The organism is uncultured Campylobacter sp., assembly GCF_947255105.1.
Lineage (GTDB): Bacteria > Campylobacterota > Campylobacteria > Campylobacterales > Campylobacteraceae > Campylobacter_B.
Map to the genome: position 1 here is coordinate 1 of NZ_CAMYFP010000011.1, position 43119 is coordinate 43119.

General features: G+C 35.7%; 39 protein-coding genes, 1 tRNA gene and 2 pseudogenes. 17 read left to right on the forward strand and 25 right to left on the reverse strand.

What is annotated here, in order from left to right; all coding sequences use genetic code 11:
- Window positions 1-619: 619 nt before the first annotated feature.
- Window positions 620-1105, reverse strand: a complete 486-nt coding sequence (locus Q0X52_RS06300; RefSeq protein WP_297576186.1) for a hypothetical protein — start codon at window positions 1103-1105, stop codon at window positions 620-622.
- 187 nt (window positions 1106-1292) lie between these two features.
- Window positions 1293-1913, reverse strand: a complete 621-nt coding sequence (locus Q0X52_RS06305) for a YigZ family protein (RefSeq protein ID WP_297576187.1) — start codon at window positions 1911-1913, stop codon at window positions 1293-1295.
- 209 nt (window positions 1914-2122) lie between these two features.
- Here Q0X52_RS06305 and Q0X52_RS06310 point away from each other — a divergent pair.
- The 4 genes and pseudogenes from Q0X52_RS06310 to Q0X52_RS06325 form a co-directional block, all read left to right on the forward strand.
- Window positions 2123-2242, forward strand: a pseudogene (locus tag Q0X52_RS06310) (UTP--glucose-1-phosphate uridylyltransferase); the annotation flags it as partial.
- Window positions 2243-2250: 8 nt separating this feature from the next.
- The gene (locus tag Q0X52_RS06315) at window positions 2251-3483 is read left to right on the forward strand and encodes a glucose-6-phosphate isomerase (protein WP_297576262.1); all 1233 of its coding nucleotides are present in this window, start codon (window positions 2251-2253) and stop codon (window positions 3481-3483) included.
- 54 nt (window positions 3484-3537) lie between these two features.
- Complete coding sequence (locus Q0X52_RS06320) at window positions 3538-3975, forward strand: DNA starvation/stationary phase protection protein (protein ID WP_297576189.1); 438 nt, start codon at window positions 3538-3540, stop codon at window positions 3973-3975.
- Window positions 3976-4188: 213 nt separating this feature from the next.
- Window positions 4189-5400: a multiheme c-type cytochrome gene (locus Q0X52_RS06325; RefSeq protein WP_297576190.1), complete on the forward strand. Its 1212-nt coding sequence runs from the start codon at window positions 4189-4191 to the stop codon at window positions 5398-5400.
- Between the two features lie 16 nt (window positions 5401-5416).
- On the opposite strand, the gene Q0X52_RS06330 is transcribed toward Q0X52_RS06325, so the two are convergent.
- The 7 genes from Q0X52_RS06330 to ileS form a co-directional block, all read right to left on the reverse strand.
- Window positions 5417-6079 carry a ThiF family adenylyltransferase gene (locus tag Q0X52_RS06330; RefSeq protein ID WP_297576191.1) on the reverse strand — a complete coding sequence of 221 codons (663 nt, stop codon included), beginning with the start codon at window positions 6077-6079 and terminating at the stop codon, window positions 5417-5419.
- Window positions 6076-6879, reverse strand: coding sequence for a carbon-nitrogen hydrolase family protein (locus Q0X52_RS06335; RefSeq protein ID WP_297576192.1), 804 nt, complete (start codon window positions 6877-6879; stop codon window positions 6076-6078). Before Q0X52_RS06335 ends, Q0X52_RS06330 begins: the two co-directional genes overlap by 4 nt.
- Window positions 6872-7060, reverse strand: coding sequence for an exodeoxyribonuclease VII small subunit (xseB, locus tag Q0X52_RS06340; protein WP_297576193.1), 189 nt, complete (start codon window positions 7058-7060; stop codon window positions 6872-6874). Before xseB ends, Q0X52_RS06335 begins: the two co-directional genes overlap by 8 nt.
- A complete protein-coding gene (locus Q0X52_RS06345; protein WP_297576194.1) occupies window positions 7044-8159 on the reverse strand; it encodes a homoserine O-acetyltransferase in 1116 nt (371 codons plus the stop codon). The genes xseB and Q0X52_RS06345 overlap by 17 nt, the downstream gene beginning before the upstream one ends.
- Window positions 8159-9607, reverse strand: coding sequence for an IMP dehydrogenase (gene guaB / locus Q0X52_RS06350; protein ID WP_297576196.1), 1449 nt, complete (start codon window positions 9605-9607; stop codon window positions 8159-8161). Before guaB ends, Q0X52_RS06345 begins: the two co-directional genes overlap by 1 nt.
- Entirely contained in the window at window positions 9607-10968 is a 1362-nt protein-coding gene (gene gatA / locus Q0X52_RS06355) for an Asp-tRNA(Asn)/Glu-tRNA(Gln) amidotransferase subunit GatA (protein ID WP_297576198.1), read from the reverse strand. Before gatA ends, guaB begins: the two co-directional genes overlap by 1 nt.
- A gap of 99 nt (window positions 10969-11067) precedes the next feature.
- Window positions 11068-13827 (reverse strand): isoleucine--tRNA ligase, encoded by a 2760-nt coding sequence (gene ileS, locus Q0X52_RS06360; RefSeq protein ID WP_297576200.1) that lies wholly within the window; start codon window positions 13825-13827, stop codon window positions 11068-11070.
- Window positions 13828-13949: 122 nt separating this feature from the next.
- Here ileS and Q0X52_RS06365 point away from each other — a divergent pair, with 122 nt between their 5' ends.
- Both Q0X52_RS06365 and Q0X52_RS06370 read left to right on the forward strand, forming a co-directional pair.
- Window positions 13950-15047 (forward strand): CinA family protein, encoded by a 1098-nt coding sequence (locus Q0X52_RS06365; RefSeq protein ID WP_297576202.1) that lies wholly within the window; start codon window positions 13950-13952, stop codon window positions 15045-15047.
- Between the two features lie 113 nt (window positions 15048-15160).
- Window positions 15161-15904: a thioredoxin domain-containing protein gene (locus tag Q0X52_RS06370; protein WP_297576204.1), complete on the forward strand. Its 744-nt coding sequence runs from the start codon at window positions 15161-15163 to the stop codon at window positions 15902-15904.
- A 184-nt stretch (window positions 15905-16088) separates the two neighbouring features.
- Here the strand turns inward: Q0X52_RS06370 and dnaE are convergent, their stop codons facing one another.
- Both dnaE and Q0X52_RS06380 read right to left on the reverse strand, forming a co-directional pair.
- Complete coding sequence (gene dnaE, locus Q0X52_RS06375; protein WP_297576206.1) at window positions 16089-19700, reverse strand: DNA polymerase III subunit alpha; 3612 nt, start codon at window positions 19698-19700, stop codon at window positions 16089-16091.
- A gap of 72 nt (window positions 19701-19772) precedes the next feature.
- A complete protein-coding gene (locus tag Q0X52_RS06380; protein ID WP_297576208.1) occupies window positions 19773-20324 on the reverse strand; it encodes a DJ-1 family glyoxalase III in 552 nt (183 codons plus the stop codon).
- 111 nt (window positions 20325-20435) lie between these two features.
- Here Q0X52_RS06380 and Q0X52_RS06385 point away from each other — a divergent pair.
- A pseudogene (locus tag Q0X52_RS06385) lies at window positions 20436-20627 on the forward strand (Rdx family protein); the annotation flags it as partial.
- A gap of 14 nt (window positions 20628-20641) precedes the next feature.
- On the opposite strand, the gene efp reads toward Q0X52_RS06385, so the two are convergent.
- Complete coding sequence (gene efp, locus Q0X52_RS06390; RefSeq protein ID WP_297576211.1) at window positions 20642-21208, reverse strand: elongation factor P; 567 nt, start codon at window positions 21206-21208, stop codon at window positions 20642-20644.
- Between the two features lie 133 nt (window positions 21209-21341).
- Here efp and Q0X52_RS06395 point away from each other — a divergent pair, with 133 nt between their 5' ends.
- The gene (locus tag Q0X52_RS06395; RefSeq protein ID WP_297576214.1) at window positions 21342-22073 is read left to right on the forward strand and encodes a hypothetical protein; all 732 of its coding nucleotides are present in this window, start codon (window positions 21342-21344) and stop codon (window positions 22071-22073) included.
- A 16-nt stretch (window positions 22074-22089) separates the two neighbouring features.
- Here Q0X52_RS06395 and Q0X52_RS06400 read toward each other — a convergent pair whose 3' ends face one another.
- From Q0X52_RS06400 to Q0X52_RS06410, 3 genes are all read right to left on the reverse strand, one after another.
- Window positions 22090-23334, reverse strand: coding sequence for an ArsS family sensor histidine kinase (locus tag Q0X52_RS06400; RefSeq protein WP_297576216.1), 1245 nt, complete (start codon window positions 23332-23334; stop codon window positions 22090-22092).
- Window positions 23331-24005 (reverse strand): response regulator transcription factor, encoded by a 675-nt coding sequence (locus tag Q0X52_RS06405; RefSeq protein ID WP_297576218.1) that lies wholly within the window; start codon window positions 24003-24005, stop codon window positions 23331-23333. Before Q0X52_RS06405 ends, Q0X52_RS06400 begins: the two co-directional genes overlap by 4 nt.
- A gap of 80 nt (window positions 24006-24085) precedes the next feature.
- Window positions 24086-25507 (reverse strand): Do family serine endopeptidase, encoded by a 1422-nt coding sequence (locus tag Q0X52_RS06410; protein ID WP_297576220.1) that lies wholly within the window; start codon window positions 25505-25507, stop codon window positions 24086-24088.
- 203 nt (window positions 25508-25710) lie between these two features.
- Between Q0X52_RS06410 and Q0X52_RS06415 the strand changes: the two genes are divergently transcribed.
- The 3 genes from Q0X52_RS06415 to Q0X52_RS06425 all read left to right on the forward strand — a co-directional run bounded on the left by Q0X52_RS06415 (window position 25711) and on the right by Q0X52_RS06425 (window position 28473).
- Window positions 25711-26574: a DnaJ C-terminal domain-containing protein gene (locus tag Q0X52_RS06415; protein WP_297576222.1), complete on the forward strand. Its 864-nt coding sequence runs from the start codon at window positions 25711-25713 to the stop codon at window positions 26572-26574.
- 12 nt (window positions 26575-26586) lie between these two features.
- The gene (locus Q0X52_RS06420; RefSeq protein WP_297576224.1) at window positions 26587-26958 is read left to right on the forward strand and encodes a helix-turn-helix transcriptional regulator; all 372 of its coding nucleotides are present in this window, start codon (window positions 26587-26589) and stop codon (window positions 26956-26958) included.
- 63 nt (window positions 26959-27021) lie between these two features.
- Window positions 27022-28473, forward strand: coding sequence for a potassium/proton antiporter (locus Q0X52_RS06425; protein ID WP_297576226.1), 1452 nt, complete (start codon window positions 27022-27024; stop codon window positions 28471-28473).
- 1 nt (window position 28474) lies between these two features.
- Here the strand turns inward: Q0X52_RS06425 and cysK are convergent, their stop codons facing one another.
- Window positions 28475-29392, reverse strand: coding sequence for a cysteine synthase A (gene cysK, locus Q0X52_RS06430; protein ID WP_297576228.1), 918 nt, complete (start codon window positions 29390-29392; stop codon window positions 28475-28477).
- Window positions 29389-30663, reverse strand: coding sequence for an O-acetylhomoserine aminocarboxypropyltransferase/cysteine synthase family protein (locus Q0X52_RS06435; protein WP_297576230.1), 1275 nt, complete (start codon window positions 30661-30663; stop codon window positions 29389-29391). The genes cysK and Q0X52_RS06435 overlap by 4 nt, the downstream gene beginning before the upstream one ends.
- Window positions 30664-30794: 131 nt before the next feature.
- Here Q0X52_RS06435 and Q0X52_RS06440 point away from each other — a divergent pair, with 131 nt between their 5' ends.
- The 3 genes from Q0X52_RS06440 (at window position 30795) to Q0X52_RS06450 (ending at window position 32009) form a co-directional block, all read left to right on the forward strand.
- Entirely contained in the window at window positions 30795-31124 is a 330-nt protein-coding gene (locus Q0X52_RS06440; RefSeq protein ID WP_297576232.1) for a hypothetical protein, read from the forward strand.
- A gap of 103 nt (window positions 31125-31227) precedes the next feature.
- Window positions 31228-31303, forward strand: a tRNA-Lys gene (locus Q0X52_RS06445).
- A gap of 229 nt (window positions 31304-31532) precedes the next feature.
- Entirely contained in the window at window positions 31533-32009 is a 477-nt protein-coding gene (locus Q0X52_RS06450) for a DUF2846 domain-containing protein (protein WP_297576237.1), read from the forward strand.
- A gap of 340 nt (window positions 32010-32349) precedes the next feature.
- Here Q0X52_RS06450 and pyrE read toward each other — a convergent pair whose 3' ends face one another.
- From pyrE to mqnE, 6 genes are read right to left on the reverse strand one after another with little or no spacing between them, the layout of a single operon-like run.
- Window positions 32350-32979, reverse strand: a complete 630-nt coding sequence (gene pyrE / locus Q0X52_RS06455; protein WP_297576239.1) for an orotate phosphoribosyltransferase — start codon at window positions 32977-32979, stop codon at window positions 32350-32352.
- Window positions 32979-33665: a type II secretion system protein gene (locus Q0X52_RS06460; RefSeq protein ID WP_297576241.1), complete on the reverse strand. Its 687-nt coding sequence runs from the start codon at window positions 33663-33665 to the stop codon at window positions 32979-32981. The genes pyrE and Q0X52_RS06460 overlap by 1 nt, the downstream gene beginning before the upstream one ends.
- Window positions 33666-33700: 35 nt before the next feature.
- Window positions 33701-34903 (reverse strand): hypothetical protein, encoded by a 1203-nt coding sequence (locus Q0X52_RS06465; RefSeq protein WP_297576243.1) that lies wholly within the window; start codon window positions 34901-34903, stop codon window positions 33701-33703.
- Window positions 34887-36035, reverse strand: coding sequence for an MFS transporter (locus Q0X52_RS06470; RefSeq protein WP_297576244.1), 1149 nt, complete (start codon window positions 36033-36035; stop codon window positions 34887-34889). Before Q0X52_RS06470 ends, Q0X52_RS06465 begins: the two co-directional genes overlap by 17 nt.
- Window positions 36036-36037: 2 nt before the next feature.
- Complete coding sequence (locus tag Q0X52_RS06475; RefSeq protein WP_297576246.1) at window positions 36038-36475, reverse strand: phosphoribosyltransferase; 438 nt, start codon at window positions 36473-36475, stop codon at window positions 36038-36040.
- Window positions 36476-36492: 17 nt separating this feature from the next.
- Window positions 36493-37569, reverse strand: a complete 1077-nt coding sequence (gene mqnE / locus Q0X52_RS06480; RefSeq protein ID WP_297576248.1) for an aminofutalosine synthase MqnE — start codon at window positions 37567-37569, stop codon at window positions 36493-36495.
- Between the two features lie 133 nt (window positions 37570-37702).
- Here mqnE and glmS point away from each other — a divergent pair, with 133 nt between their 5' ends.
- Window positions 37703-39517 (forward strand): glutamine--fructose-6-phosphate transaminase (isomerizing), encoded by a 1815-nt coding sequence (glmS, locus tag Q0X52_RS06485; protein ID WP_297576250.1) that lies wholly within the window; start codon window positions 37703-37705, stop codon window positions 39515-39517.
- A complete protein-coding gene (locus tag Q0X52_RS06490) occupies window positions 39514-39888 on the forward strand; it encodes an HIT family protein (RefSeq protein WP_297576253.1) in 375 nt (124 codons plus the stop codon). Before glmS ends, Q0X52_RS06490 begins: the two co-directional genes overlap by 4 nt.
- 58 nt (window positions 39889-39946) lie before the next feature.
- On the opposite strand, the gene htpX is transcribed toward Q0X52_RS06490, so the two are convergent.
- Window positions 39947-40816 (reverse strand): zinc metalloprotease HtpX, encoded by an 870-nt coding sequence (gene htpX, locus Q0X52_RS06495; protein ID WP_297576255.1) that lies wholly within the window; start codon window positions 40814-40816, stop codon window positions 39947-39949.
- 107 nt (window positions 40817-40923) lie between these two features.
- A complete protein-coding gene (locus tag Q0X52_RS06500; protein ID WP_297576257.1) occupies window positions 40924-41058 on the reverse strand; it encodes a hypothetical protein in 135 nt (44 codons plus the stop codon).
- A gap of 79 nt (window positions 41059-41137) precedes the next feature.
- Here Q0X52_RS06500 and Q0X52_RS06505 point away from each other — a divergent pair, with 79 nt between their 5' ends.
- The gene (locus tag Q0X52_RS06505) at window positions 41138-42361 is read left to right on the forward strand and encodes a major outer membrane protein (RefSeq protein ID WP_297576259.1); all 1224 of its coding nucleotides are present in this window, start codon (window positions 41138-41140) and stop codon (window positions 42359-42361) included.
- Window positions 42362-43119 lie beyond the last annotated feature (758 nt).

Consider the following 43119-nt stretch of genomic DNA (forward strand, 5'->3'; position numbering starts at 1 on the left):
AGATATATTGTTTGTTAAAGAGTAGTGGAGTTTAGAGGGTAGGAGTTGTTTGAGTTGAAATTTAAAGTGAGTTAAAAGCTATATGGATATGAATTTGAAGCAGGTTGTATTAAAAATAGATTGGTTATAAGTCTAAATTAGGTGTGGTTTTTGATTGGTTTAAATTTCAGATGAGTTAAATTTGAAGTGGTTTGGTTTAGTTAAAAGAGGTTTTAAATTTAAAGATGATTCTAATATATAAATAAGAGTAGTTGAAATTTAAAGTAGATTTGAAAAGTGATAGTGAGTTGAAATTTAAGTGGTTAAAGTTGTTTGTTGAGCTGGAATTTAAAGTTGTTTGGATGTTTGAATACAGAAGTTGTTTGAGTTGAAATTTAAAGTTAGTTAAAAGTTATATGGATATGAATTTGAGGCAGGGTTATATTTGAAGCAGATTAGATTAAAGATAGATTTAGTTAAAGTCTAAATTAGATGTAGTTTTTTAAAGGTTGATGAGTTTAAATTTGAAGATGAGTTAAATTGAAGTGGTTGGAAGATATAAATTTGAAACGGGTTACTCTAAATTTAAGCGATAAGTTAGAGATTTAAGTATTTAATAAGCTTAAATCTCTCTTTACTATTATCGAATCATCTTTTCGCAAGTTTGTAGGTCAATAAAGCCTAGTTCAACATATCCGTTCGAATCATAAGAAGCTTCTAGACAATAAAATTTTCCAGGCTTTGGTGTAAAATAGACATATTTTTTCAGACTAGCCTCTCCAAAAATATTTGAACCATACAAAGTTATGATAGTTGGCATATTTGGCTCCAAATCCATAAAGGCATATCCGCCATTTGAAATTTTTGCTAAAAAGTTATTCCTATAAATTGGCTCATTATGGTCATTAAACTGTGGATTGTAGTCATAATAAAAGACAAAGTCTAACCCTATTCCGACCCAAATATTGTTTTTTCTTGTTACATATACTCTTGCTTTATCTTTTGATGGAACTTGTAATATCCTATTTTGTGATGTTTCAAAACCACTACTAAAAGAATATTTTGCATTCGAAGCACATCCGATAAAAACAAAAGAAATCAAGCAATATAGAGCTATTTTTTTCATATCTCTCTCCTAATTTTTTAATAGTCACATATTATCAAAAAAAAAAAAAAATAGAATGCTTAAAATTATCTTAATTTATCTATTTTTGCTCTATTTATATTAGTATTTTAAATTTTGTTGCTAAAAGAGTAAAAACTTCAACAAATCACTCGAATTTAAAAGTCTTGCCAACTAACAAAACAGACTCTCAAAATAAAAACTCTTTAGCAACAGTTGGCAAAGAGAGATAGTAAAAATCATCTTTATTGTAAAACTCATTTGTCAAATCAAGTAGCTTTTTTAACTCATCTTTGGTTAAATTTATCTCTATTTTAGCGCCGTTTTCATCAAATTCTTTAAGCGAGTCAATGTTATTTTGCTCCAAAAAATACTCAACTCTTGAGAGCAGCTGATAACTTGTAAAAAAACTACAGTCATATCTAAGCTCAAATTTCACAACCTCTGCACCATCTATAGCCAAATTTGTGCTACTTCCATAGGCTCTCACTAGCCCTCCTGTTCCTAGCTTAATCCCGCCAAAATACCGCACTATCAAAACAGCACACTCTATCAAATTTGCCCCTTTTAAGGCAGAAAGTGCCGCTGGTCCGCTTGTGCCTTTTGGTTCGCCATCATCGCTTTGGTTTTCTACTATTTGGTGAAATTTATTAAGATGTCTGTAGGCCCAAACGATGTGAGCCGCTTTTGGATGCTCCTCTTTTAGCCTTTTGTAGAGAGTTTCAAACTCACTAAATGGCGTTAAAAAGGCAATGAAATTTGACTTTCTAATCTCTTGTGATGTCTGATATGTCTTTTTAATAGTTTGCAAAACAGCTCCTAATTAGCTAAATTTCAAACATTTTATCATAACATTTGCGAAGCTAAATTTAAACGCCAAGTTAGGTATAATAACTAAATTTATTTAAGGAACTATTATGATAAAAAGTTGTCTTTTCCCTGCTGCTGGATATGTTTTTGCTATCTATTAAATGTATGAAAAAATTTGCCTTTAAAAAGACTAAGTCGGGAATTGGCAAAGAGATACAGACAGTAGGCGCACTCTTAAAACAGGTAAAAGAGAGTATGGTTATTGCTTATAAATTTAAAGGCAAAAGATTTGATTGTGGCTTTTATCGTGGATTTGTTGAACTTTTATGAGAAATTTAATGGTAAAAAATAAAATTTACTTCAACAAAGAGCAACTTCAACTCATAAAAGAGTATCAAGAGCGCATAAATAGTGAGTTTAAGAGCGGTCAAGTTGGATACTATCATCTGCTTAAATTTGATAAAGAGATTTTAAAAAAAGTTGATGAGTTTTTAAAAAATAGAAGTTTTGACGATGTTGTGGTAGTTGGGGTTGGGGGCTCTAGTCTTGGAACAAAGGCGATATACAGGGCATTGCAGCATAATTATAAAAAGATAAATTTGCATTTTTTAGACAATATTGATGGGCTTTATTTTGAAGAGATGACAAAAAAGCTACATTACAAAACAACTCTTTTCCTAATCATCTCCAAATCAGGCACAACTATCGAAACTATCACAAACTTTAAACTAATAATTGATAAATTCAACGTCGACAATCTTAAAGATAACTTCATCATCATAACAAACGAAGGCTCAAAACTTGAGAAATTTGCCATCTCAAAAGAGGTGCTGTTTTTTAACGCTCCAAAGAATATTAGTGGAAGATTTAGCGTGTTAAGTGTCATCGGACTAATTCCTCTTTATATCGCAGGTTTTGATATAGATGAGCTTTTAAATGGAGCAAGAGAGTGTGAAAGAGAGTTTTTTGAGTTAAAAGATCTCACAATTCTTCAAAAAGCATATCACTATGCAACCTCAAACAGCGCATCGGCAAATATATTGTTTAGTTATTCGGAAAAATTAAAAGAGTTTAATGAGTGGTACGTCCAGCTTTGGGCTGAGAGTCTTGGCAAAAAAAGAGCACACACAAGAGTTGGATTGACGCCGATTGGACTTATAGGAAGTAAAGATCAGCACTCATTTTTGCAACTTCTAATGGACGGTCCAAAAGACAAAACAGTAACTTTTATCAAAGTTTCCAATAGCTCATCTAACTTAACAGTCCCACAACTCTCACTAGAAGGTTTAGAAGAGTGCGATTTTGTAAATGGCACTTCATATCAAGAGTTTTTAAATCTTCAATGCAAAGCAACACTAAATTTATTGATAGACGAGGGGCTTAGTGTGGATCTTTTGGAGGTCCAAAGTCTTGATGAGTGGCATATGGGATATTTGATATTTTATTATGAACTACTTACTAGCTGTGTTGGAGCAATGCTTGGCATAAATACATATGATCAACCAGGAGTTGAAGTTGGAAAGAGAATTTTAAAAACAATATTTACAAAAAAGCATTTACATAATGTTTAAATTTACTTCATATAATAATCACTATCAAATTTATAATAAAATAAGGAGAAGAAAATGACAAAAGTTATAGATCAGTTAAAACAAATTCAAGCGGACCTACATTTGCTTATAACAGAACTTCACAACTACCATTGGAATGTTAAAGGGCTTCAATTCGTATCAGTTCATAACTATACAGAAGCAGCATATGACGCAGCTTTTGAGGCCTTTGATCAAATAGCCGAGAGAGTTTTGCAAGTTGGTGGAAAGCCATATGTTTGCAACAAAGCTATGGCAGAGGCAGCTAAACTTCCTATAGCAAAAAAAGATAGCTTTACAGCTAAAGAGGTTGCTGAAAATATGAAAGTTGCCTATGAATATATGTTAAAAGAGTTTAAAAAACTAGCAGAACTTGCAGAAAAAGAGGGCGATAGTGCTACTGTTGCGATGTGTGATGATTATATTGGAAAGTATGAAAAAGATCTTTGGATGTTAAGATCAATGCTTGCATAATCACAGATAGGGAGCCACTCTCCCTATCTCACAACTTCTTATAAAACTAAAATTTCTTGATATCTTCTTTCAAAATAGCTCTTTAAACCCACTCTTTCAATATAAATTTAATAGATTTTAAATAAATTATCAAAAAATTATTATATTTTAATAAAAGTATGGTAGAATAAATAGTTATAAAATACCAAAAAAGATTAAAAATAGGTTGGATTTATGTTAAGAGTTTTTACCTTTGTATTTTTTTTCGCTATAAGTTTTGTGATTGGTTCACCAAACCCAGATATTGTCAAGAGATTTACCAAGCCTACTAACTGCACAGCCTGTCACGAAGAACAGGTAAAGGATTGGGTTACCTCTTTGCATGCAAAATCGCACGAAGAAAAAAATGAGCTCTACCATGCAACAGTAAAGTTCGTTTCAAAAGAGTTGAGACAGCCATATGAAGCCACTTTGCTTAATTGTGGTAAATGTCACAACCCACGCCTTGATGTAAAAAGTGTAGATGAAAACTATATGTTGTCAAAAGCTTTTGATGTAAATACAGAAGAGAAGCAAGTTGTAGATGAGGCGATAAGCGCTATTCACATAAAAAATGGTGTCTCTTGCTATGTTTGTCATAACATTGATAGCATAAAACCTAAAAAAAGTAACAATGATGTTGGTTATGAACTTATAAATTGGATAAAAGGTCCAGTTATCGTTGGTCCGTTTGAAGATGAGAGCGATAGAGCAAAATATCATGAAAGCAAAAAGCGAGATTTCTTTGTCTCAGGTGATGAGCTTTGCCTTATCTGCCACCAAGGAAATGGTTCAAGCAACGCACTTTCAACCTACAATACAGGAGCAGAACAAAAGTCAAGTGGCGATGCTAGAAGATGTGTGGATTGTCATATGGGAGATCCAAAAGAGGGAATAATAGCGCCAGAAATTCACTCAGCAACAGCTACAAAAAGAATTATGAGATCGCATATATTTGCCGGTGTTAGAAATGATACAGATCTTTTAAAAGATGTCATTTTTGTGGATTTGGTTAGAAACTATCAATCAATCGATCTTCTCATAAAAAATAGTGTTTCACATAAAATCCCAAGTGGCTTTAGCGGTAGAAGTCTTATGGTAAAACTAACTTACAAAAAAGGCGATGAAGTGCTAAAAAGCGAAAATATAGAGCTTAAAGCAACCTACATTGATGATAAAAATCTAGAAACCCTCTCCTATGTAGCAACCAACTTAGTAAGTGATACTAGACTAGAGCCAAGCTCTACAAAAACCATCACGCTCTATCCACCAGAAGGTGCCAATACGCTAGATGTTGAGCTAATATACTATATATTATCACCATCTTTACAATATAAACTTCGCATAGACAGTGAGCATTTTACAAAGCCTTATGAGATAGTTAAAAAGAGTTTTCAGCTATTTTAATTTAAAGTAGCTGAAGCTATAACTTAAATTTACGAAGTGCTATCTCATCTAAACTTAGGTCAAAATAGTAAAGCAAATCTTTTTTGACCTCAAACCCTGCAAGATAGCGAAGTGCCAAATTTGAACTAAAAGAGGCTGCAAACATAACTGTAGGAGCGACTATCCCTTTTGGACTACTTTGAAATTTAGCTAACTTTTTAAAATCACTCTTATGGATGAAAGCTATCTTTGCAAAAAACTCTTCAACTCCAGTATAGATCCAAGGAATTTCCCTTGTCTTTGCATAGCTGTCAATCTCTGCCCTTGTTTGGAAGTTGTCAGTTGCATCCAAAATAATATCATAGCTTTTATCGCTTTTTTTTATAAAATCACTAAATTTATCAAAATATGGCGTGATAGCTACATTTGGTGAGCGACTCTCAATCTTGTCTTTAAAAACTTCAGCCTTATATCTGCCCTCATCTTTGATATCAAAAAGTATCTGTCTATGAATGTTTGAGTAAGAAACCCTGTCAAAATCCACAACATCAAAACTCCCTATGCCACTACTTCCAAGAGCATAGGCAAAAGAGCTTCCTAGTCCGCCACTTCCGACTATCAAAACACTTTTGTCTTTTAAGCTATCCTGTCTTTTGGCACCCCAAAGCTCTATCTGTCTTTTAAAATACTCCTCTTTCAAATAAGCTCTCTTTTTTCTAAATTTGATCTAAATTTCCAAAGCTCTCTAGCCTCTTTTATGCTCTTTTTGTTTAACTCGACTACCAAAGCGCCCTCTTTCTCACCTAAATAATCCTCAATTTTTCCAAATGGCGAGATTAGAAAACTATCGCCATAAAACTCGATAGAGCTATCCTCTAGCTTTGTTTTACCAACTCTATTTACCCTTAAAAGATAGCTGTTAGTTAAAAAGGCTCTCATCTTCAAAAGCTCTTGCCATCTCAAATTTGAATCAAAAGTAGAGGCAGTTGGCATCAAAATACAATCGACCTCCTCTTTTATGATAGTGTGAAAAAAGTTATCAAAGTGCGCTTCATAGCCAAAAATAACTCCAAATTTAAACTCTTCAAAGCTAAAGATTGGAATTTTTACCTCTTGAAATTTAGCATAGTTTGCAAAAAAACTAGCCTCATCCCAATGTGGATAGTTTATCAATATATTTTGCGGATAAAAGGTGGCTTTTTTGCCATCAAATTTCATCACACCTTTAAGCAAGTCGCCCTCTTCTTCTATGATAATTGGCGCAACTATAAGTAGCTCAAACTTGTTACTAAGCTCCAAAAATAGCTGCTTTTTATGCAATATCTGCTCTTTTATCATACTTCTTGGCATTTTTATTAGCTCGGTAAAAAAGCTGTTGAGATTGTATTCGCTAAGCAAGGCAAGCTTCGCACCCTGCTCTTTGACATATTTTAGATAATACTCAATCCTTGCTCCGCTCATCGAAAGAGTTGGTAACTGAAGAGCTGCAAGCCTAATCAACCTTTAGCTCCTCAATTTGAAGTTTTGCATTTTCTAAAATTTTGCTTGCCTCTTTTAAAAGAGTTACCCCCTTTTTATAGGCTTCTAAGCTCTCTTTTAAGGTTATATTTTTGTCGTTAAAAAGCTCTAAAATCTTGTCTATCTCTTTTAGCCTATCTTCAAAACTAAGTTCTTTTTCCATCTATCGCCTCCTTTACATAGAAGTTAAATTTATCAATCTCTACCAAAAATGCATCATGACCATAGTTGCTATCTATCTCAATATATCTCACAAGGTCCTTTTTACCGATGCTACAAAGCTCATCGTAAATTTCTCTCATAAGATAGGGCGGAAACAAAACATCGCCACTAAATGAGATGAGAGTCACATTTGACTCGATAGGCAAAAGAGCGTCCCTTAAGTCATCATAGTGTCTTCTACAGTCAAATATATTCATCATCTTTACAGTATAAAGATAGCAGAGCGGATCAAATCTTTTTGCAAAATTGTAGCCATTATACTCCATATATCTATCTACTTCAAATCGCCCTTTTAGCTCATAAAGACCATCGGTTTGAACGTAGTTGCGACCAAATTTAAGATCCATTGAGTAGGGACTTAAAAAGCTTATATGTCCTGCCATTCTAGCAAGTGCCAAGCCATTTAGGCCCTCTTTTTTGATACTTTCTCTATCATACTCTCCATTTTTAAAAGCTGGGTCGTTTAAAATACCCTCTATTGCTATTTTGTTAAAGGCTATTGCCCAAGGTGGCGTTGCATAAGATGAGGCAAGTATGATAACTCTATCAGAAATTTTAGGATGTTCTATAGCATAGCAAAGTGCCTGCATACCGCCAAAACTACCACCTATTACTGCGTGAAGTCTCTCTATGCCAAGTTTTTTTAAAAGTTTGAGTTGAGAATTTACAACATCACTTATAACTATAACTGGAAATTTAAGCCTATACTCTTTGCCACTTTTTTTATCCATAATATCAAGTGGCGATGTGGAGCCAAAAGGGCTAGCAAGCGCATTTATACAGATGACAAAATATTTATCAGTGTCAATCGCCTTGCCACTTCCTATCATGCCATCCCACCAGCCAGCTTTTGCATCTCCTTCATACTTTCCAGCAGCATGAGCTGAGCCAGTTAGGGCGTGACAGATTAAAATCGCATTGTCTTTTTTGCTATTTAGTCTGCCATAGCTCTCATAAGCTAGATGAAAGCGGTTTAAAACTCTACCGCTCTCTAGATATAGTGGTGTGTCAAACTGTTCTATCTGTGTAGTTATCTGCACTAATTTACTCGGTAATTTGGCGCCTCTTTAGTTATGATGACATCATGAACATGACTCTCTTTTAGACCTGCACTAGTAATCTCTACAAACTCAGCCTTTTGCTGAAATGTAGGTATATCTTTACTTCCACAATATCCCATAGAAGATCTAAGACCGCCCTCTAACTGAAAAATAACACTCTTTAGGCTACCAGAATATGGTACTCTTCCCTCAATTCCCTCAGGTACAAGCTTTTCTGAAGCAGTTCCCTCTTGAAAGTATCTATCGGCACTTCCTCTACTCATAGCGCCAATCGAGCCCATACCGCGGTAACTCTTATACTGTCTTCCTTGAAATGTGATAAGATCACCCGGACTCTCATCACAACCAGCAAGTAGTCCACCTACCATAACACAACTAGCACCAGCTGCAAGAGCTTTGGCAATGTCGCCTGAGTATTTGATGCCGCCATCTGCTATGATTGGAATGTCATATTTTTTTGCCTCATTAGCACAATCATTTATAGCAGTTATCTGTGGCACACCAACTCCTGCGACTATACGAGTAGTGCAGATACTTCCAGGTCCTATGCCAACTTTTATTCCATCAACTCCCGCATCTACCAAATCTTTCACGCTTGCAGGATTTGCAACATTGCCAACAACAACATCGATGTCAAAAAGCTGTTTTAACTCTTTTAGAGTTTGAATAATTCCCTTTGAATGTCCGTGAGCTGAGTCCATAACAAGCACATCAACACCGGCTTCTACAAGCTTTCTAGCTCTGCTTATCTGTCCTACTCCAATAGCTGCTGCAACTCTAAGTCTGCCATATTTGTCTTTGTTGGCATTTGGATATTCTATACGCTTTTTTAGATCTTTTATGGTGATTAGTCCATCAAGTCTGCCATTTTTATCAACGATAGGAAGCTTTTCAACTTTGTTAGTTCTAAAAATTTTCTCTGCGTCATCAAGAGTACAACCTTTTGGCGCTGTGATAAGTGGCATTTTTGTCATTTTTGACGCTACATCTTCATTCATATCAACTTCAAACCTAAGATCTCTATTTGTTAAAATTCCAAGCAACATTCTATCTTTATCTACGACAGGTATGCCCGAAATCTTAAACTCAGCCATAATATCAAGCGCATCTTTGATTTTTGCATCTGGAAGGATGAAAATCGGATCTATTATGACTCCACTTTCGCTCTTTTTTACTCTTTTTATCATTCTTGCTTGAGACTCTTCGTCCATGTTTTTGTGTATAACTCCAAGCCCTCCAAGTCTAGCCATCATAATAGCAGCTCTATGCTCTGTAACAGTGTCCATAGCAGCACTTACAAGTGGTAAATTTAGCTCTATATTTTTGCTAAATTTGGTTTTTAAGCAGACCTCTTTTGGCAAAACTTCTGAGTACTGAGGTACCAACAAAACATCTTCAAATGTTAGAGCTTTTTTTACGATTTTCATCATTTTCCTTTCTTAATATTTTCCAAAATCAATCCGCCATCTAAAACGCACTGCTCATCATATGCCGCTCCTATTAGTTGGGCGCTTATATTTAGACCATCTCTGTTTTTTGCAACTGGCACTGAGATAGCTGGAAGGCCTGCTAAATTTGCTCCAATTGTATAGATATCAGCTAGATAGCTATTGAGCGGATCTGTCTTTTCATCAAATTTCGGTGCAACTGTTGGAGTTACTGGCATAAAGATAAGATTACACTCTTTTAGTATTGCGTCAAACTCTTTTTTTATAAAGGCTCTTGCCTTTTGCGCTTTTATATAGTAGGCATCATAATAACCGCTACTTAAGACAAATGTGCCAAGAAGAAGTCTTCTTTTTACTTCAGCGCCAAAACCTTCGCTTCTGCTATTTACATAGATCTCTTTTAGATGTTTTGCTGGCGCTCTGTAGCCATATCTTATACCATCAAATCTATTTAAATTTGCACTTGCCTCTGCAGTTCCCAATATATAGTAGGTTGCAACGTGAAATTTAGAGTTGGATAGCTCTTTATAAACTATCTCATGTCCTGCTTTTTTAAGCTCTTCTACACTCTTTAAAAGTGCCTCTTTTATCTCATCACTTGCCTCATCTACATAGTTTTTGATAACTGCTATTTTAAGTTTTCTTTTGGGATTTAAATTTGGGTGAGTTTTTACATAATCGCCTCTAAAACTTGTGCTATCCCTATCATCGGCTCCAGATATCACATCATATAACAAACTAGCGTCTTCTACATTTTGAGTTATTGGACCTATAACATCAAGACTGCTTGAGTAGGCACCAAGTCCCCATCTGCTAACTCTTCCATAGCTTGGCTTAAACCCAACACATCCACAATAGGCAGCTGGCTGACGAATACTTCCACCAGTATCGCTTCCAAGAGCAGCTATAGCAAGTCCGCTAGCAACAGCAGCAGCACTTCCGCCACTACTTCCACCTGGCACTCTTGAGTGATCGGTTGGATTTAGAGTTTTGCCATAAAATGAAGTTTGAGTGGTATTGCCCATGGCAAACTCGTCCATATTTGTCCTTCCAAAAGGTGCAAAGCCGCTCTCTATCAACTTTTCTATAACAGTTGCATTATATGGAGCGACATATCCTTGTAAAATTTTGGATGCCGATGTGACACTCCAGCCCTTTACTTGGATATTGTCTTTAATGGCTATTGGAATTCCATCTCCAAGCTCTGAAAGTTTGCTTCCTAAAAGTTGCTCTACATATGCGCCTAAACTTCTCTCTTTTTCTATCTTCTCTTTTAATGCAAGTTTAAATTTACTTAACTCATCTTTGTTGAGTTTTAATGCCTCTTTTAGTGTAACCACACCTACTCCTTATATTTTTTTACCAAATAAATTCCAATAAAACTAATTACTGCTAAGACCAAAATGGTAATAGCAATTGTCGTAAAGCTTACTTCGCTTCTAAGCATTGTTCATCACTTTAGCACATCTCGGACAAAGATCGCCCTCTTTTTTGGCTTGATACTTCCAACATCTTGGACACTTATGCTCGCTACTTAAAACTAGTCTAAATAGCTCATCATCTACTTGAAACTGAGCTATAGACTCGCGTCCATCGATAGGTGAGATATCACTTACTATAAACCAATCAATGCTATGAGAGATATCTGATGCTAAGATGGTGTTTGAGCTAGTTTGTAAGCAAAGTTGTAGAGTTGAGTTTATGATTTTTTGCTTTTTAAGGTCATCTATTATCTCAAAAAACTTCTCTCTTGCCTTTACAAAAAGCTCATCTTGCTCTTCAAAATCAAACTCCAAAGGAACATAGGAGATATCAAAAACATCTTTAAAATCTCTCTTTATCACATCTGGCGCATTTTCCAAAGCTTCATCTACTGTGTAGGTTAGAGTTGGAGCGATGAGTGCTAGCAAAGTTTTGGTTATAAGAACCATTGTGGATTGGGCTGAGATACGTCTTTTGGCATCCATCTCATCGCAGTAAAGCCTATCTTTGCAAACATCTAGATAGATACCGCTAAGATCTGAGCTTATGAAATTTAAAAGTATATTAAAGCCCTTTGAAAAATCATACTCTCTAAAGGCATTCTCACTCTCTCTAAAGGCCTTTGTGGCTCTGTTTAAAATCCACTTATCAAGTGGTGAAAAGCTAGAGAGATCAACTGCTTCAAGATCACTTACATTGGCAAGTAAAAATCTTATAGTATTTCTTATCTTGCGGTACTGCTCGCTAACTTGCTTCAAAATACCATCACTTATCTTCAAGTCGCTCGAATAGTCGCTAAGTCCTACCCAAAGGCGAAGAATCTCTATGCCATATTTTTGCGCGACCTCATCAGGTGCTACAACATTTCCGATGGACTTACTCATCTTTTGACCATTTTCATCAACTGTAAAGCCGTGTGTTAAAATGGCTCTGTATGGAGCTGTTTCATTTATAGCACAACTTACCAACAAAGAGCTTTGAAACCAACCTCTATGCTGATCACTTCCCTCCAAATACATACTTGCTGGAAAGCCTTTTGTATCATATTCATCACTTAAAAGCACCGCTTTCCAAGTGCTTCCACTATCAAACCAAACATCAAGAATGTCATTTACCTTTTCAAGGCTATCTGGATTGTATTTTGAGCCTTTTGGCAAAAGCTCTGCTATGCTAAGTTCCCACCACGCATCAGCCCCTTTTTGTCTAAAAATATTTGTTAAATTTGCCAAAATATCATCATCAAAAAGCACTTCTTTTGTGGCTTTGTCTCTAAAGAATGCTATCGGCACTCCCCAGTCACGCTGTCTTGAGATACACCAATCAGGTCTATTTAGAAGCATTGTGCGAAGTCTATTTTGACCGCTACTTGGATAAAATTTAACTTTTTCTATAGCCGATAGAGCAACCTCTCTTAAGGTTTTGTTGTTGCTTAGTTTTGGCTCGTCCATCGCTATAAACCACTGCTTAGTTGCGCGGTAAATCACTGGCTTGTGTGTTCTCCAACAAAATGGATAGGAGTGGATAAATTTACTTGAGTCTAAAACGCTATCACCAAGAAGTTCCAAAATCCTCTCATTTGCCTTAAAGATATGCATACCGATTAGCTCATCTACAACATCTTTTCTAAAAAGAGCCTTTGTGCGAAGAGTCTCGTCGTATTTTCCCTCTTCATCAACAGGCATAATGACCTCAATATCATACTTTAAGCTTGCATAGTAGTCATCTTCACCATGACCTGGCGCAGAGTGAACTAATCCAGTTCCTCCATCCATCAAAACAAAATCTGCGAGTATAAAGAGTGATTGTCTGTCGTTTAGTGGGTTTATCGCGTGTAGATACTCTAACTCTTTTGAGTCAAACTCCTTTATAATCTCTCCGCTTGTTAGCTTTTTGTTAACCATAACTTCTAGCAACGGCTTTGCAAAGATAAGTTTCTCTTTGGTAACTACATATTTTTCATCAGGATTTAAAGCTATGGCTTGATTGGCTGGCAAGGTCCATGGTGTAGTAGTCCAAATAACTGCCTTTGCCCCCTCTATGCCAAGCTTTTTACTAGCATCAACATCCAAATCAAAAGCAACATAAAGTGAGTAATCTTCCTTATCTTTATACTCAACCTCAGCCTCAGCCAAAGCACTTTTTGCAGCCCAACTCCAAAATACAGGCTTGCTTCGCTCTATTAAAAGACCTTTTTTGGCTATTTTACAAAGTGCATCGTAGATATCTGCTTCAAAGCTATATTTTAGTGTAAGGTAGGGATTGTTCCAATCTCCAATAATGCCAAGTTTTTTAAATTCATCTCTTTGTATGTCTATAAATTTATTCGCATGAGCTCTACAAAGCTCCCTTATTTTGACTGTAGGAGTGCTTTTTTTCTTATCACCCAAAATACTTTCAACTTGCTGTTCGATTGGAAGTCCGTGACAGTCCCAACCAGGCACATATCTAATATCTTCTCCAAAAAAATAGTGGGTTTTTATAATGATATCTTTTAAAGTTTTGTTTAGTGCGTGCCCTATATGAAGATGCCCGTTTGCATATGGCGGACCATCATGCAGCCTAAAAGTAGCACTAGCATTTTGTCTTTTAGCCTTCATCTTGTTATATACATCCATTTGACCATACCACTGACTAAACCTTTTTGGCTCGTTTTGCGGCAAGTTACCTCGCATTGAAAATGTTGTATTTGGTAAAAATAGTGTCTCTTTATAATCCATCTATAGCCTTCTTTTAAGTAAATAAATTCCTAAATTTTAGCTAAGAATATTTAAGTGGTGCTGAAACAGATAAAAATTTAAACATTTGATATAATAAAGCTAAATTTATTAAGAGAGATTTGATGGAAAATATACTTATTTTAATTGGCGATGACTTAAAGATAAATATGGATTTTTTGCTAGATATCTTTAAACAATATATTGATAAATTTGGCTTTATTAATAGATTTAAGTTTATTAGCAAAAATGACCCAAAACTTCCAGAAGTTTTGGAACAACTCTCAAAAGAGCAGCTTTTTATAACTATTTTTACCTCAAGTAGTAGTTACTATGTTGTTGCAAAGATACTAGCAACTCTAACCAAAGATGAACTTGAGCTAAAAGATGAGCAGACGCTCTCTCTAAGTAGAGCTACTAAAGTATGTAAAAATAGCTTTCTTACCAGCCTAAATAGCTCCTACATCAACCTTCTAAAAAGCGACCCTCTTTGTGACTTTCCAACTATTTTTTATGAAAAAGAGCCCTCATTTAAGGACTTTTATCTCTTTGGATATGAGATTGGTGAGGCAAAAGAGGAGCTTGGCAAACTTGCTCAAAGATACAACGCCACCATAAACACCATTCCCTACAGCAGATATCTACTTTTGGTTAGAGTAGAAAGAGGCGAGTATTTGCAACTAGATAGCTTTTTGAAAGAGTGCAAAGAGGTTTTTAAAAATAGAGTTATCTTTGAAAAGAGCATTGAAGAGTTGGTAGTAAAAAAACTTGCAAAAAATGAAGCCAAGATAACTTTTGCAGAGTCTTGCACAGCTGGACTTTGTGCAGCGACTATCTGCAACATTGCAGGAAGTAGCGAAGTTTTTGATGGCTCATTAGTCACCTACTCCAACCAAATAAAACATATCTGGCTAAATGTAGAAGAGAAGGTGCTAAAAACTTATGGCGCTGTAAGCAAAGAGTGCGTAGAGCAGATGCTAGATGGCGCTATAAAAGGTAGTGGTGCTAGCTTTGCCATCGCAATAAGCGGCATAGCAGGACCTGGCGGAGCGACCAAAGATAAGCCTGTTGGGACTGTCTATATCGGGGTGATGCAAAATGGTGGCAAAAAAATCGTGCAGCGATTTTTAATAAAGGGCGATAGACAAAGCGTTAGAAAAGAGAGTGTAAATATCGCCTTTAGCCTACTTTTAGTCTTAAGAGAAGATCTATTTTTAGACTAAATTTGTCAAATTTAAAGGCCTAAATTTCAGCTGTTTTATCTAAATTTGAATAGTATTTAAATTTTAAATTTTGTTATTATTTGCTATAATTAATAAAATTTTAAGGAGTTAATATGAAAAAACTATTCTTATCTATAACAGTGGTGCCGCTTTTACTAACTTCATTTCTGTTTGGAGAGTGGGAGTCAAATTTAAAAGAGCTGCTTGGCAATGATAAGGCCTTTGAGATCATTGCAAAAGATGAGTTAAAGAGCCTAAATTTGGAGCTTGTCATTGTTAAAAATAGCGAAGATGGGCAAAAAAGTGCATGGCTTGGCGATGCTGGTGGCGATAATTTATTTGAACTTCCTAAAAAAATAGTAGTTGCCAACCAAGAGGATATGGCAAAGATAGAAAAAGCTAAAAGAGCGTTGCAAGATAGCCTTGAGATGGAAGTTTATGAGATTGTTAAAACTATTCCAAAAGAGCGATTTATCCATATTGAGTCATTCAATCCAAAAAACAAAACAACTATTTACATGATAACAGATCCTGAGTGTCCATACTGTAGAGAAGATATGCAAAGGATAGTCAAATATCTAAGGAATGGGCATGTTAAGATAATCTTTGCGCCAGTTCATGGCAAAAGTGCCTATACAAAAGCAGCTCTTATGCTACGCCTTGCAAGCAAGATAGAGCCAAACAGGCAAGATGAGATCATTAAGATATTGGAAAAATATTATGATAAGGATGTGGCTATAAATAACGATGAGGCAAGCGATGAAGAGAGAGATTTGGTTTTAAAAGATGCCAAAGTTATATTTTCAAAAGGCTTGGTAAAGGGCGTACCATTTACATTTAGCATAGAAAAAGAGTAGTTAGTTTGGAGCCAAATTTAAACTACTTTGGCTCCTTTTTAAATTTCACTTTGAAATTTAGTAGTAAATTTAGCTCTTTTTAACTCTTAAATTTAAGTAGTAACCAAGCCTCAACTTTGAAATTTAAATAGCAAATTTAACTTAAATTTCAGCTCTAAATTTAGATATCAAACTCAAATTTAACCTATCCTGCTAGCAAAATTTCTGCCTTTTTAATAAACTCATCATCTATAAAAAGATCGGTATTGTAAAGATATATCTCATCTTTATTGTAAATCTTTAACTGAAGTCTTTTGTAGTTGTTAGGATTGTTTTTAAATGAGTCGTGCGCTAGGTTGTAGAGTGCGATGATATTTTTTCTATTTAGCTTGCCAAAATCTATCTCGTATTGATAAATTTGAAGCTTTTGTCTGTTTGTGCTGTTTTGCATTCCTCTTTGGTTATAGTTTTTGCCTCTATAATCCACATCTTGCATATCTTCAATCTCATAAGATCTAAGCATAGTAATGCGTGTTTGACTCTCATCTTTGACAACTCTTACCTCAAAAACATAAGGTTTTTGACTATTTTGCTCATAAAGTTTCTCAAACTCCTTAAGCTCCTTGTCAAATGCCACCATCTGATAGCTAGAATCCAAGTCTAAAAGTGTCATTATCCCCATTTTTTTGCCACTTTTTGTCATGCGAACTGCGATATCTTCAACTCTTCCAACCATAAGACGCTCGCCTACAAAATTATCATCTTCAAAAATAGTCCTTGAAGAGCTATATTTAACCTTGGATATAAGCTCTCTATACTCGTCCAAAGGGTGTCCTGAAAGATAGATACCAAGGATATCTTTTTCAAAAGAGAGCAACATGCTTGTAGAAAACTCATCTGCTACTGGCTCTATGGCAACATCAACCTCATAAGCGATATCTTCTAAGTCAAAAAGTGAGTTATCGGCCTCTTTTTTCATCTTATTGGAGGCTTTGCAAGCATCAAGTATGTTTTGTATATTTTGCTCCAAACACTTCCTAGTGTAGCCAAAAAGATCCATCGCGCCTGAGAGTATAAAGGCTTCTATAGCTCTTTTATTGACTGCAAAACTATCTATTCTCGAGACAAAATCATTCAAGCTTTTAAACTCTCCATCTTTGTTTCTGCACTCGATTATGTTATCTATGGCGCCAAGTCCAACTCCCTTTAACGCACCCATACCAAAGACAATAGCATCTTTTCCATCTTTTTGTATAACGCTAAACTCCCTATAAGAGTTATTTAAGCAAGGCGGCAATATCTCTATATCAAGACGCTTTATCTCATCTATATACTTTGCAACTTTGTCAAGATTGTCTTCTTCGCTAGTAAGAAGCGCTGCCATAAACTCTGCTGGATAAAAGGTCTTTAGATAGGCTGTCTGAAAGGTAATAAGCGCGTAGGCTGCTGAGTGGGATTTGTTAAAGCCATACTCTGCAAATTTCATAATAAGCTCAAAAAGATCATCTGCTTTTTGTCTATCAAAGCCATTTTTAACCGCCCCTTCTAGGTATTGGTTTTTTAGACGAACCATCTCAGATTCTTTCTTTTTACCCATTGCACGGCGAACAATATCTGCACCGCCAAGAGTAAAGCCACCTATCTTTTGGACTATCTGCATAACCTGCTCTTGATAGACTATTACTCCATAAGTTGGCTCTAAAATATCCTTTAACTCCTCTATATTGTAGGTTATCTCAATCTCTTTGTGCTTTCTTTTAATAAAGTCAGTCACCATTCCAGAGCCCAAAGGTCCTGGTCTATAAAGTGCAAGCATAGCAATGATATCTTCAAAGTTATCCGGTCTTAGCTCACTTCCAAGACGCTGCATTCCATCGCCCTCTATTTGAAATATCCCCAATGTATTGCCACTTTGGATAGTCTCATAGACCTCTTTTTGGTTAAAGTCAATCTCCTCCCAAACGATATCTTTGTTATATCGCCTCTTTACTAACTTTACAGCGTTGTCGATAACTGTCAAGGTCTTTAGTCCCAAGAAGTCAAATTTGATAAGATCAACCTCTTCTAAATAGTCTTTAGAATACTGAGTGATGTATTGCCCCTCTTGTCCTTTGGTCTGCCTAAAAAGCGGTGTTTTGTTCCATAGCTCTTCATTGCTTATAACAATTCCTGCTGCGTGCATTCCTGCTTGTCTATTTAGACCTTCAAGCGGAAGTGCATATTTCCAAACTTGCGCTGCCAAAGGGTCGGATTCTATAAGCTCTCTTAACTTTTCTTCCTTTTGATAAGCGCCCGGTTTATAGTTGCTAGTTCCTACATCGCCCTTGCCATTTAGTGTGATACCAATCTCTTCTGGCACCATCTTTGCCATCTTATCGCTATCTTTAAGTGGCATTTCAAGGACTCTTGCAACATCTCTTATAACTCCTCTTGCAAGTAACTTTCCAAATGTAGCGACCTGTGCAACGTTGTATTTACCATACTTTGAGATAACATAGTCAATTACTTCGCCTCTTCTAAATTGACAAAAATCAACATCGATATCTGGCATACTCACTCTTTCAGGATTTAAGAAGCGCTCAAAAAGTAGATTATAAGGAATTGGGTCAAGATCTGTTATTTTTAAAGAATATGCCACCAAACTTCCTGCTGCACTTCCTCTTCCTGGGCCAACTGGAATAGCTCTTTTTTTAGCCTCATTTATAAAGTCAGCCACAATCAACATATAGCCTGGAAACTTCATATCCTCTATGATTTTAATTTCTCTTTGAAGTCTTTGTCTATAGATATCGTGTTTTTTCTCATCTATAAATTTAAGTCTATCTTCAAGACCTTTTTTGCTCTCATACTCAAACAAAACTGCATCATTTTCCAAACTATACTCAACATCTGGATAGGGCAGTTCCAAGCCACGTTCTTTGGCATATTCGATGGTAAATTTGAAATTTGGCGGTGTTGCATTGCCAAGCTCTATCTCTAAGTTGCACTTATTTGCTATCTCTTGCGTGCTTTCTATCGCCTCTGGTATATCGGCAAAAAGAGCATTCATCTCCTCTTTTGTCTTTACATAAAACTCACAAACATCACGTCTTAAGCGGCTCTCATCTCCAATAGTTGCCCCAGTTGCAATACACATAAAAATCTCATGCGCCTCGGCTCTCTCTTTGTAAGTATAGTGAGCGTCATTTGTAGCAACTAGCTTTATACCGGTCTCTTTTGAGAGTCTAATAATCTCTTTGTCTATATTCTCTTGCTCTTTTATGCCATGACGCATAATTTCAAGATAAAAATCATCTCCAAAAATATCCCTATACTCAAGCGCAACTTCCTTTGCTCTCTCATAGCCCTTTGCCCCTCTTTGTATATTTGTCTGAGATAAATTTAGATGAAAATTTACCTCGCCAGCCAGACATGCAGAGCTGCAAATTATCCCTTTGCTATGCTCTTTTAAGGTCTTTTTGTTGATACGTGGATTTCTATAAAAACCATCAAGATAGGCAAGTGAGCTTAGCTTCATAAGGTTTTTATAACCTTGCTCGTCTTTTGCCAAAAGTATCACGTGAAAGCGGCTTTTATCGCTCTTGTCATCTATGGTATCTCCGTTATGTAGATATGCTTCGATACCTATAATTGGCTTTATTCCTCTACTTTTCATAGTCTTATAAAACTCAATTGCACCAAACATATTGCCATGGTCTGTAATGGCAACGCTCTTTACTCCACGCTCTTTCAAAACATCGGCAAGCTCGTCTATTTTGTTGGCTCCATCAAGCAAAGAGTATTCAGTATGAAGATGTAAATGTGTAAAATCACTCATAAATCAAAGTCCTAAATTTCAGTAGATTGGAAAAATTATTATATTAAAGATAGAGTAAAACTATCTTTAAATTTATTTATATTCAAACAAAAGTCCGCTACTTACAGCATTTGCAATATCTGCACCTTTAAGCTCATTTAAAAGTGTGATGGCAAACTTCATAGCAGTTGCAGGACCCTTTGAGGTGATGATATTATCATCTATAACAACATCTTTTTCATCACAATATCCAGCCCTATCAACTCTCTCTTCAAATCCCGGATAGCAAGTATATCTTTGCTTTAGAACTTTGGCAGTTGAAAGCGCCCAAGGTGCAGCACAAATTGCAGCAATCTTTTTAGAGTAGTTGTTAAACTCTTTTATGAGATTTTGAACCTTTGTATCGCTAGCAAGAGTTTTTGAACCAGGAAGCCCACCAGGAAGTACCAACATATGAAATTTAGACACATCAACATCATCAATAACCATATCTGCCTTCATCTCGATACCATGCGCCCCTTTTACCACGCGCTTGTTGATACCTACACTTACAACATCAACCTCGCCTCTTCTTAAAATATCAATAACACTAACAGCCTCAATCTCTTCAAAACCATCAGCTAGTATAATTGCAACTTTGCTCATCTTCTCTCCTTTATTAACGATTTTATGTTACTATAGCCACTATTTTTAAACTAAGAGAGGTTTACAATGAAAGTAGTTATAACATACTGCTGCGCTTGAAACTATAAACCAGAAGCTTCCTGTGTGGAAGAGGAAATTTTAAAAGAATTCAAAGAGGCAATAGTTACCAAAGAGGCAGGCGGCGAAGGAGAATTTATAGTTGAAGTTGATAAAGAGGTGATTTTTTCTAAAAAAGAAATGAAAGACCCCCACTTCCCAAAAGAGGGAGAGATAGTAGCTCTTATAAAAGCTAAGTCCAAGTAGATTGGACTTAGTGGCTATTTGCCGGCTCTTTCTAAATATTCGCCTTTTACAGTATCAACTCTTATTGTCTCGCCCTCTAAGACGTGAAAAGGGATTTGAACGACAGCGCCTGTCTCTAGTGTCGCTGGTTTTCTGTTGCTTCCTTGGGTATCGCCTCTAAAGTTTGGTGCAGTTTCAATAATCTTTAGTTCAACTACAGCTGGAACTTCAAGTCCAATTGCCTTGCCATTGTGAAAAAGAACATCCACCATCATACCATCAAGCATCCATTTTTTGTTATCACCAACCTCTTCATCGCTAATTGCAACCTGCTCATATGTATCAGTGTCCATAAATTGACAAAACTCGCCATCATCATAGAGATATTGCATCTTTCTATTTTCCAAATTTGGCTCATCGCACTTATCGCCCGCATGAAAGGTCTTTTCAAGCACTTTGCCATCTATATAGGACTTTATTTTAACTCTTACAAAAGCAGGTCCTTTGCCAGGCTTTACATGTTGATACTCAACAATCTTATAAGGAACTCCATCCATCTCAATTTTTAAACCTTTTTTCAAATCGCCCATCAAATAAGCCATCTTTACTCCTTAAATTTATTGAATGGCTATTATATCAAATTTAAAAGCCAAGCTACAATCTATTTTTTGCTCTTTATCTTCCATTTTTTAGAATAAATGCGATATAATTTCTCAAATTTAAAAAGGATTATTTATGAGAAAAATAGCTCTATTTTTGGCACCTCTTTTTGTAACAACCCCTATTTGGGCTGATTTTAACGCAAATTTGACTCAAACATACAACTCCAAATCAAAGATAAAAATAGAAAGTATTGACAATCTTACCTCTTTTGACGCAAAGCTAGTTATCATTACAAAAGAAGATGAGGGTATGAGAATTCCACTTCTTACTAGCAAAGATGGCAAAAGTTACATTGTGTTACCTAGTGAGTATAATCTTAGCCAAAGAGATAATGACCTTATTAAAAAAAGAATTACATTTGGTAACAATATAGAAGACGCTGCGGCCTATGAACTTTTGAAAACTGTTCCACAAGAGCGATTTATCGAGATTAATTCGCTAAATAAAAATCACTCAACTACTATCTATTTGGTAACCGATCCAGAGTGTGAAGCCTGCAAAGAGGATATCAACAAAATCGAAGAGTATATAAAAAGAGCAGATGTAAAGATAACTTTTGCGCCAATTCATGGGATAAGCGCCTATACAAAGGCTGCTATTGTCTTGAAAAAAGCTAAAAAGATAGATCCAAACAACCAAGAGGCAATTATTAAAATTTTGAAAAAGTATTTTGACAAAGAGGTTGCAATTGGCGATGATGAGGTGACAAAAGAGGAGAAGCAAGAGATCCTTGAAAACTCAAAGGCAATCTACTCAAAAGGCGTCATAAAGGGTGTTCCATATAGACTTAAAGTTCAAAAATAACAGTTTGAAATTTAGACTAGTTCATAATAGATCTTATTTTGTCTAAATTTGTAAATTTGAAGATATTGGTGTTGTTTTTATACTGATACTCTAGCTCTAAGTTGTGCGATTTGATGATATTATCGACGATATATAGCCCAAGCCCAAAGCTATTTTTGGCTTTACTGCCCTTTGTAAAGGCCTCTGTATAAAACTGTAACTCCTTTTCAAGCTTCTCGCCGGTGCTACAAAACAAAAGTGAGTCTTTGGTTGTTTTGATAAGCAACCTTTGATCGCTAGAGTATTTGATGGCGTTGTCAATCATATTTTTGATGGCTATGCAAAAAAGTTTAAAATCAACATTTAATATAAAATTAAACTCCAACTCTATCTCAACTTTGCTCTTATCCACCATAGCAAGATCGATTGCCTCTAAGATAAGCTCTTTTATAGTGTGAGTAGAGATATCATTTATCCAAACGCCAGATGCCACACCCTCAACAGCGGCAAACTCATTTATGAGATTTTCCAACCTTTCAAAAACACCGACAAGTCTCTGCTTTTGTCTACCCTCTTCTATCATCTCAACGCATATTCGCCCTTTTGTGATGGGTGTTTTTAGCTCATGCATAATATTTCTTAAGAAAAGTTGTCTTGACTCTCCAAATTTACGCACCTGAGTAACAGCCATATAAAAAGCCTCTCCAATCTCGCTAATCTCGTCATTGCCACTACTTACTTTTTCTATATCTAAATTTCCGCTCGCAAATTTGGTAATCTCTCTTTTTAGTCTTCTAAGAGGCTTTAGTTTTTTGTATATGAAGATATATGAGCCAACCACAATCAACAAAACGATAGAAAATATTGCAGTTATTATCTGATATCTATAGGGTTGATACTCTACATCTTCCAAAAGCATAACCTCATCTGCATGTATAATCTTTAGAAAATGGCGCTTATCTAGCACCAAAATGGCAGCTGAGCCAATATCTATGCTTATCTCTTGAAGAACTTTAGCATTTTTGATAATATCCTCTTTTTTCTTGCTATCTTCTATGGCAGGTATATTAAAGTCTTTCATCTGCAAACTATACTCTTCATCGCTTATTAGCTTATTCATATGTAATAAAGCAAGTCTTGAGACTATTGAGTATTTGCCATTTAGCTCTTTTGTATAATTTTCCTGATCATAAGCCTTTAACCACAAAAAAGCCAAACATAGGCTAGTTGTAGCCAAAATAAAGATAAAAGTTATGGTATAAAATATCGATGAGCGCTTCATTGCTGAAATTTATAGCCAACGCCTCTTATAGAGTGGATATATTTTGGATTTTTGGAGTCCTCTCCTAGCTTTGCTCTAATGCGACCAATAATCACATCGATACTTTTTACAGTTGAGTTTTCGTTGATAGAGTCGCAGTTGTAGATAAGCTCCTCTCTAGTTATCGCCCCACCCTCTTTTTGGATGAGATAGCTAAGTATATCAAACTCCGCAACAGTTAGCTTAAGCGGCTTTCCTTTAAAGATGATAGTGTGTTCAAACTCATTGATAGTAAGATCTTTTACAAACTCTTTTTTCTCTCTATCCTCTATCTCTCGTCTTCGTAAATGGCTCCTTATCCTTGCAAGAAGCTCTTTTGGGTTGTATGGTTTTGGCAGGTAGTCATCTGCTCCAAAATCAAAAGCATTGATTTTATCAGTAAGATCGTGTCTTGCACTTGAGATAATAATAGGAATATTGTTGTTTTTGCGTATCTCTTTGCAAACTTCAAGACCATCAATTCCTGGCAAGGTAAGATCTAATATAAGCAGATCATAATGATCTAAACTTAACTTTGAAAGACCGATATATGGGTCATCGACGACAGTTACATTCATCTCATTTTTTTCTAAATACTCGCTTAAAATTTCAGCAAGCTCTAAATCATCTTCAATCATCAATATCTTTATCATCATAATACCTCTCATTCTTATAATTATATCAAATGAGTAGGTCGATTTCAATATGCAAGCAGGGCTTTAACCCTGCCTTTTTAGTTTATAACTATGCCAATTGAGATTCTATTTCTCATAACCCAAACAAGTGCTTTTTTGTCCTTACCCATAGACTTTAATCTCTTTTCAAAGTCATCGATGGATTTTATCTCATGCTCGCCTATTTGAGTTATTATGTCATTTTGTCTAAAGCCATACTCTTGCGCCTTAGAATCCTTTGCTACCTTTGTAACAAAGACGCCATTTGTATCTTTATCAACTCTAAATTTACTCCTTATCTCATCGCTTAACTTGGTTACGCTAAGACCTTCAATTGGGCTTTTGCTATCCATATCTACTTGAGTGGCTACATCACTCATACTTCCTAGTTTAAGCTCTGCGGTTCTTATCTTTTTTGATCTCTCATAGACTATCTTTATCTTGGTATTTGGCTTTTTGGCGCCTATCTCATTTTTTAGATCATTGGCAGACTTGATATCTACTCCATCAACCTTGACAATGAGATCACCTCGCTTAATCCCAGCTTTGTCGGCTGGCTTGTCCTTTTCGACGTTGGTTATCAAAGCACCATATTGACTCTTATAAAGCTCTTTTTGATCTTTTGTAAGATTTGCAATATAAACTCCAATAAAACCTCGCTCTATCTTTCCATCTTCGATAAGTTTTTTAGCAATATCTCTTACCATATTTGAAGGAATTGCAAAACCAACTCCGTTATTGCCGCCACTTTGGCTAAGAATTGCTGAGTTTATCCCTATCAAAGCACCTCTGCTATCAACTAAAGCGCCACCTGAGTTTCCTGGATTGATAGAGGCATCGGTTTGTATAAAATTTTCATATTGATTTAGTCCTAAGTTGCTTTTGTTTAGAGCAGAGATGATACCTTGAGTGATAGTACCTCCAACTCCAAATGGATTGCCTATAGCAAAGACAACATCACCCTCCAAAAGCTTTGAAGAATTCCCAAATTTAATAGGTTCCAAATTTTTCTTTTCAATTTTGATGATAGCAATATCGGTTTTTGGATCACTTCCTATAAGTTTTGCCTCAAACTCTTGATCATCATCTAGCATAGTAACCAATATCTCATCGGCACTTTCAACTACGTGATTATTTGTTACAATATAACCATCTTTTGAGATAATAACGCCTGAGCCAAGAGAGCTTGCCTTTCTACTTCTTTCTTGTGGCATACCAAAGTTAAAGCCAAAAAACTCCTTAAAAAACGGATCGTCAAAAAACTCACTCATAGGGTGGTTTTGTCTTGTTATGGTCTTGGTAGTTGAGATATTTACAACTGCTTTTTTTGCATCAGCTATGGATGAGTGATAAGATAAGATTTCATTTTGCTTGGAAGCTGCATCTACTCTTTGTACATCTTCTGGTGCAAATTCAAAATCTATCTTAGTGGCAAATAGAGATGTTGCCAAAACGATACAAAATAAAATAGATTTTTTCATTTTTACTCCTTTAATATTTAATCGCATCATTATAAATGGCTCTTATAAATGGTAAATTAACAATAACTTATCCAATAGTTAATAAAAGTAACTAATAAAAGTTGATTGACTTTGACTAAAGCTTGTGCTATAATCTGGCTAAATTTAGTTATAGATGTCTATATTAACTTAGTTTATATAGAAAACATAAGGATGATTAAAAAATGAGTAAAAATAGTAGTTTATATGAAACTCTTGGAGTTACAAAAGATGCTAGCGGCGAAGAGATAAAAAAAGCCTACAGAAAACTAGCAAGACAATACCACCCAGATATCAACAAAGAGCCAGGTGCTGAGGATAAATTTAAAGAGATAAATGCCGCTTATGAGATATTGAGCGATGAAGAAAAGAGAAAACAATACGACACATATGGCGATAATATGTTTGGCGGTCAAAACTTTCATGACTTTGCACAAAGTCACGAAAATATGGATGACTTGAATGATATTTTGAGAAATATTTTTGGTGATGGCTTTAGAAGTGGTGGCTTTGGTGGTAGTCCATTTGATGGCTTTGGTGCAGCTTTTGAAAACTTAGATCTAAATGCAAGACTTAAAATTCCCTTTGATTTGGCGGTGCTTGGCGGACAAAAAGAGATAAGCGTTTCAAATGAAAGCTTTAAGATACGCATTCCAGCCGGCATAAGAGATGGCGAAAAATTAAGAGTTAGAGGCAAAGGCAATATATCCAATAGAACCCGTCAAAGAGGCGATCTTATATTGCAAATTGAGGTTGAGCCAAGCCAAATTTATCAAAGAAAGGGAGATGATCTCTACAGAGATATTGATATTCCGCTAAAAACTGCATGGTTTGGCGGTAAGGTTGAGCTAAATACCTACAAAAAAGAGGTCACCATAAAAATAACACAAGATACCAAAAATGGACAAAAAATCCGCCTTAAAGGATATGGCGTCAAAGACCGAAAAAGCGGTATTTATGGAGATATGTATCTAAATGTCAATGTAATATTGCCACCTCTTTCTTCACTTGATGAAGAGCTAAAAAAGTTACTTATAGAAAAGCTTTAAAAGGAGTAAAAAATGTCAAAATACGATGAGCCACTCTACCTAATAAGCGTTGTTGCAAAGATGCTTGATATCCACCCTCAAACTCTAAGGCAGTATGAGCGTGAAGGACTTATCGAGCCTGATAGAACTGATGGAAAAGTTAGACTCTACTCACAAAGAGATTTGGATAAGATAAGTTCTATCTTAAATTTAACAAGACATATGGGGGTAAATTTGGCCGGTGTTGATGTTATCTTCAAACTAAAAGAGCAGATGATTGAGTATGAAAATATCATTGATGAGCTAAATAAAGAGCTAGAAGAGCTAAGAGGAGAGAGCTCCAAAAAGCGAGCATTAGTTAAAAAAAGTAAATTTAATGTGGTTTTTTATGAAGAAAAGAAATAGTTTTCTCTTTGTTAAAAACAATTCTATATAGTTACATAAATATATCAAGATAAGGGTTAGAGTTTGGAAAATGCACTTTTGCTGATTGGATTTTTGTTTATTATAAGTGTCTTTTTTAGTAAAGTATCTGACAAATACGGTATCCCTGCTCTACTTTTTTTCCTAGCTGTTGGAATGCTAGCAGGAAGCGATGGGGTTTTAAAGATTCCATTTGACAATGTAAAAATTGCTGGAGATATCGGCACTATCGCACTTATCTACATACTTTTTGCAGGCGGACTTGATACCAACATAAAGGCCATCGCTCCTATTTATAAAGCTGGGCTTGTACTTGCAACACTTGGCGTTATAATAACAGCTCTCATTCTTGGAGCTTTTGTCTATTTTCTACTAAATTTCAGCTTTTTAGAGAGCCTGCTTTTAGCCTCTATCATAAGCTCAACTGACGCGGCTGCTGTTTTTGCTATATTGCGCTCCAAAAACATAAAGCTCAAAAACAACATCGGCGAGCTGCTAGAGTTTGAAAGTGGAAGCAACGATCCAATGGCAATTTTTCTTACAATGACACTAATTTCATTTATGACTATGCCAACCACGCCAAGTGCTACTGAGTGGATAGTTGATCTTTTGTTGCAATTTGGTCTTGGCGGACTTCTTGGCTATCTCGCAGGAATTGGACTTCCAATACTTATGAATAAAATAAGGCTTAGTGTTTGGGGATTGTATCCTGTGCTAATGCTCTCCATCGTAGTCTTTTTGTTTGGGATTTGCACTAAAATTGGCGGCAATGGCTATATTGCGGTCTATATCGCCGGTATCTTTGCCAACAAAAAAGACTTTGTCCATAAGAAAAATTTAGTTGGTTTTTTTGATGGAATCGCCTGGCTTATGCAGGTATTTATCTTTTTGACATTGGGACTTCTTGTCTATCCAACAGAGCTTCCATCTGTAGCGATAATTAGCTTAATATTATCGATATTTTTGATGTTTGTAGCAAGACCAATAAGCGTATTTATCGGACTTATCTTTACCAAATTTAAGATAAAAGAGAAGAGCTTTATCTCGTGGGTTGGCTTTAGGGGCGTTGTTCCTATAATACTTGCCACCTATCCATTGGCTCATGGTATAGAAAATGGACAAACTATTTTTAACATTGTCTTTTTTATGGTTCTTATCTCTGTTTTGCTTCAAGGTGCAACTTTAGGGAAGATGGCTGTATGGCTAGATATCAAAGCACCTCTTGCAGAGCCAATCTCTCCAACAGCTGGAAAGCCAATATTTTATAGCGGTATAAGACAATTTAGCGTCCCTGAGAAGTCCAAATTTATTGGGCATAACTTAGCAGAAGCTGAGTTTAGTAAAGATTTTTTGATAGTTCTTATAAAAAGAGGCGATAACTTCTTTAAGCCAACTGGCTCTTATGACTTTGAAGAAGGCGATGTTGTGCTAGTCTATTGCAAAGATGAGGATCTTTATAACTCCATTTTAAAAGAGTTTGACGAAAGAGTAGCCTAAGCTACTCATCAAATATCTTCGTTGAGAGATATCTCTCGCCCGTATCTGGCAAAACTGTTACTATGTTTTTGCCTCTATTTTCATCTTTGTTGGCCAAAAGAGCTGCTGCAAAGACATTTGCGCCACTTGAAATACCAGCTAAAACTCCCTCTTCTTTGGCAAGCTTTATCGCTGCATGGATAGCATCTTCGTTGCTTACATCAATAACCTCATCTATAAGCTCTCTTTTTAAATTCAAAGGAACAAAATTTGCTCCAATGCCTTGAATTTTGTGAGAACCAGCTCTTCCTTGAGCAAGAAGCGGACTAGAAAGTGGCTCAACAGCGACGATTTTTATCTTTTTATTTTTTAGCTTTAAACTCTTAGCAATACCGCTAATCGTCCCACCAGTGCCAAAACCAGCAACTACTATATCAACCTTGCCATCTAGTGCATTCCAAATTTCTACTGCGGTAGTTTTTTCATGAGCTAGTGGATTTAGAGGGTTTTCAAACTGCTTTGGCATAAAGGAATTTGGGCTATTTTTTGCAAGCTCTTCTGCCTTATCTACTGCACCTTGCATACCCAAAGATGGCTCCGTTAGAACTAAATTTGCACCAAAAGCCTTAAGAAGCTGCTGTCTTTCAATACTCATTGATGATGGCATAGTAAGAGTTAGTTTTAGTCCAAAAACAGCACAAACCATAGCAAGTGCAACTCCCATATTGCCACTTGTTGGCTCAAAAATCTCACTATTTGTATCTATAAGCCCCCTATCTAGCGCGTCTTTTATAATCATAAATGCCGCCCTATCTTTGATGGAGTGGCTTGGATTTAGATACTCAACTTTGGCAAATATGTTTGCATTTTGGCTAAATTTATTTATCTTAAGAAGCGGAGTATTGCCTATTAGCTCTGTTACATTATTTGCAACTCTCATTTCATCGCTCCTTTTAGGTCATCTATTAGGTCATCTACATTTTCAAGCCCTACACTTAGGCGAATAAGTCCCTCATCGATATTTGCTGCTGCCAACTCCTCTTTGCTTAATTGCTGATGAGTTGTGCTTGCAGGATGAGTAATGACTGACTTTGTATCGCCGATATTTACAACAATATTAAAAATCTTTACTCTATCAAGAATCTGTTTTGCAAAATCAAAACTCTCCACCTCAAAGCAAAGAAGCCCAGAAGCCATACCATCTTTAAAATCTCTTTTTATTCTCTCATATCCTTTAGATCCTTTTAGGCCAGGATAATTGACAGACTTTACCTTTGGGTGTGATTGTAAAAACTCAGCTACCTTCAAAGCACTTTTTGAATGCTCTTTAACACGAACTGAGAGTGTCTCAAGTCCCTGTATAAGTTGAAAAGAGTTAAAAGGCGATAGAGTTATGCCAAAATCCCTAAGTATAGAGAGCCTTATGCGAAGTGTAAAGATATCAAATGTATCAAAAGGAAGCTCTGCATAGATAAGCCCATGATAGCTCTCATCAGGACTATTAAAGTGGCTATATCGTTTGTTACCTTTTAGCTTGTCGTTAAGCTCATTGTTTGAGATGACAACTCCTGCAATACTTAGCCCATGACCGCTTATATATTTGCTAGCGCTATGAACTACTACATCGATACCATGAGATAGTGGATTGTATAAAACAGGTGTCGCAACGGTGTTATCAGCTATGCTTATAACGCCATATTTGTTTGAAATTTGCGCTATTTTGTCTGTGTTGCCAACTGCAAGTTGAGGATTGGATAGTGTTTCATAAATAATTGCTCTACTTTTATCATCAATCTTTGCTTCAAGATCATCTGCGCTGTCTGAGTCAAAAAGCCTAGTCTCAATACCAAATCTCTTCAAAGTGTGAACGCATAGTGATGTTGTTCCGCCATAGAGCTTTTTGGATATTATGATGTTTTCGCCGCTCTTTGCAAGATTGGCAATTGCCGCAAACATAGCAGCTTGGCCGCTTGATACGGCAATTGCAGCCCGTCCCTGCTCCATTGCGGCAACTCTTGCCTCTAGCACATCTGTAGTTGGATTGGTAAGTCTTGAGTAAATTTGCCCAACTTCTCTTAACGCAAAACGATCAGCGGCTATCTTGGTTGTAAAAAAATTATAAGCGGTAGTTTGATAGATAGGCACTGCCATCGCACCGAAACTATCCTTGTTATCATAGCCTAGATGAGTCGCTATAGTCTCTAACTTCATATTTTCTCCTTAGTTTTAAATTTATCAATAATAGTTAATTAGTGTAAATTTATCTACGATAGTTATAAATTTATGCTCAAATTTAGAGTCCAAAATAGCAAAAATCCAACTTTTTAGCTAAAATAAGAGCCATGAAAACAGATAATAAATTTGATAGAGTTAAGTATATAAGGGCGCTTGAGCACTTTGCAAATTCCGCCATCTCCATCCTAAAAAGAGATGATTTTGATGAAGAACTTTTTAAAAACAGAGTGACCAAAAACCTCCAAGCTCTAAATCTCATTCAAAAAAGCTACCTAGATCGCCCATATACAAAGGCTCTTGAGACTTTTGTAGGGCTAGTTGCTTCATTTGAGACAAAAGAGCTGCTTCTAAAGGAGGCAAATAGGCTGGAAAAATTAAAAAAGTCAAAAACCTACAAAAAAGAGAAGCACAAAAATAAGAAATTTGATGAATATTGATAGCTTAAATTTCAAAATTGAAATTTAAACAATTTTTTTAAAAAAATAGTCAAATTTAAGTATAAATTTAACTACTCTTGGATAAATTTAACGCTTATTTAGTGTCTCATTAGCTCAGCTGGTAGAGCATCTGACTCTTAATCAGAGGGCCGCAGGTTCGAACCCTGCATGGGACACCACTTTTATCTACTTTTTGCCTAAATTTAGCCATTTTACATTTTTAGTTGTGCGGCAAGTTATACAATTTTTTTAAACTACATTATTTTTAAACTACATTTACTGTTTTTAGGCTCAAATTTAGAGCAATAATATAAATTTAAAGTCCAATATGATAAAATCCACCGAAAATATTTTGCTTGTTTATACTTTAAAATTTAGATGAAATAAAATTTTTTAAAAGGATTAAAGATGTTTAAAAACATATTTAAATTTCTATTGTTATGTTGTGGTCTGTTTTTGCTAACTGGTTGTTCAACAGGAATGGTAAAAGCAAGTCCAGAAAGAAGTGCATTGGTTAAGGAATTTAACAATCCACCAGAGGGCAAGGCTGGTCTCTATTTGTATAAGCATACAGCTGGATCTTTTCGCAGCCCTGGCGAGGCTCTTAGAACTGCTTACTTGGATGATCAAGCTATAGCTAAATTGAAGCAATATTACTTTATCTATATGGATGTTGAGCCTGGCGAACATACTATCTCTGTAGAGAGTGAATTTAGCCCTAATAAATTAAAAATTTTATTTGAAAAGGGCAAAAATTATTTTGTTAGACAATACCTAAAAATTGGTATTTTTGTAAATGGCTCGAATGTAGTTTTGATGGATGAAGAGAAGGCTAAAAAAGCACTAAAAGACGATGATTATATATTGGTCGAATTTAGAAAATAAAATAGAGCTGTAGGGTAAATTTACCCTGCACTTATAAATTTATTTTTTACAGATATTCTTACAAAAGTGCTGTTTGATAAAAAACAGACAAAATGACCAATAGCTGGATAAACGCACCAAAGTTTTATAAAATAAGATTAAGAGAAAATTAAATTTAAACAGCGAAAAATTAGCACAACCAATCACCACATACTTTAAGCTCCATTAAAAGCATGGTAAATATATAGCCAACCAAGATTCTAAATTTGACTGCATAGAGTAGTCTAGATTGATGAGCTAAATATGTTAGATAGAGAAATTAAATTTCAACTATCTTCTAGCTCTAAAAATTAATTTAAATTTACTCCATAAAGCCGTGAGGATTGGCGATAAATTTCTTTACTACCTCTACATCATCGCTAGTTATGATGTGATTATCTTTGGCGTAGTTTAAAAGGTCGTCTAAAGTTAGTAGGCTGTAGTATTTGGTATCTATCTTTTTAAAGTTTTCAAAGCTCTCATCAAAACCATAGCTAAAGATACTAACACAACCAAGCACTTCAAGCCCTTGCTCTCTTGCGCTATTGATAGCGGCGATGGAAGAGTTGCCAGTTGAGATGAGATCTTCAAGCACAACTGTCTTTTGTCCAGCTTCAAAAAAGCCCTCTATCTTCTTGCCTCTGCCGTGAGTTTTGTTTTTGGAAAGTATATAAACCATCGGTTTTTTTAACTTGCTACTTACAAAAGCACCGTGCGCTATAGCTCCTGTTGCAGTTGCCGCTAGTAGCTCGATATCTTTAAATTTATCCTCTATCAAATTTGCCAAAAACTGAGCCACCTGCTCTCTTTGAGCTACGTAACTTATAAGAACTCTATTGTCACAATATATCGGACTTTTTATACCTGATGCCCAGATAAATGGCTCTTTTGTATTGATAAAAACTGCCTTTGTATCAAAAAGTATCTTTGCAACTTCTTTTTTATAATCCATCATTTTTCTATTTCCCAAGATATTGCGCCAGCTTCAGCAGTAACTGTTATCACCCCTTTGCCGCCATTTTTGTGTGTTAGAGTTATATTGCAATCACCAGTAAGATATCTATCTCCAGGATTTTTGGCACCTCCACCTCCACTTGTAGAGACCTTTCTTAAAGGGATTCCTGTGTTGTCAAATGCTATTGCTTTATTTCTATCTTTGCTACACTCTCGACCTTCAAATTTAACTTCTTTTATGCCAAATCTCTTTCCTATATCCATATTTTTATTTAATTTTTTTCTATCGGCTGCTGTTGCTGAGCTTGCAAAATTTGCAGTCATATATCTGTTGTTGCCCTCTCCTGGCATTTTGGCAACTTCATTTATGCTATTTAGATTGCCACTTACATCCAAATCCCTATAAACAGAGTATCTCAAACTTTTTTCGCCATCATAGGTAGTTTCAGAAAACTCAAGCATCCATCTTTTTTTGAACCAATCTTTATCAGTGACATCATAATCATCGCTTATAAGTGCCAAGTGCTGTGCATAGGCCAAATCAGACGCTATCTGTGCAGTGACCTCTTCTAATGGACTTGAAGAGATGCGCGGTATGATGGTCGCCGACAATATTCCAATAACTACGATTATGATTACAAGCTCTATAAATGTAAAGGCTCTTTTAAATTTAACTACTTTCATGGCTGGTATTATATCATAAATTTAGAGCTAAAAAACTACTTGTAGAGATAAAATTTATCAACCAACAAAGCGCCCTTTTTTATCTCATAAATTTTTTTGCTATTTGCAAAATCGCTGCTACTTAGATAAAGCTCGCCGCCCTTTTCTATGCCGTAAAATTTGAGCCTTAAAGCAAGCTCTTCATCATTTGTTAGCACCTCATTTATGCCATCACTCTTTAACTTAAAAGCAAGCTCTTTTACAATGTCAAAATGATATATAAAGTGCTTTTTGGGATTGGTACTATAAAGAGTAGAATAGAGCATTTGGTTGAAAACAATAGCAAATGAGTTAAGCGCCAAAAAGGAGATAGCAACCCAAAAAAGAGTCTTTTGCACCTTTCTGTATTGTGGAAGTCTTGAGCGATATGAGTGCATAAAAACTCTAAACATCAAAGGTGTTGCAATGACACAAAATGACAAAAACTCTTCAAGCATAAGCTTTTGCCTAAATGACAAGATAAGGCAGATAATAAAGCCAGAAGTTGATATAAACCAAAGAATTTCTTTATACCCTTTTATCCAAATGCGGTAAATCGTATAGACAAAAAACAAAAAGACAAGAGGCGAAAAAACAGCTGCAAAAACGCCCATTGTATCCAAAAAATAGTTCTTTGGACGGCCGCCTATGTTGTAGTCATAGAAAAAAACAGAGGCAAAGATAAGTGCCAAACCAACAAAAACAATCTCTGCTTTTTTGTTGTATATGCCAAAAAGCAGGATTGAAATATATAAAATGATAAAAGAGCGATCTATCAAAAGTGTCGCTGCCAAAAGGGCAAAAAACCAAATTTGCTTTCTATCTTTGTAGAGATAAATTATACAAAGTGTAAAAAATATCACAATGCCAGAGCTTCCAACGACTATCGCACTTGCCATAACTCCAGGTAAAAACATATATAAAATAAGAGTATAAACTCTATCGCACTCCCTTTTTAAGACCCTTCTTGAAACTTTATAAAGCATAAAGATATTAAGAAGATGAAACAGCAAAAATGGCAATCTAACACCAATATCACTATGTGGAAAAAAGCTCTCAAAAAAACGAGCTAGATAGGCGGTTGGGTTGTTTTGATTGAAAAATAGATCTGCTTCGTAGTAACTTATGCTTAAGTTTTCCATAGAAAACAAAAGCGCGGATAAATTTACAAACAGTGCGATAAAAAAAAGTATTTTATAGCTTCTAAACTCTACTTTCATAGCTATGAAGCCCCTTTATAAGCACGCCTGCTAAAAACAGCACAAAAGTCAAAAATATTAGCAAAATATGCCAACCGCCAAATTTATAGATGAAAGGTGGCAAAATAGTCCCAAATGTCCCGCCCGCATAGTAAAAACTTACATAAAGACCATTAGTTATGGCTTTGTAGTTTTGAGCCATTTTATTGATAGTTCCTGTTGAGATAGAGTGAGCGATAAAGTTACCAAGACAGATAAAAAGCATAGCTATAAAGATAATTGCAAAACTCTTTAGATGCAAAAACTGCAGACTAATGGCAAAAAGTGCGATACCAGCAATTATGGCAAATGATGGAAAGTTAAATTTACTTACAATTAGCTTAGCATTAAAAGCTGCCACAACTCCAAGAGTATAGCCAAAATAGACAATTCCTGTTTTAAAACCGCTATATTGCTCGCTAAAACTCATAAGATAAAATGGCAAAAAGTTAAGAACAGCTTGAAAAGTAAAAAAGATACAAAATGCCGCCAAACAGATGAAAAGATTGTTTTTTTTGGAAATTGTCTCTTTTAGCTCTTTTAATGTTGGCTTTAGGTAGTTTGGCGTTTTGGATGCAGAGAGCTTGTTGCAAAGATGAGATGCAAAAAGCATCAAAATGCCAAGCAGTATAAAAAAGACTCTCCAATTAAAAAGATCTGTAAAAAAACCTGATAAAAACCGCCCTACAAAACCGCCAACTATCGTTATGCCAATATATCTTGCAATAACTAAACCAACTTCGCTAGCAGTTGAGTTTAAAGAGAGATAACTCATAATCCCAGTAAGTGCAAGCGGAGCTATAAGCCCTTGAATAATCCTTATAGACAAAAGAGTTTTATAGCCATTTGAAAGTGCAAAGACAATCTCTAAGATCCCAAAGATAAAAAAAGCCCAAACCAAGAGATTTTTGATAGGAAACTTCTCCAACAAATAGTCATAAAATATAGAAGCTACTGCAAGTGGCGCAAGAATTGCTGTAGTAAAAAGCGAGGCTTTAAATTTAGAGAGCTCAAAAAGCTCTGCAAAAAGCGGCTGGATTGGCTGTGTTGCGTACATAAGGCAAGTTGTCAATATAGTAGCAAAATAGAGAGTATAGAGATCTTTTTTTCTCATAACTAAATGCTAATATCCCAAAAAAAATGGACCCAATCATCACTTAAATGAAGCCAAAAATCAGGCTTAATAATGGCTTTTTTCTTATAAAAAATAGTAGCAATCCTAATCTCACACTCTGGATAGCTCTTTTGCAAAACCTCTTTTATCTTACTCAAGCTCTCGCCACTATCTACGATATCATCGACAACTAAAACTCTTTTATATCCACAAAGATCTGGAATATTTAAAAGCTTTACATCATCAAGCTTTTTTTTGCCGTCATAGTGGATGGAGTTTAGAGCAAATAAATTTCTATTTTCCAATGCAACTGCCAAAAAATGAGAGAGAGTAACGCCACCTCTAGCGATAGCAACTATGACCTCTGGATTGAATTCATCTCTTATCTGAATAGAAAACCGCTTGATATCTTCGCTAAATTGATTGAAACTATAATACATCGTAACTCACTATAAATTTAGAAAACTTGAATTTTATTGTAAAGACTATCTCTTAGCACTGGAGTAAATCCCGCTGTTTTTATAAGCTCTATAAACTCCTCTTTGCTTACACCTTTGCTACTCTTTGCACCTGCACTACTTTGGATCTTCTCTTCCTCTATGGTGCCATCTAGATCATCTGCTCCAAATTCCTGCGCAACAAGGGCTAAATTTAAGGTGCTAGTCGCCCAATATGCTTTGATGTGGCTGATATTGTCCAACATCAACCTAGAGATTGCATAGGTCTTTAGTATCTCAACAGAGCCCAAAAAATTATCTAACTTTAGATAGTTGTTGGCTCTTTGATAAACTAGCGGTATAAAGGCGTTAAAACCACCTTTGCCATTTTTGATAGCAACATCTTGAACCTCTCTTAGGCGTATCATATGATCTATTCTATGCTCTCTTTTTTCAATATGTCCAAAAAGCATAGTAGCATTACTCTCTCTGCCAAGTTCGTGCCAAAGAGTGTGGATTTTGAGCCATTGATTGCTCTTTACTTTGCCATGGCAAAGTTTTTTTCTAACTATCTCATTAAAAATCTCAGCTCCGCCTCCTGGCATCGAATCCACGCCACTTTCTATCATCTTTTGCAAAATCTCTTCATAGCTATATCCATATCTTCTATGCAAAAAATCAACCTCAGCCGCTGTCATTGCCTTGATATGAAGCGATGGGTAGCGCTCTTTTATCTTTTTAAAGATATCAAAATACCACTCAAAGCCTACATTTGGATTGTGAGCTGAGACGATATGCATCTCCATAGCGCCATTTTTAACACTTCTATCTACGATATCCATAATCTCATCATAGCTCAAAGTATAGGCATTGTCGTTTTTTCTATGCGATGAAAAGGCACAAAAAAGACAGACATCGGCGCATAAATTTGTAGGATTTATATGTCTGTTTTGGTTAAAATAGACCTCTTTTTTATGTAACAACTCTCTTTTTTTGCCTGCAAATTTACCAAGCGTAAAGAGATCTAACTCATAAAGCCCAACTCCATCTTCATAGCTAAGCCGCTCACCGCTTTTAAGCTTTTCTATCAACTCCATCTATCAAAAACTCCAAATAAACTCTTCTTAAATTTACTAACATTATAAATATATAGCCTTAAAAAAAGTTTTGTTTTTTTGTTGTATAATACAAAATCTAAATAGACTCTTAAAGAGATAAAAGGACTTTTTAATGTGCGGAATTGTTGGATATATAGGCAATAAAGAGAAAAAAGAATTTTTACTAGATGGGCTTAGAGAGCTTGAATACAGAGGCTATGATAGTTCAGGAATGGCTATAATTACCGAAGATGAGAAGAGTTTTTGCTTTAAGGCAACTGGCAAGATAGACAACCTAGCACAAAAAATGCAGAAATTTAGCTCAGATGGAATGGGCATTGGTATCGCTCACACTAGATGGGCAACTCATGGAAAACCTACAGAAGCAAACGCTCATCCTCACCTTGGCAACTATAGCTTTACTGCGCACAACGGCATTATCGAAAACTACAAAGAGCTAAAAGAGTCACTTTTAGCAAAAGGTGTTATTTTTGAAAGTAAGACCGATAGCGAGGTCATTGTTCATCTTTTTGAATCTATAAACAATGAGATAAAAGATCCCTTTGTTGCCTTTACAAAGACCATAGCACAGCTAAAAGGCTCATTTGCGATACTACTTATAACAAAGGCAGCAAAGGATACTATCTTTTTTGCCAAACAATCAACTCCACTAATAGTTGGCAAAAACAAAGATGGCGAAGTAGTCTTTGCCTCATGCGACGCACCACTTATCAAAGATATAAGCAAAGCTATCTATCTTGAAGATGGCGAGTATGGATTTGCCAAATTTGGTGATATCTCTTTGTTTAAGAGTGGCAAAAAGATAGAGCCACTCTACAAAGAGCTCCCTAAAAACAGAGAGAGCGCACAAAAAAATGGCTATAGATTTTTTATGGAAAAAGAGATTTATGAGCAAAGCGATATCGCAAACAACTGCCTTCTTGAGCGAGTAAAAGATGATGATATACTCTTTGATGAGATAGATGAAAATATCTTTAAAGGTATAGATGAGATTATTTTTGGCGCTTGCGGGACAAGCTATCATGCCGCACTTACAGCCTCTTATCTTTTTGAGCGTATAGCCAAAATAAGAGTAAAGGTCGATATTGCTAGTGAGTTTAGATATAAAAAGCCTCTTATTAAGCCAAACTCACTCTTTATTGCTATCTCTCAAAGCGGCGAAACAGCCGATACTTTGGGAGCTTTAGATGTAGCAAAAAAAGCCGGCATCAAAACTCTTGCCATTTGCAATGTCGATAACAGCTCTATGGTAAGAACTGCGGACTACTCCATCTTAACAAGAGCTGGCGTTGAAAAAGGTGTGGCAAGCACAAAGGCCTTTTCAATGCAAGTTTTGGTTCTTTGGATGTTGGTTTTGCTTGCTGCTAAAGTAAATAAAAGGATAGAAAAATCCGAGCTAAAAAGCGAGATAAAGGCGATTTTAAGTGCCTCAAAAGCACTCAAAGTAGATAAACAACTTCAAACTCAAATTTCTAAAATAAGCAAAAACTACCTAAAAGGTCATGGATTTTTCTATATCGGAAGAGATATTTTCTATCCTTTGGCACTTGAGGGCGCTTTAAAACTTAAAGAGATTAGCTATCTTCACGCAGAGGGCTACCCAAGTGGCGAGATGAAACATGGACCTATCGCTTTGGTTGATGATGGACTCTATACGATAGCTCTCATGCCAGAACTTCTACTTTATGAAAAGACAAAAAGCAATGTCGAAGAGCTTATCTCTAGAAATAGCAAAGTCCTTGCCATAAGCCCATTGCCATTTGAGCCTGCCAATGACCTTATTATGATTAAAAGAGAGTCTCACCCAATGCTTGAGTATTTTAGTATATTGAAGGTCTTGCAACTCTTCGCACTAGAGATTTGTGTAAGCCTTGGAAACAATGTCGATATGCCTAGAAATTTAGCCAAGAGTGTTACTGTAGAATGATCTACGAAGATAAGGATTTTTACATAAAAGCCAATGAGAGCAAAAATCCATGGCTTATCATATTTACCAAAGAGCCTTATAAAGAGCTAAGCGATATGAGCGATGAGTTAAGAGCAAAGCTTTTTGCACTGGCTATGATAGTAGAAAAAACTATGCTAGAGTTTTATAGCCCAACAAAGATAAATTTAGCAAGTTTTGGCAATGAGCTTCCAAGAGTCCATCTCCATATCATCGCAAGATTTAGTGATGATGAGTATTTTCCAAACTCTATGTGGGGAGAAAAACTACGAGAGTTTAACAGCGACTCACTGCCTAGTTTTGATGAGTTTGTTAGAGCTCTTCAAAAAAGATTGAAAGTTAAATTTGACTAAACCGCTTAAACTTGGAGTAGTTTTACTCTATTGACAAAACCACTCCAACCAAAACTCTCTAACTTTCAAAATACCTCCTCAAGCTCCCACCACTCTCCATCTCTCTAAGCCTTGCAATCCTATCTGCCGTAGTTGGGTGAGTCCTAAAAAGCGATGAGATGTTGCTGCTAAGTGCATTTAGTGGATTGATGATAAACATATGCGAAGTTTGTGGCGTGACGTTTTTTAGAACCTCGCCTTTAGAGTAGTTTTCAAGCTTGCTTAAAGCACTGATTAGCGCCTCTGGATCTTGCGTAAGAAGCGCTGAGCCTCTATCTGCTGCATATTCTCTACTTCTTGAGATACTAAGCTGTATCACAGAAGCCACCAAAGGCATCACCAAAGCCGCCACAAGCGCTACCAAAGCGTTGTTTTTGCCTCTATTCTCCCCAAAAACAGCTCCCATTTGAGCGATATTTGCAAGTATAGCTATAGCTCCTGCAAACATAGCCGCTACCGAGCCTGTAAGGATATCGTAGTGTCTAACATGACTAAGCTCATGAGCTATCACCGCCCTAACCTCTCTCTCATCCAAAAGCTCCAAAAGCCCCTCTGTCACAGCCACAGCTGCGTGATTGGGATTGCGTCCTGTTGCAAAGGCATTGGGCGTGCTATCTGGCACTATGTAGATTTGCGGCACTGGCAAAGAGGCCCTCTTACAAAGCTCTTTTACCATCTCACATAGCCCCTTTGCCGACCTCTCATCCACTCTACAGGCATGGTATCTACTAAGAACTATCCTATCACTGAAAAAATATCCATAAAAGTTCATAGCCGTCGCCAAAACAAAAGCCACAACCATACCAGTACTACCAGCCACCAAGTTGCCAACAAAGACAAAAAGAACCATAAGCACACACATTAGAAAAGTTGTCTTTACTATCTCCATCTCTCTTCCTTGATCTAAATTTGACAAATTTTATAACAAAGAGATAAACAAAAGCCATTACCGACCATTTACCAAATTTATATAAGATAATCCTACTAAACTAAAAGCTAATTTCTATCCCACAAAAGAGAGTGTTGTTTAGCACTCTCTTTAACTAGCTTTTCACCTACTCTACTACCAAGCCCAACTGCCACTAAAGCCAAATTTAGGACTTTTTTAGTAAATGGTTGGTAATCTTTCAATCATATTAAGTTTGTTTTAAGCAACATCTTAAGATTTTTTGGCTATCATACACCTACAATATTTTTATAAGGAGTAAATATGAAATTAGTAAAGCTTAGTTTAGCAACTGCACTTGTAGCTGGTGCTCTTACAACCACTTCATTTGCAACACCACTTGAGGAGGCTGTTAAAGACGTAGATCTTGGCGGTTATATGTTTGTTAGATATACATTCAATCAAAACAAAGATAAGGTATTTGGTAGTGACGCAAATAGCTCAAAACACAAAACAAATGGCGTTTGGAGATTTAAATCAGAAGTAAATCTCAAAACAAAAGTTGATGACAACTTCTTTGGTGTAGCTGGTCTTAGAATTGATGCAAACGGACAAAACACAAGAGATGGTGGCGCAGTAGCAAAAGCACCATATGATGTATATAACCTACACCTAGGATATAATGTAGGTGGCACTACAGTTCTAGTTGGTCGCCAAAACATCGATACATTCTTTACAGATGACCTATTTGGTGATGGTGTAGCAGTATTAAACAGCGACATCGAGGGATTAACTCTTGCTGCATTGTGGATGGATAACCTATACAAAGATGGCAATATAGTTGATGACGTTTATGCGATTGTAGATGAAAACGCAACTTTAGCTAACAAAATTAGAGATAGAGTTGTTAATAACGACCTATTTGGTGCAGCAGTTATCGGCTCATATGACCCTATAGCTTTCCAATTGTGGGCAGCAAGACTTACAAGCACAGCTGACCTATATGCTGGTGAGGTATCAGGTAGCTTTGATGTTGCTGATGATGTAAATGTTGGCTTCAAAGCTCAAGTTGGTACATCTAAGATAAACAAAAACTTCAAAGATGAAATGGGAGTTGATGGCACTACATTCTTTGGTGGTGAGCTATCAAGCGCATTCTTTGGTGCAGATGTAGCTGCTGGTTATGTCCAATATGGTAAAAAAGACAAACTATCTTTAGTATCACTAGAGGATGACGGCAAATTCTTAAAAGCTGGTGAGCAAGCAAGCTTTAACTATAGCCTATTCCAAGATAAGAATAATGCACTCTATGTAACTGCAGGTTATGCTATCCCTGATAGTGATGTAAATGTAGGTCTTGACTATGTTCATCATGAAAATAAAGCTGAAGACTCAAAAACAAAACAAGATGAGATCGTAGCTAGAGCTGGTTATGCATACAATAGTAAGCTAAACTTCTCAGGATATGCATCTTATCTAAAAGTTAAAGCTGGTGAAGATAAAACTAACAATACACAAGTTAGATTTACTGCAAAATACTCATTCTAAGAGTTTTTTCACAAGGGAGCCAAAAGCTCCCTTCTCTCACTCTATCAAATCCAATCCAAAAATTTATCCAAACTAACCATCAAAATCTTTGCTTTTAAACCTAAAAATTACTTTGAAATTTAAGGCGTTATCTTTCTCAATAAAACCTATCTATCTAAAAACTCTCAAATTTAAAGCTATTTTTACCTTGTAAGGTCAAATTTAATCTTTCTTAAACTGCTTAAATTTAATCAATAACAAACTCAAATTTAACTCTCAAACTTCTAAATTTACTCTGTTTATTGTTAGTTTTATAAAAACTAAATTTACATCTAACTATTGAAATTTAAACTATCAAACTTATTAAACTAACTTAAATTGGCTGTTTTCTCTCTCAAGCTCAAATTTACTTTTAAATTTAAAACTTTATCTTTCTCAATAAAACTTAGCTATTAAAACTCAATCTTTAACAATCTAAATTTCAACCACCTAAATTTCATCAATCAAAAGCTCAAATTTAACTCTCAAACTTCTTAAGTCAAGAGTTAAATCAACTTAAATTAAGAAGTCTAGTTTTGAAATTTAAACCCTCAAACTTCTAAATTTAAAGCTATTTATCGTTAGTTTTAAGAGTTTATAGTGAAATTTAAAAGCTAACTATTGAAATTTAAACTCTCAAACTTATTAAATTAACTTAGATTAAAAAGTCTATTGTGAAATTTAATCTCTGTCAATAAAACTTAACTATCTAAAAACTCTCAAATTTAAAGCTATTTTTA

Coding starts and splice junctions, on each gene's coding strand:
- Q0X52_RS06300 (WP_297576186.1), bottom strand. CDS start 1,105: ATGAAAAAAATAGCTCTATATTGCTTGATTTCTTTTGTTTTTATCGGA.
- Q0X52_RS06315 (WP_297576262.1), top strand. CDS start 2,251: ATGGTAAAAAATAAAATTTACTTCAACAAAGAGCAACTTCAACTCATA.
- Q0X52_RS06320 (WP_297576189.1), top strand. CDS start 3,538: ATGACAAAAGTTATAGATCAGTTAAAACAAATTCAAGCGGACCTACAT.
- Q0X52_RS06325 (WP_297576190.1), top strand. CDS start 4,189: ATGTTAAGAGTTTTTACCTTTGTATTTTTTTTCGCTATAAGTTTTGTG.
- xseB (WP_297576193.1), bottom strand. CDS start 7,060: ATGGAAAAAGAACTTAGTTTTGAAGATAGGCTAAAAGAGATAGACAAG.
- guaB (WP_297576196.1), bottom strand. CDS start 9,607: ATGAAAATCGTAAAAAAAGCTCTAACATTTGAAGATGTTTTGTTGGTA.
- ileS (WP_297576200.1), bottom strand. CDS start 13,827: ATGGATTATAAAGAGACACTATTTTTACCAAATACAACATTTTCAATG.
- Q0X52_RS06365 (WP_297576202.1), top strand. CDS start 13,950: ATGGAAAATATACTTATTTTAATTGGCGATGACTTAAAGATAAATATG.
- Q0X52_RS06370 (WP_297576204.1), top strand. CDS start 15,161: ATGAAAAAACTATTCTTATCTATAACAGTGGTGCCGCTTTTACTAACT.
- dnaE (WP_297576206.1), bottom strand. CDS start 19,700: ATGAGTGATTTTACACATTTACATCTTCATACTGAATACTCTTTGCTT.
- Q0X52_RS06380 (WP_297576208.1), bottom strand. CDS start 20,324: ATGAGCAAAGTTGCAATTATACTAGCTGATGGTTTTGAAGAGATTGAG.
- efp (WP_297576211.1), bottom strand. CDS start 21,208: ATGGCTTATTTGATGGGCGATTTGAAAAAAGGTTTAAAAATTGAGATG.
- Q0X52_RS06395 (WP_297576214.1), top strand. CDS start 21,342: ATGAGAAAAATAGCTCTATTTTTGGCACCTCTTTTTGTAACAACCCCT.
- Q0X52_RS06400 (WP_297576216.1), bottom strand. CDS start 23,334: ATGAAGCGCTCATCGATATTTTATACCATAACTTTTATCTTTATTTTG.
- Q0X52_RS06405 (WP_297576218.1), bottom strand. CDS start 24,005: ATGATAAAGATATTGATGATTGAAGATGATTTAGAGCTTGCTGAAATT.
- Q0X52_RS06410 (WP_297576220.1), bottom strand. CDS start 25,507: ATGAAAAAATCTATTTTATTTTGTATCGTTTTGGCAACATCTCTATTT.
- Q0X52_RS06415 (WP_297576222.1), top strand. CDS start 25,711: ATGAGTAAAAATAGTAGTTTATATGAAACTCTTGGAGTTACAAAAGAT.
- Q0X52_RS06420 (WP_297576224.1), top strand. CDS start 26,587: ATGTCAAAATACGATGAGCCACTCTACCTAATAAGCGTTGTTGCAAAG.
- cysK (WP_297576228.1), bottom strand. CDS start 29,392: ATGAGAGTTGCAAATAATGTAACAGAGCTAATAGGCAATACTCCGCTT.
- Q0X52_RS06435 (WP_297576230.1), bottom strand. CDS start 30,663: ATGAAGTTAGAGACTATAGCGACTCATCTAGGCTATGATAACAAGGAT.
- Q0X52_RS06440 (WP_297576232.1), top strand. CDS start 30,795: ATGAAAACAGATAATAAATTTGATAGAGTTAAGTATATAAGGGCGCTT.
- Q0X52_RS06450 (WP_297576237.1), top strand. CDS start 31,533: ATGTTTAAAAACATATTTAAATTTCTATTGTTATGTTGTGGTCTGTTT.
- pyrE (WP_297576239.1), bottom strand. CDS start 32,979: ATGGATTATAAAAAAGAAGTTGCAAAGATACTTTTTGATACAAAGGCA.
- Q0X52_RS06460 (WP_297576241.1), bottom strand. CDS start 33,665: ATGAAAGTAGTTAAATTTAAAAGAGCCTTTACATTTATAGAGCTTGTA.
- Q0X52_RS06465 (WP_297576243.1), bottom strand. CDS start 34,903: ATGAAAGTAGAGTTTAGAAGCTATAAAATACTTTTTTTTATCGCACTG.
- Q0X52_RS06470 (WP_297576244.1), bottom strand. CDS start 36,035: ATGAGAAAAAAAGATCTCTATACTCTCTATTTTGCTACTATATTGACA.
- Q0X52_RS06475 (WP_297576246.1), bottom strand. CDS start 36,475: ATGTATTATAGTTTCAATCAATTTAGCGAAGATATCAAGCGGTTTTCT.
- mqnE (WP_297576248.1), bottom strand. CDS start 37,569: ATGGAGTTGATAGAAAAGCTTAAAAGCGGTGAGCGGCTTAGCTATGAA.
- glmS (WP_297576250.1), top strand. CDS start 37,703: ATGTGCGGAATTGTTGGATATATAGGCAATAAAGAGAAAAAAGAATTT.
- Q0X52_RS06490 (WP_297576253.1), top strand. CDS start 39,514: ATGATCTACGAAGATAAGGATTTTTACATAAAAGCCAATGAGAGCAAA.
- htpX (WP_297576255.1), bottom strand. CDS start 40,816: ATGGAGATAGTAAAGACAACTTTTCTAATGTGTGTGCTTATGGTTCTT.
- Q0X52_RS06505 (WP_297576259.1), top strand. CDS start 41,138: ATGAAATTAGTAAAGCTTAGTTTAGCAACTGCACTTGTAGCTGGTGCT.